This window comes from Halanaerobium sp. ST460_2HS_T2, from assembly GCF_003337665.1.
Lineage (GTDB): Bacteria > Bacillota > Halanaerobiia > Halanaerobiales > Halanaerobiaceae > Halanaerobium > Halanaerobium kushneri.
Genome location: NZ_QPJF01000001.1, coordinates 251,445 through 309,115, shown reverse-complemented (window position 1 = coordinate 309,115; position 57,671 = coordinate 251,445). Strand labels below are relative to the sequence as shown.

General features: G+C 34.5%; 52 protein-coding genes (2 of these 52 cut by a window edge). 48 read left to right on the top strand and 4 right to left on the bottom strand.

Annotated features, from left to right (window positions below; genetic code table 11):
• From DFR80_RS01400 to DFR80_RS01230, 34 genes are all read left to right on the top strand, one after another.
• A protein-coding gene (locus DFR80_RS01400; RefSeq protein ID WP_114489012.1) for a YesL family protein crosses the window boundary here: on the top strand, window positions 1-201 show its end. It extends 426 nt beyond the left edge of the window; only the last 201 of its 627 coding nucleotides appear in the window; its start codon lies beyond the left edge, outside the window; its stop codon occupies window positions 199-201.
• Between the two features lie 65 nt (window positions 202-266).
• Complete coding sequence (locus DFR80_RS01395) at window positions 267-3,413, top strand: alpha-mannosidase (protein ID WP_199505749.1); 3,147 nt, start codon at window positions 267-269, stop codon at window positions 3,411-3,413.
• Between the two features lie 15 nt (window positions 3,414-3,428).
• A complete protein-coding gene (locus DFR80_RS01390) occupies window positions 3,429-4,772 on the top strand; it encodes a glycoside hydrolase family 125 protein (RefSeq protein ID WP_114489010.1) in 1,344 nt (447 codons plus the stop codon).
• Between the two features lie 197 nt (window positions 4,773-4,969).
• Window positions 4,970-6,601 carry a PucR family transcriptional regulator gene (locus tag DFR80_RS01385; protein WP_158537668.1) on the top strand — a complete coding sequence of 544 codons (1,632 nt, stop codon included), beginning with the start codon at window positions 4,970-4,972 and terminating at the stop codon, window positions 6,599-6,601.
• Between the two features lie 221 nt (window positions 6,602-6,822).
• On the top strand, window positions 6,823-7,506 hold the full coding sequence (locus DFR80_RS01380; protein ID WP_114489008.1) for a cysteine hydrolase family protein: 684 nt from the start codon (window positions 6,823-6,825) through the stop codon (window positions 7,504-7,506).
• A 1-nt stretch (window position 7,507) separates the two neighbouring features.
• On the top strand, window positions 7,508-9,058 hold the full coding sequence (locus DFR80_RS01375) for a hypothetical protein (RefSeq protein WP_199505748.1): 1,551 nt from the start codon (window positions 7,508-7,510) through the stop codon (window positions 9,056-9,058).
• 27 nt (window positions 9,059-9,085) lie between these two features.
• The gene (locus DFR80_RS01370) at window positions 9,086-9,991 is read left to right on the top strand and encodes a DUF2877 domain-containing protein (protein ID WP_158537667.1); all 906 of its coding nucleotides are present in this window, start codon (window positions 9,086-9,088) and stop codon (window positions 9,989-9,991) included.
• Window positions 9,992-9,993: 2 nt separating this feature from the next.
• Entirely contained in the window at window positions 9,994-11,532 is a 1,539-nt protein-coding gene (gene fdrA / locus DFR80_RS01365) for an acyl-CoA synthetase FdrA (protein ID WP_114489006.1), read from the top strand.
• 10 nt (window positions 11,533-11,542) lie between these two features.
• Window positions 11,543-12,979, top strand: coding sequence for a DUF1116 domain-containing protein (locus DFR80_RS01360; RefSeq protein WP_114489005.1), 1,437 nt, complete (start codon window positions 11,543-11,545; stop codon window positions 12,977-12,979).
• Window positions 12,976-13,911: a carbamate kinase gene (gene arcC, locus DFR80_RS01355; protein ID WP_114489004.1), complete on the top strand. Its 936-nt coding sequence runs from the start codon at window positions 12,976-12,978 to the stop codon at window positions 13,909-13,911. The genes DFR80_RS01360 and arcC overlap by 4 nt, the downstream gene beginning before the upstream one ends.
• Before the next feature lie 89 nt (window positions 13,912-14,000).
• Window positions 14,001-15,515: a hypothetical protein gene (locus DFR80_RS01350; RefSeq protein ID WP_114489003.1), complete on the top strand. Its 1,515-nt coding sequence runs from the start codon at window positions 14,001-14,003 to the stop codon at window positions 15,513-15,515.
• Between the two features lie 203 nt (window positions 15,516-15,718).
• Entirely contained in the window at window positions 15,719-17,047 is a 1,329-nt protein-coding gene (locus DFR80_RS01345) for a cation:proton antiporter (protein WP_233493652.1), read from the top strand.
• 2 nt (window positions 17,048-17,049) lie between these two features.
• Complete coding sequence (locus tag DFR80_RS01340; RefSeq protein ID WP_076544962.1) at window positions 17,050-18,300, top strand: GntP family permease; 1,251 nt, start codon at window positions 17,050-17,052, stop codon at window positions 18,298-18,300.
• A gap of 29 nt (window positions 18,301-18,329) precedes the next feature.
• Window positions 18,330-19,085: a sulfite exporter TauE/SafE family protein gene (locus DFR80_RS01335; protein WP_114489002.1), complete on the top strand. Its 756-nt coding sequence runs from the start codon at window positions 18,330-18,332 to the stop codon at window positions 19,083-19,085.
• Between the two features lie 77 nt (window positions 19,086-19,162).
• Window positions 19,163-19,579, top strand: coding sequence for a secondary thiamine-phosphate synthase enzyme YjbQ (locus DFR80_RS01330; RefSeq protein ID WP_076544959.1), 417 nt, complete (start codon window positions 19,163-19,165; stop codon window positions 19,577-19,579).
• A gap of 70 nt (window positions 19,580-19,649) precedes the next feature.
• A complete protein-coding gene (locus DFR80_RS01325) occupies window positions 19,650-20,921 on the top strand; it encodes a DNA alkylation repair protein (protein ID WP_158537666.1) in 1,272 nt (423 codons plus the stop codon).
• Between the two features lie 254 nt (window positions 20,922-21,175).
• Window positions 21,176-22,468, top strand: coding sequence for a GMC family oxidoreductase N-terminal domain-containing protein (locus DFR80_RS01315; protein WP_076544957.1), 1,293 nt, complete (start codon window positions 21,176-21,178; stop codon window positions 22,466-22,468).
• Between the two features lie 259 nt (window positions 22,469-22,727).
• A complete protein-coding gene (locus DFR80_RS01310) occupies window positions 22,728-23,585 on the top strand; it encodes a PRD domain-containing protein (protein WP_076544956.1) in 858 nt (285 codons plus the stop codon).
• A 292-nt stretch (window positions 23,586-23,877) separates the two neighbouring features.
• Entirely contained in the window at window positions 23,878-25,293 is a 1,416-nt protein-coding gene (gene nagE, locus DFR80_RS01305) for an N-acetylglucosamine-specific PTS transporter subunit IIBC (protein WP_114489000.1), read from the top strand.
• Between the two features lie 48 nt (window positions 25,294-25,341).
• Window positions 25,342-25,611, top strand: a complete 270-nt coding sequence (locus tag DFR80_RS01300) for an HPr family phosphocarrier protein (RefSeq protein ID WP_076544953.1) — start codon at window positions 25,342-25,344, stop codon at window positions 25,609-25,611.
• 231 nt (window positions 25,612-25,842) lie between these two features.
• The gene (locus DFR80_RS01295) at window positions 25,843-26,859 is read left to right on the top strand and encodes a LacI family DNA-binding transcriptional regulator (RefSeq protein ID WP_114488999.1); all 1,017 of its coding nucleotides are present in this window, start codon (window positions 25,843-25,845) and stop codon (window positions 26,857-26,859) included.
• Window positions 26,860-27,147: 288 nt separating this feature from the next.
• Window positions 27,148-28,674, top strand: a complete 1,527-nt coding sequence (locus tag DFR80_RS01290; protein ID WP_114488998.1) for an ABC transporter substrate-binding protein — start codon at window positions 27,148-27,150, stop codon at window positions 28,672-28,674.
• A gap of 100 nt (window positions 28,675-28,774) precedes the next feature.
• Window positions 28,775-29,647: a carbohydrate ABC transporter permease gene (locus tag DFR80_RS01285; RefSeq protein WP_114488997.1), complete on the top strand. Its 873-nt coding sequence runs from the start codon at window positions 28,775-28,777 to the stop codon at window positions 29,645-29,647.
• A gap of 15 nt (window positions 29,648-29,662) precedes the next feature.
• Window positions 29,663-30,502: a carbohydrate ABC transporter permease gene (locus DFR80_RS01280; protein WP_114488996.1), complete on the top strand. Its 840-nt coding sequence runs from the start codon at window positions 29,663-29,665 to the stop codon at window positions 30,500-30,502.
• A 67-nt stretch (window positions 30,503-30,569) separates the two neighbouring features.
• Window positions 30,570-33,293, top strand: a complete 2,724-nt coding sequence (locus DFR80_RS01275) for a family 78 glycoside hydrolase catalytic domain (RefSeq protein WP_114488995.1) — start codon at window positions 30,570-30,572, stop codon at window positions 33,291-33,293.
• Window positions 33,294-33,335: 42 nt separating this feature from the next.
• Window positions 33,336-35,609, top strand: coding sequence for a glycoside hydrolase family 3 protein (locus tag DFR80_RS01270; RefSeq protein ID WP_114488994.1), 2,274 nt, complete (start codon window positions 33,336-33,338; stop codon window positions 35,607-35,609).
• Window positions 35,610-35,802: 193 nt separating this feature from the next.
• On the top strand, window positions 35,803-36,963 hold the full coding sequence (locus DFR80_RS01265) for a BTAD domain-containing putative transcriptional regulator (protein WP_076544946.1): 1,161 nt from the start codon (window positions 35,803-35,805) through the stop codon (window positions 36,961-36,963).
• Window positions 36,964-37,124: 161 nt separating this feature from the next.
• On the top strand, window positions 37,125-37,583 hold the full coding sequence (locus DFR80_RS01260) for a hypothetical protein (protein WP_076544944.1): 459 nt from the start codon (window positions 37,125-37,127) through the stop codon (window positions 37,581-37,583).
• Window positions 37,584-37,668: 85 nt separating this feature from the next.
• Complete coding sequence (locus tag DFR80_RS01255; protein WP_076544943.1) at window positions 37,669-38,238, top strand: hypothetical protein; 570 nt, start codon at window positions 37,669-37,671, stop codon at window positions 38,236-38,238.
• A gap of 131 nt (window positions 38,239-38,369) precedes the next feature.
• Window positions 38,370-38,924 carry a hypothetical protein gene (locus DFR80_RS01250; protein ID WP_114488993.1) on the top strand — a complete coding sequence of 185 codons (555 nt, stop codon included), beginning with the start codon at window positions 38,370-38,372 and terminating at the stop codon, window positions 38,922-38,924.
• Between the two features lie 18 nt (window positions 38,925-38,942).
• Window positions 38,943-39,371, top strand: a complete 429-nt coding sequence (locus DFR80_RS01245) for a curli assembly protein CsgF (protein ID WP_076544940.1) — start codon at window positions 38,943-38,945, stop codon at window positions 39,369-39,371.
• Window positions 39,372-39,402: 31 nt separating this feature from the next.
• Window positions 39,403-40,203 (top strand): CsgG/HfaB family protein, encoded by an 801-nt coding sequence (locus tag DFR80_RS01240; protein WP_076544938.1) that lies wholly within the window; start codon window positions 39,403-39,405, stop codon window positions 40,201-40,203.
• Between the two features lie 104 nt (window positions 40,204-40,307).
• A complete protein-coding gene (locus tag DFR80_RS01235; RefSeq protein ID WP_114489026.1) occupies window positions 40,308-40,982 on the top strand; it encodes a hypothetical protein in 675 nt (224 codons plus the stop codon).
• 62 nt (window positions 40,983-41,044) lie between these two features.
• Window positions 41,045-41,782, top strand: coding sequence for an NAD-dependent deacylase (locus tag DFR80_RS01230; RefSeq protein ID WP_114488992.1), 738 nt, complete (start codon window positions 41,045-41,047; stop codon window positions 41,780-41,782).
• A 14-nt stretch (window positions 41,783-41,796) separates the two neighbouring features.
• Here the strand turns inward: DFR80_RS01230 and hpt are convergent, their stop codons facing one another.
• Window positions 41,797-42,333, bottom strand: coding sequence for a hypoxanthine phosphoribosyltransferase (hpt, locus tag DFR80_RS01225; RefSeq protein WP_114488991.1), 537 nt, complete (start codon window positions 42,331-42,333; stop codon window positions 41,797-41,799).
• Window positions 42,333-43,295, bottom strand: coding sequence for a cytidylate kinase family protein (locus tag DFR80_RS01220; RefSeq protein ID WP_076544934.1), 963 nt, complete (start codon window positions 43,293-43,295; stop codon window positions 42,333-42,335). The genes hpt and DFR80_RS01220 overlap by 1 nt, the downstream gene beginning before the upstream one ends.
• Window positions 43,296-43,514: 219 nt before the next feature.
• Between DFR80_RS01220 and DFR80_RS01215 the strand changes: the two genes are divergently transcribed.
• Window positions 43,515-44,825, top strand: a complete 1,311-nt coding sequence (locus tag DFR80_RS01215) for a glucose-1-phosphate adenylyltransferase (RefSeq protein ID WP_076544932.1) — start codon at window positions 43,515-43,517, stop codon at window positions 44,823-44,825.
• Between the two features lie 111 nt (window positions 44,826-44,936).
• Window positions 44,937-45,527 carry an MBL fold metallo-hydrolase gene (locus tag DFR80_RS01210; RefSeq protein WP_076544930.1) on the top strand — a complete coding sequence of 197 codons (591 nt, stop codon included), beginning with the start codon at window positions 44,937-44,939 and terminating at the stop codon, window positions 45,525-45,527.
• A gap of 157 nt (window positions 45,528-45,684) precedes the next feature.
• Here DFR80_RS01210 and DFR80_RS01205 read toward each other — a convergent pair whose 3' ends face one another.
• Window positions 45,685-45,990 (bottom strand): helix-turn-helix domain-containing protein, encoded by a 306-nt coding sequence (locus DFR80_RS01205; protein ID WP_114488990.1) that lies wholly within the window; start codon window positions 45,988-45,990, stop codon window positions 45,685-45,687.
• Between the two features lie 262 nt (window positions 45,991-46,252).
• Here DFR80_RS01205 and DFR80_RS01200 point away from each other — a divergent pair, with 262 nt between their 5' ends.
• From DFR80_RS01200 to otsB, 3 genes are all read left to right on the top strand, one after another.
• Window positions 46,253-46,450, top strand: a complete 198-nt coding sequence (locus tag DFR80_RS01200; RefSeq protein ID WP_076544928.1) for a helix-turn-helix domain-containing protein — start codon at window positions 46,253-46,255, stop codon at window positions 46,448-46,450.
• A 124-nt stretch (window positions 46,451-46,574) separates the two neighbouring features.
• Entirely contained in the window at window positions 46,575-47,993 is a 1,419-nt protein-coding gene (locus DFR80_RS01195) for a trehalose-6-phosphate synthase (RefSeq protein ID WP_076544927.1), read from the top strand.
• Window positions 47,986-48,780, top strand: coding sequence for a trehalose-phosphatase (gene otsB / locus DFR80_RS01190; protein WP_114488989.1), 795 nt, complete (start codon window positions 47,986-47,988; stop codon window positions 48,778-48,780). Before DFR80_RS01195 ends, otsB begins: the two co-directional genes overlap by 8 nt.
• Window positions 48,781-48,797: 17 nt before the next feature.
• Here the strand turns inward: otsB and DFR80_RS01185 are convergent, their stop codons facing one another.
• On the bottom strand, window positions 48,798-49,604 hold the full coding sequence (locus tag DFR80_RS01185) for a histidinol-phosphatase HisJ family protein (RefSeq protein ID WP_076544925.1): 807 nt from the start codon (window positions 49,602-49,604) through the stop codon (window positions 48,798-48,800).
• Between the two features lie 157 nt (window positions 49,605-49,761).
• On the opposite strand from DFR80_RS01185, the gene DFR80_RS01180 reads away from it, so the two are divergent.
• The 9 genes from DFR80_RS01180 to hisA form a co-directional block, all read left to right on the top strand.
• Window positions 49,762-50,754 carry an aldo/keto reductase gene (locus DFR80_RS01180; RefSeq protein ID WP_114488988.1) on the top strand — a complete coding sequence of 331 codons (993 nt, stop codon included), beginning with the start codon at window positions 49,762-49,764 and terminating at the stop codon, window positions 50,752-50,754.
• 53 nt (window positions 50,755-50,807) lie between these two features.
• Window positions 50,808-51,479 (top strand): deoxyribose-phosphate aldolase, encoded by a 672-nt coding sequence (deoC, locus tag DFR80_RS01175; RefSeq protein WP_114488987.1) that lies wholly within the window; start codon window positions 50,808-50,810, stop codon window positions 51,477-51,479.
• Window positions 51,480-51,714: 235 nt separating this feature from the next.
• Window positions 51,715-52,980: an ATP phosphoribosyltransferase regulatory subunit gene (gene hisZ / locus DFR80_RS01170; RefSeq protein WP_114488986.1), complete on the top strand. Its 1,266-nt coding sequence runs from the start codon at window positions 51,715-51,717 to the stop codon at window positions 52,978-52,980.
• Window positions 52,980-53,621 (top strand): ATP phosphoribosyltransferase, encoded by a 642-nt coding sequence (gene hisG / locus DFR80_RS01165; protein ID WP_076544918.1) that lies wholly within the window; start codon window positions 52,980-52,982, stop codon window positions 53,619-53,621. The genes hisZ and hisG overlap by 1 nt, the downstream gene beginning before the upstream one ends.
• The gene (gene hisD, locus DFR80_RS01160) at window positions 53,614-54,918 is read left to right on the top strand and encodes a histidinol dehydrogenase (protein WP_199505747.1); all 1,305 of its coding nucleotides are present in this window, start codon (window positions 53,614-53,616) and stop codon (window positions 54,916-54,918) included. Before hisG ends, hisD begins: the two co-directional genes overlap by 8 nt.
• Before the next feature lie 68 nt (window positions 54,919-54,986).
• Window positions 54,987-56,093 (top strand): histidinol-phosphate transaminase, encoded by a 1,107-nt coding sequence (hisC, locus tag DFR80_RS01155; protein WP_114488984.1) that lies wholly within the window; start codon window positions 54,987-54,989, stop codon window positions 56,091-56,093.
• 12 nt (window positions 56,094-56,105) lie between these two features.
• The gene (hisB, locus tag DFR80_RS01150) at window positions 56,106-56,693 is read left to right on the top strand and encodes an imidazoleglycerol-phosphate dehydratase HisB (RefSeq protein ID WP_114488983.1); all 588 of its coding nucleotides are present in this window, start codon (window positions 56,106-56,108) and stop codon (window positions 56,691-56,693) included.
• Window positions 56,694-57,299, top strand: a complete 606-nt coding sequence (gene hisH / locus DFR80_RS01145; RefSeq protein WP_114488982.1) for an imidazole glycerol phosphate synthase subunit HisH — start codon at window positions 56,694-56,696, stop codon at window positions 57,297-57,299.
• Window positions 57,300-57,671, top strand: partial view of a 1-(5-phosphoribosyl)-5-[(5-phosphoribosylamino)methylideneamino]imidazole-4-carboxamide isomerase gene (gene hisA / locus DFR80_RS01140; RefSeq protein ID WP_114488981.1) — the 5' portion only. Its footprint extends 357 nt past the window's final position; the window shows 372 of its 729 coding nt (coding positions 1-372); it begins with the start codon at window positions 57,300-57,302; the stop codon falls past the right edge of the window.

The following is a 57,671-nucleotide window of genomic DNA, read 5'->3' as shown; positions in this document are numbered from 1 at the left end:
AAAGCATCATTTTTTATTGCCAATCGACACTTTTTAACTACAATAAAATGCCTGATATTTTTTCCTATCTTTTATTTGATTTTTAGCTTGAATAGTTTCTTTGTACTTTTTATTGTAGTATTTTATGCACTCTGGATTTCCTATATTCTTAAGGATAGATTTGTTAAATATGCTCAGGTTTCAGATGAAGATGAAAGATAAACATGATTGACTTTATAGTTTATAATTTTGATTAAATTACAATAATAGTTTAGGAGGTTTTGATAATGAAAATTGAAAGACTTAATAGATTGACTAAGGAAATAAAAGATTATATTTATTCTGAAAAAGTAGAATTAGATAGTTATAAAATAAAAAAATCAGCAGCTAAAAACTTAAATGATTTAAATAAAGATTCATCTCAGTGGTCTGATTATGTATTTGGTGAGCAGGCTGAGGAAAAAGAGCATTTCTGGCTCAAGTTTGATTTTGAAGTACCAGAAAAAATGGACGGAGAAAATCTGGTAGTTATTTTTGAAGATAAATTACCTGAAGCTGTAATTTATGTAGATGGAAAGATTAAGCAGGGAATCGACCAGAATCACAAGGTTGTTGAAATAACTAAAAAAGCGGAAGCAGGAAAAAATCATACTGTTTATTTGCATGGCTATAATGGTACCTGGCAGGCTAATAAAAGAGGTGGTTTTGCCGGATTTAAAGACGGGAAGATACGCGTTAAGGCTAAGTTAAGTATTTTAAATCCCAAAATTGAAAAGCTGTATTATGATCTTAAAGTTCCTCTGGAAGCAGCCAAAGTTAATGATGACAATCAGAAGATTCAACTGGATATAATAAATTATCTTAATACAGCGGTTAACTTACTTGATCTGAGAAAAGCTTATTCTGAGAGCTTCCATCAGTCAGTAGATAAAGCAATTAATTACTTGGAAGAACAATTTTATAATGGCTACTGTGGTGATGATGATGTAATAACTCATTGTGTTGGCCATACTCATATTGATGTTGCCTGGTTATGGACCTTAGAACAAACTCGTGAGAAAGTAACCCGCAGTTTTTCTACAGTATTAAATCATATGGAAGATTATCCTGATTATGTATTTATGTCAAGTCAGCCTCAGTTATATAAATATTTAAAAGAAGAACAGCCAGAACAGTTTAATAGAATTAAAGAAAAAGTTAAATCAGGCCAGTGGGAAGCTGAAGGTGCAATGTGGCTGGAAGCTGACTGTAATATTTCTTCTGGTGAATCTTTGATCAGACAGATTTTATTTGGAACCAGATTCTTTAGAGATGAGTTTGGGGTAGAAAATAAAGTGTTATGGCTGCCGGATGTATTTGGCTATAGTGCTGCTTTACCACAGATTTTAAAGAAGTTTGGTATTGATTATTTTATGACTACTAAATTAAGCTGGAACGAATATAATAAAATTCCTTATGATACCTTTAACTGGCAGGGGATTGATGGTTCTCAGGTTCTCTCGCATTTTATCACAACAACTGACTATGATTCTGAAGGATTCTTTACAACCTATAACGGTATTTTAAAGCCTTCTCAGGTAAAGGGTGCCTGGCAGCGATATCAGCAGAAAAATATTAATAATGAGGTATTATTTGCTTACGGCCATGGAGATGGTGGGGGTGGAGTTACAAAGGGTATGCTCGAAAATGCTAAAAGACTGGAAAAAGGTATTCCAGGTGTACCTAAGGTAAAAAGAGGAAGCTCATGTGAATTCTTTGAAGACCTTGACAATAGATTAAAAGAAGAAAGTCAGGTACCAAAGTGGGTAGGAGAATTGTACCTTGAATACCACCGCGGAACCTATACTTCTATGGCAAGAAACAAAAAATATAACCGTAAAAGTGAATTCTTATATCAAAACCTTGAATTCTTTAGTGTTTTAAAGGATGCACTGCTTGATTCTGAAGATTACCCTCAGCAGGAAATTAATGCTGGTTGGGAAACAATATTATTAAATCAGTTCCATGATATTATTCCAGGGACTTCAATCAAACCTGTTTACGAAGAATCTAAAGAACAGTATTTAGAGATTATAGAAAAAGGTCAAAAATTATTAGATCAGAGCATTAATGATATTGCAGCTGCAATCAATGTAGAGAGCGATTCTATAGTTGTCTTTAACCAGTTAGATTTTAATAGAGATGACGTTGTTGAGGTAGAATTACCGGCTGGAGTTGAATTTATAAAGCTCTATGATGGCGAGAAAGAAGTAGCAGTTCAGTACCTGGAAGATGATTTAGAAGCTAAGAAAATTATCTTTACAGCTCAGTCAATTCCTGCTAAAGGCTTTAAGGTCTTTAACTTTGAAGAGATAGAGGCTGCAGCTGAAGTAAAAGAAAACGAACTTAAAATTAATAGTAAAGAAATGGAGAACTCCTTCTTTAAGATTAAATTTGATGATAACGGAAATATTGATTCTATTTATGATAAAAAAGCAGCAAGAGAAGTTCTTCAAGAAGGCGAAAAGGCAAATGTACTGGCTGCTTTTGAAGACAAACCTCATAACTGGGATGCCTGGGATATTAATATTTATTACCAGGAAAAACGCTGGGAAGTTAATGATCTAGAAAAGATTGAAGTGCTGGAAGAAGGTCCAGTTAGAGCTACTGTTAAGCTTACCAAGCAATTCCTGGATTCTAAGATTGAACAGTTGGTTCAGATTTATAGTGATCTTGACAGAATAGATTATGATACAACTATTGACTGGAAAGAAGAACAGGTATTACTGAAGGCGGAATTCCCTGTTGATATTCACAGTAATAAGGCGACCTACGAGATTCAGTATGGTAACCTGGAGAGAAACACCCACTCTAACACGAGCTGGGATAAAGCACAGTTTGAAGTTGTCGGCCATAAATGGGCAGATATCTCTGAAGATAATTATGGAGTTAGTTTATTAAACGACTGCAAATATGGTTATGATATTCAGGGAAGTACAATGAGATTAACTTTACTTAAATCTGCAAAAGATCCTAACGAAGCTGCTGATAGAGAGATCCATAAATTCAAATATTCCTTATATCCTCATCAGGGTGACTGGAAAAAAGCAGACACAGTTAAAGAAGCATATAAGTTAAATCAGCCTTTATTTAACCGTGTTTTAGAGAAACAGGAAGGTAAATTAGAAGATAATTATTCCTTTATTGAACTTAGAGATGAGAATGTAATTTTAGAGGTAGTTAAAAAAGCAGAAGATAGTAATGATATTATTATCAGAGTTTATGAAGCTTATAATAGAAGAACAAATACTTCAATTAAAGTTAATAGAGACCTGAGCAAAGTTTGCGAATGTGATCTACATGAAAGTGAAATTGAAGAATTAGAGATTAACGAGAATGAGTTTGAATTTACTATCAAACCATATGAAATCAAAACATTTAAATTGAGTTTATAGAAAGGATGTTTTAAGATGGATAAGTTTCCTAAAAGACGCCCGGCTAAAGAAGATCGTTGTTTTAGCAGTAAGGCGGTAGAGGAAAAGATTAAAGAAGTAGTTGATTATATTCAGGATGAGGAATTAGCCTGGTTATTTAATAACTGCTATCCAAATACTTTAGATACCACTGTTAATTATAAGGAAAGTAAGGGGGAGCCTGACAGCTATGTAATTACAGGTGATATAGATGCAATGTGGCTTCGAGATTCTACCGCTCAGGTCTGGCCTTATCTTCCTTTAATTAGTGAGGATCAAAAGTTAAGAAAAATGATTAAAGGCTTAATTAGAAGGCAGGCAGAGTTTGTTTTAAGAGATCCATATGCCAATGCTTTTTATTGGGATGGAGAACAGAAGACTCCATTTATTGAGGATCAGCCAAAACCAAAGCCTGGTGTTCACGAAAGAAAGTGGGAAATTGACTCTCTCTGTGCTGTGGTTCGCCTAATTGATGGCTATTATCAGCAGTGTCAGGATCAATCTATTTTTACTGATGAACTTGATCAGGCAATGCGCTTAATTTATAAAACTTTTAAGACAGAACAGCGAAAAAATGATGAAAGCGACTACTTTTTTGTCAGAGAGACAACTGAAATGATTGAATCAGCAACCTTTAATGGAACAGGCCGTCCAACTAGAAAAGTAGGTTTGATTCATTCTGCTTTTAGACCCTCTGATGATGCAACTTTATTTTCTTATCTAATTCCGTCTAATCTTTTTGCAGTATCTGCTCTGAGAAAGTTAAATAAACTTTACTCAGAAGAACTCGCTGATGAAGAGTTTGCTGCAAGCTGTAATAAGCTTGCTGATGAAGTTGAAACAGCAGTTGAGAAATATGGAATGTTTGAGCATCTAGATTATGGCAAAATATATGCTTATGAGGTAGATGGTTTTGGTAATAGATTATTTATGGACGATGCCAATATTCCTTCTTTAATCTCTCTAAATTATCTTAGCATTCATGAAGATGAGGATGAGATTTATAAAAATACAAGAAACTTCTTATTAAGTGATGATAACCCTTTCTTTCTTAAGGGAGAACATGCAGAAGGTCAGGGGAGTCCACATTCTGGCAAGAAGAATATCTGGCCAATGGGAATTATCCTGAGAGCTCTAACTAGCAGTGATAAAGAAGAGATTATTGGGTGTTTAAAAATGCTAAAATCAACTCATGCAGAGACCGGCTTTATGCACGAATCATTTAATAAAGATAATCCAGATGAATTTACCAGAGATTGGTTTGCTTGGGCAAATACTTTGTTTGGAGAGTTAATATTAAAGATCTATAATGAAAATAGAGAGATCTTAAATAAAATATAGGAATTTACTGCAATCCTCGTTGGTTATTTCAACGAGGATTATTTTTAAACAATCTCATAATATTATTATAAATTCACTCTATCTTAAGAATAAGATTGTAGATCAATTAAATAATCACTATTTGTTTTCCTAATCTAATAATGCTAAAATTTATATATAGATTATCTTAAAAACTAAGCATTCAACGGAGGAATATGATGTCAATTAAAGTTAAAGATATTTTAGGCTTAAAAATATTTAAAGACTCAGAATTAATAGCCGGCGAAAATGGAGTGGAGAAGATTGTTAAAAGTGCTTCTTTAATGGAGGTTCCAGATATTTATCCTTATCTGGAGGCTCACAATATACTTTTAACTACTCTTTTTCCAATTCATCAGAATGAGAATGCCCAGAAAGAATTACTACCTAAACTTAATAAAAAAGAAATCTCAGCAATCTGTATTAAACCAGGAAGATATGTAGAAAGTATTCCCGAAATTATGATTGAACAGGCAGAAAGTTTAAATTTACCTCTTATTAGACTTGGTGATAATGCCAATTTATCAACTATGGCCAACAAAATACTTGAGTTATCTTTAGATAAACATTTAAGCACTCTGGAGTTTAGGAATAATATCCATGAAAAGTTGATGGATCTTTTTTTGAAGGGTAAAAGTTTAGATTTTTTGGTTAATAGTCTTGCTGAAATGATTAAAAATCCAGTCATTTTAAGTGATACTGATTTTAAAACAATTTCTATTTCTAAAGATTTGAAAGATAAGAATATAGAGTTTATTTTTCCGAATAATGATAGAACTATTTTTAATAAAAAATTAAAATTACAAATTGATGATCATATAATATATAAAGAAAACTTAATAACCCATCCAATTAAGGCAGGAAATCAGTGTTTTGGTTATTTACTGACTCAAAAGGGTTATCTGGACCCGGAAAATCTTCAGCTAGCGATAGAACAGGCTTCATTGCTGATAGCTTCTGTATTTTATAAGAATAATGCAGTCTTAGAAAAAGAAAAGAATTTTCAGGATGCATTTATTAGAAATATTCTACAGGGTAAAATAAAGTCCCAGATTGAAGCAATAGAAAAAGCAAGGGCTTTTGGCTGGGAATTAGAGTTCCCACAAATTATGATGATTATTAAGATTTTTACTGAAGATGAGGTTAAAAAGAAAAAATACTATGAAAAAATTTTAAATAATGATCAAATTGAAAAGGTGTTTAATCAGAGTTTATCAATTTATCAGGATAAGATAAAGACTATTTATATTAATGATTCTCTTGTTGTTTTTATTAATGCAATATTTGATAAGCGAATTCAGAAAAACTTAAAAGATGTGGGAGAAAAAATAATTGATAAAATAGATGTTAACTCAAAAGTTGGAGTAGGAATATCTCAGGTAATAAAAAGTATTGATCGTTTTCCTGCGGCTTACAAAATTACAGAAAAAAATCTCGATATTGCCAGAATTTTAGAACAGAATTCATTTGTGATGAAATATGATGAATACGAAATATTTAATCTGATTGATAAAATTAGTGATTTTGAGCTTTTAAACTCATTTCTTGATAAAAAACTGGGAAAGTTAATTAGACATGAGAGAGAAAGTGAAATGAATTTGATTGAAACTTTAAGAGTTTTAATTGATAATAATTTTAATTTAAAAAAATCAGCCAAAGCCATGTATCTTCATTATAATACAATGCGCTATCGGGTAGAAAAGTTAAAGGATTATGGAATAAACATTGAAGATGGCTACCAATTAGCAGAGATAGTTTTTGCCTATAATATTCACCTCTGGTTAAAAGCAAATGATCAACTGAGGCTTTAAAAACTTGATTATTCTACTTTTATATATCAAATAACAACAAAACAACTCTTAAATTACATTTCTTTGTCACAATGTGCTAAAGAAATGTAATTTTTTTTGTCGCAAATTTATGATGATTAAAAATTCAGACAGTGTTATCATTTAATTAAGCTAAAAATAAAGATTAAAGAAAAAATTTTGAATAATATTTATTTTAAAATTTAAAACATGGAGGAATTAAAATGAAAACTATTAATGTAGAAGCAAAACCTTATGAGTATCAATTCAAAACTGATGAGACTGCTCTAGTAATTATTGATATGCAAAGAGATTTTTGTGCTGCAGGTGGATTTGGAGAAAAGCTGGGTAATGATATCAGCCCTACCCGGGAAATAATTAAACCGCTGCAGAAAGTTTTGGCTGCAGCTAGAGATAATGAGATGCTGGTTATCCATACCCGGGAAGGCCATAGACCTGACTTATCAGACTGTCCTCCCAGCAAGTTAAAGAGAAGCCGCCGTCAGGGAGCTGGAATCGGCGATGAGGGCCCAATGGGTAGAATACTCATCAGAGGAGAATATGGTCATGATATTGTTGATGAACTTCAACCTGCTGAGGGAGAACCTGTAATCGACAAGCCTGGTAAAGGAGCTTTTTATAAGACTGATTTAGGACTAATTTTACAGAATAAAGCCATCAAAAATTTAATTGTTGCTGGAGTTACGACTCATGTTTGTGTACAGACTACAATCAGGGAAGCAAATGATCGGGGTTATGACTGCCTGCTTTTAGAAGACTGCTCAGCAGCCTTTGATCCCCAGGATCATGAGGACTCAATTAGAATGATTCATCAGCAGGGAGCAATTTTTGGCTGGACAACTGAATCTCAAAATTTACTTGCTGCTATTAATGAGGAGGTAAAGTAAATTGGCAAATAAAAACAATTCTGCTCAGTCGGTTCATTCTAAAAAAGGAACCCCTTTATTTGTAAAGGGAGATTTAAACGGATTTTTTGGTCTTTTTACTAATGTGTTAACTAACTTTTTAGCAGCAATTGGTTTACTGGTTTTTGCAATAAATATGCCGGATGATATTGTTTATGGAAATATTGTCCCTGGGACAGCAGTTGCAATTGGTCTTGGAGGGATAATTTTAGCCTATCAGGCGAAAAAACTTTCACTTGAGGAAGAGAGAAATAATGTGACAGCAATGCCCTATGGTTTAAGTGTTCCTCACTATTTTGTAGTGGCTTTTGCAGTGATGCTGCCTGTATATTTAAATACCAACGACTGGGTTTTAGCCTGGTCTGTAGGGATGAGCTGGAATCTGATTCAGGGTGCAATTATGACCATTGGTGCTTTTGTTGGCCCCTATATTCAAAAATATGTACCAAGGGCGGCAATGCTTGGTTCATTAGCAGGACTGGCACTGACTTTTATTGCGATGAATCCGATTGGAGAAGTTTTTACTACTCCCTATATAGGATTATTAACCTTTGCTATAGTTATAGTTGGCTGGTTTGCCCGTCAAAAATTCCCTGGTAATATACCTGCAGGTTTAATGGCAATTATTATAGGTACAGTTGTAGCCTGGCTTAGCGGCTACATGAGTGTGGCTGAAGTTCAGGAAGCAGTGGGTGGATTTAGAATTGCAATGCCCAAATTTTTCTTGGGAAATTTAGTTAATGGGTTCGAATATCTGGCTCCTTTTCTACCGGCTGCAATTCCCCTTGCTATTTATGACTTCTTAGAGAGTTTAGATAATTTAGAAAGTGCGGAAGTGGCAGGAGATGTTTATCAGACAGGAAAAGCAATGCTGGTTCCGGGACTTTTAACCTTGCTGGGGGCAGTTTTAGGTAGTCCTTTTCCAACAATTCTTTATATTGGTCATCCAGGCTGGAAAGAGGCAGGAGCAAGAGTTGGTTATTCACTGGCAACAGGAGCCTGTATTTTAGGTGTTGCTCTACTTGGACTGTTACCATTAGTTTTAACAATTATTCCACTGGTTGCTTTACTGCCAATTTTAATCTATATTGCAATGGTCATTGGTTCTCAGGCTTTTGCTGCAACTGAGAAGAGGCATATGCCGGCTCTGATTTTAGCTTTTATGCCATTTGTGGCCAACTTTGTTATAACTCAGATCGATAATGCTTTAAATGCTGCCGGAGTAGATTTAGCTGAACTTGGAACACAGACTTTAATAGATGCCGGGATTCCTTATACTGGCTGGGAAACGCTGGGAGCAGGTAATATTTTAGTTGGTATGATGTTAGCCTCTATAGTAATCTTTATTATAGACCGTAAGTTTAAAGTTGCCTCAGCTTACAGTCTTGTTACGGCAATATTATCATTTTTCGGTTTTATTCATGCAAGTAAAATTTCTTTTGGTAGTGCACCAATGGTTGCTTTAGGTTATTTCTTAGTTGCTGTTTTCTTATACCTAATGGAGTTTTATAATCCAGAAAAAAGTCAGGCTTAACTTAAATAAATTAGAGGAGGGAGTATGATGCTAAAGCAAAATCAAAAAATTGTTGATGCTCTCTCCCTTAGTTTAGATTTTGAAGAAAAATTATTAACTGGTAATTTAAATTTTAAAATACACAGCATTTATAATCGGGTAATTAATTTAATTGATGAACTTGATGATCTCTATTCAATAGTTTTAAGAACAATTGATAATGCTCCCCATACTTTAAGAATTAATTCAGCTATGAGCTTTAAAAAAAGAAATATCATCAGGCAGGATAAAATACAAATCTCTGATAATAAATTATTTATTTCCAATAAATTAGTTATAGAACTTGCGAAATATAATCTTTTTAAGAGTCGGCTGCAGGATAAAATGAAATTAGAGTCAGATATTTTAAAAAGAAATTTAAAAGAGTGTTTTAGCATAATAAGAGATCAGGGCAGTTCAGGTGGAGCAAAGTATTTTTACCAAAAAAGATTTACCATCCACACACTGGGAGAAAAACCTGGTACTATTGAAAGAGAGTTTGCAGATAGAATTGAAAAATATATTATCGTGGAGAGTAAAAAGCCAGAGAAAATAATTGGGTTTGGGATGGGATTAACTCCCTCCGGGGATGATTTTCTTTCAGGTTACTTTCTGACAATGGCTTTTTTGAATAATAATTATTCGGAAAAAGTTTTTAAGAATTTAAAATTAAATCTAGCAAGAATAGAGGTCTCAACTACAGTTATCAGCCGGGCAATGCTTAACAGAGTTCTTGAATTAAAAACCAGAGAAAACATAAAAAACTTAATTCTATCTTTAAATGCAGAGGGCCCAAGATTTAGATCATATCTCAAAGAAGTACTAAAAATTGGATCGTCTTCTGGCACTGATATTTCAATCGGAATTATGACAGCTTATCAGGAGATATTATTAAATATGGAAGATGGAGGTTAAAAATGTATTCTAAAACTTTAATTAAAAAAGATAGTTATTATGATTCGGTAACTTTAATGTCGCTTTCTAATAAAATATTGGAGATTGATGGAGTAGAAGATGCTGTTGTTTCAATGGGGACAGCAATGAATAAAGATTTATTAAATAATATTGAAATGGCAACAGCAGAGTCAGAGGCGGCTGAAGAAAATGATTTAATTATTGCCATCAAAGCTGAAGATGAAGCAAAATATAAGGCAGCTTTAGAAAAGGCAGAAGAACTTTTAGCAAATAAAGAAGACAAAGAGGGAGAAAAAAAGGAAGTTAAAGCAAAAACTATTAATTCAGCTTTAAAAGAATTTCCGGAAGCTAATCTGGCAGTAATATCAGTTCCCGGCCAGTATGCTGCTCGGGAGGCAAAGATAGCTTTAAATAAAGGGTTAAATGTTATGCTTTTTAGTGATAATGTAAGTGTTGAAGCAGAAAATGAGCTAAAAATTATGGCTGCAGAGAAAGGACTGCTTTTAATGGGACCTGATTGTGGTACTGCTGCCATCAATAATAAAGGGCTCTGTTTTGCCAATAAAGTAAAAAAAGGAAATATTTCTCTGGCTGCAGCCTCAGGTACAGGTCTTCAGGAAGTAATGGTTCAGATTGACAAACTTGGTGGTGGAGTTGCTCAGGCAATTGGAACTGGAGGCCGTGATCTTAAAAAGGATATCGGTGGGAAGATGATGATCCAGTCCATTAAGGCTCTGGCTCGTGATTCTCAGACTGAGGTAATTACTTTAATTTCTAAACCGCCAGCTAAAGAAGTAGAAGCAAAGATTTTAGATATTTTAGCTGAAGTAGATAAAAAAGTTGTTATCTGTTTTTTAGAAAGTGAAAGAGAAAGTGATGATTCTAAGATTGTATTTGCTAACACCTTAAAAGAGGCGGCTCTAAAATCTGTGAAAGCGGCAGGAATTACAGTTGAAAAAGGAGCTGAAGCAGATGAAAAATTAAAAAATGAAATAAAAGCAGCAAAATCTAAGTTAACCCAGGAACAGAAATATTTAAGAGGCTTATTTGGCGGCGGCACTCTCTGTGCAGAAGCACTCTATATATTAAGAGATAAAGTTGGTCAGATTAAAAGTAATATTGCTAAAAATGCAGAAGAAAAGCTTGATGATATAAATAATTATCAGGGGAATGTACTTTTGGATATGGGAGAAGATGAGTTTACAGTTGGGAAACCCCATCCCATGATTGAGCCTTCCTTAAGAAATGAAAGAATCATTAGAGAGGCTGAAGATCCAGAAGTTGGAGTTATTTTACTTGATATTGAACTGGGTTTTGGCTCTCATTCTGATCCGGCAGGGGTTACTGTTAAAGCAATTAAAGAAGCAAAGGAAAATGCTGCTGGAAAAAATAGAAAACTAATATTTGTAGGTTATATCTGTGGAACTGAATCTGATTATCAAAACTACAGTCAGCAGGCCAAAAAACTTAGAGAAGTTGGAGTAATTCTGGCAGATAATAATGTTCAGGCAGCAGAAATAGCTGCTGAGATTCTGGCTTAGGAGGTATAAAATGTCTAAAATAAATGAATTATTTGCAGAAGAATTAAAAGTAATAAATATTGGTAACCCAAATTTCAAAGAGGATCTGATGGCTCAGGAGGTTGAAGTAGTTGATTTAGATTGGCAGCCACCCGCAGGAGGAAAAACAGAGTTGATCGAAGCTCTGGACAGCTTAAGTGAACATCAGACAGAAATTTCTGAGGCCAATCAAAAGGTAGTAGAAATTCTAAAGACATCTCAGGCCAGACTGGTTGATATAGACCAGGCAATTGATGTGGTTCCTGGAATGAAAAAGAATTTAATTCTACATGCAGGCCCCCCTATAGAATGGGAGGAAATGTGTGGACCGATGGAAGGAGCGGTAATTGGTGCTCTAATTTACGAAGGACTGGCAGAAGATGAGGAATCAGCAAGAAAACTGGCAGCTTCTGGTGAAATAGAATTTGCTCCCTGTCATGAACACAGTGCAGTTGGACCGATGGCTGGAGTAATGTCAGCCTCGATGCCAGTTCATATAATCGAAAATTCCAAGTATGGAAACAAGGCCTACTGTACAGTTAATGAGGGTTTGGGTAAAGTCTTAAGGTATGGAGCTTTTAGTGAAGAAGTTATTGAAAGATTAAAGTTTATCGAAGAGACCTATGCCCCAGCTTTAAAGAAAGCTCTTGCTTTAACAGATCAGGGAGTTGATTTAAAGACTATAATTTCTCAGGCTCTGCATATGGGGGATGAATGCCATAATCGGAATAAGGCATCTACTAGTCTTTTCTTTAGAGAAATTACTTCCTATTTTTTAGAGGCAGATTTAGAAAATTCTGTTCTGGAAGAATCCTTAAAATTCATTAAAGAAAATGACCATTATTTTTTGAATCTGTCAATGCCTACCTGTAAGGTTGCTCTGGATGCAGCCCACGGTGTGGAAAATTCAACCCTGGTTACTACTATGGCCCGGAATGGAGTAGAATTTGGCTTAAGGATCAGCAGTTTGGAACCAAACCAGTGGTTTACAGGTCCGGCTCAGATGGTCAAGGGATTACTTTTTCCCGGTTACACTGAAGAAGATGCAAGCCCCGATATAGGTGACAGCACCATAACTGAAACCATGGGACTTGGTGGATTTGTAATGGGTGGAGCACCGGCAATTGTGCAGTTTGTTGGTGGTACAGTTGATGATGCGATTAATTACAGTAAAGAGATGTATGAGATAACTGAAGGTGAAAATAATAATTTTTCAATTCCAAACCTTAACTTTAGGGGTTCAGCGATTGGAATTGATGTGATGAAGGTAATAGAAAGTGGCAGACTGCCGATTATCAATACAGGTATGGCCCATAAGGTTGCTGGAGTAGGTCAGGTTGGAGCTGGAATTGTAAATCCACCTGTTGAATGTTTTGAAAAAGCAATTGTTGCTCTAAGTCAAAAAATCGCAGGGAGTGAAATCGAATGAGCAGAATAATGCTGGCCCTGGGGGGGAATGCACTGGGCAGTAGTCCTCAGGAGCAGCTTCAGATAGTAAAAAAATCAGCCAGCTCGGTTGTAGATCTAATTGAACAGGGACATGAAGTAGTTGTTGCACATGGCAATGGACCTCAGATTGGTATGATTAATCTGGGAATGGAGGTTGCTGCTAAAAATGACGAAAGAGTGGAAGCAATGCCGCTTCCCGAAAGTGGTGCGATGAGCCAGGGATATATAGGTTATCATTTGCAAAGCGCTATTGGGTCGGAATTAAGAAAGAGAAAGATTAGTAAAGAAGTAGCAACCATTGTTACTCAGGTTCTGGTGGACGAAAATGACAGATCATTTCAAAATCCTACCAAACCTATTGGAGCCTTTTATAGCAAGGAACAGGCAGAAAAATTAAAAGCAGAAAAAGGTTACCAGATGATCGAAGATTCTGGTCGAGGATATAGAAGAGTAGTACCTTCTCCCAAACCTTTAGATATTATTGAAAAGAAATCAGTAATTTCATTATTAAATAATGATCACCTTGTAATTACAGTTGGTGGTGGTGGGATACCTGTTATTCAAAGAGAAGGTCATCTAAAAGGTGTAGAAGCCGTAATAGATAAAGACCTGGCCAGTGAGAAAATGGCAGAGATAATTGATGCCGATTTTCTCTTTATTTTAACTGCAGTTGATCGAGTTTGCATTAATTTTGGAAAAGCTTCCGAAAAAGAGTTAACAGAAATGTCAGTTGAAGAAGCTTATAATTATATTAATCAGGATCAGTTTCCTGCTGGAAGTATGCTGCCAAAAGTTAAATCAGCTGTAAAATTTGTTCAGTCTAAAGCAGGTAGAAAGTCTATAATTGCTTCTTTAGAAAAAGCGGAAGCAGCACTCCTGGGTAATAGTGGTACTATAGTTTATGCTGAATAAATAAAAAATATATTCTGTCGATAAAAGAATCAACTGGCATAATAGTAATGTTTTGTTTTGGCTATTATAGTAAATTTAGGGGGATCAGAATGGAAAAGTCTTATGGAAAGCTCTGGGTCAAAGGCGACTGGAATGGTTTTTTTGGCCTATTTACAAATATACTGACAAATGTACTGGTTCTGGCCGGTCTGTTAGTCGGTGCAGTAAATATGCCAGAAAATATTGTTTATGGTAGAATAATACCTGCAGTTGGACTTGCCCATTTAATTGGAAATCTTTATTATGCTTTCGCAGCTAAAAGGCTGGCAAATAAAGAGAAGAGAGATGATGTAACTGCTTTAGCTTATGGAGTGAGTGTTCCCCATATGTTTATTGTAGTTTTTCTGGTGATTGGACCTATTTATTGGCAGACTGATAACGCTACTCTTGCCTGGCAGGCCGGAATGGCCTGGGTATTTATTGAAGGGCTGGTTGAACTTGCAGGAGCATTTATTGGACCGTATTTGAGAAAAATAACTCCGCGTTCTGCAATTCTGGGTACTCTGGCCGGGGTTTCAATTGCTCTGATTGCTATGCGGCCTTCAATGCAGATTTGGGAAACACCTTATATCGGTTTTGTATCTCTAATTATTATTCTGATCGGTTGGTTTGGAAATAAAAAGTATCCCTATAATATTCCTGCTGGTCTGGTAGCAATAGTCGTATCAACTTTAATTGCCTGGTTGACAGGTTTTATGAGTTTTTCTGCTCTTCAACAAACAGTGAGTCAATTTCAATTTTCTTTTCCGTTTCCCTGGGTTAAAGATTTATTTAAAGGTTTTAGCCAGATAGCTCCCTATTTAGCTACTGCCATTCCCCTGGGTATTTACAATTTTTTTGAAACAATGAGTAATGTTGAAAGTGCAAGTGCGGCTGGTGATGATTATAACACTCGCGAAGCAATGCTTGTAGATGGAATGGGTAGTATTATTGGCTCTATTTTTGGCAGTGTATTTCCAACGGCTGTTTATATCGGTCATCCTGGCTGGAAGAAGGTGGGAGCAAGAATTGGATATTCCATAGCTTCGGGTGTGGCTATTTTTATGGTCTGTATTCTTGGAGTAATTCCACTTCTGCTCGACATTATTCCGTTAGTAGCTTTAATTCCAATTCTATTATATATTGGACTAGTCATTGGTTCTCAGGCTTTTCAGACTACTCCGCCAAAGCACGCCCCTGCTATTGTAGTTGCAATAATACCCTGGCTTGCAAATTGGGCCAATACCTTAGTTGATAATACCTTGAGTGCTGCTGGAACTTCGGCTTCAGAACTGGGGTATCAGGCACTTGCTGCTAATAATATCGTCTATCAGGGAATGAAATCACTTGGATCAGGTGCTATAATTACTGGAATGATCTTAGGAGCTATTGTAACATTTATAATTGAAAATGACTTTAAAAAGTCTGCTATTTATGCTTTCATTGCTGCTGTATTGTCATTTTTTGGTGTGATTCATTCTTCTAATCTCGGGTTTGCAGTTGCTGGGCAGGAAGCATTAGCATATATTATTATGGCAGTTATTTTAATGCTAATTTCATATAATAATAGAAGCAGTAAAAATTAGTTCGAAAAAATAATTAAATAATACACTTTGCAAAAACGAGGATTTGTCTTTAAAGGCAGATCCTCTTTCAATTTTAGCTAAAATATTCAATTTATAGTTAAATATAAAAATAGGGGTGTTCAGAAGTGGAGTTTTTATGCTATAATCAATAATGTAATTAATTTTAAATTTATAAATAAATATTCTTAGAATTGGGGGCGATAATGATTAACAATTATGATGTACTGGGCAGCTTGAATAATTTACAGCAGTGGATGCTGCTTAATCACAAAAGCCATAAATTGATTTATTTAATCGGGCTTTTATTTTTAGCAGCTTTTATAGTTAAGACAATAACAGATAAGTTTAGAATTCCCAGTGTAGTTGGGTATATTCTTTTAGGGACACTTTTTAGTCAGAGTGTAGTTGGTAATCTAAGCTTTATATCTAAGGAATTTTTGGCCTGGCATAACTATCTGCTAAACACACTAAATTTTATTACAGTTTTAGCAGTTTCGTTTATCTCATTTGGAATTGGAACCTCTCTTTACATAAAAATATTAAAACAGCTGGAGTTTGAATTAACTTTGATAGTTATTTTCGAATCCATAGGTGCTTTTGTTTTAGTATCAGGAATAATGCTTTTATTAGGTAAAGATCTTTTTGTGGCTATTCTGTTTGGGACGATTGCTACTGCAACAGCTCCAGCGGCCACAGTAATGGTTTTAAAAGAATATGGAATACCGGGAGAGTTTTCCGCAACTTTAATGGTTGTACTTGCACTGGATGAATTTCTTGCTTTATTGATTTTTTCTTTTATGGAACCTCTGTCCTATATCCTGGCTTCTCCAGAAATAGAACTAACAATAACTAATATTCTAATTGAACCTTTTGTTAGAGTTGTAGCGGCAATCTTGCTCGGTTTGATACTAGGTTATATTTCTCAGCATTTGATGGTTAATTGTGATTCAGAAAACAGAAAAATTTTATTAATTCTGGCAACGATAATTGGTACCACGGCCGCTGCTGTTTTCTTGCGTATTTCACCCCTGTTTGCTAATTTAACGGTAGGCTTTGTTTATAGGAATATCCCCAAAAGAAGGTTAAATGTTTCTGATAAGATTGATATACTAACTGTGCCGCTGCTGGCAACTTTCTTTATTCTGGCTGGAACCAAAATTGATATTAGTAATTTATTTAATAAGAGCTTTTTGCTAATTGCCTTTGCTTATACTTTTATGAGAGTAATTGGAAAAGTTGGAGGAGCTCATCTGGGTGCAAAGCTCTCGTCAGCCCCCAGGCATGTAGAAGACTATATAGGGTTTGGTTTGATCCCTCAGATTGGGATCACAATTGATTTAGCCTTTATAATTCAGAAAGATTTTATCCATATACCAGGTAATGTTGCCAATATTTCAATGTTAATCTTAAATGTTATTTTATTTACCTCCATTTTCACTGAAATTTTTGGTTCGCTGGCAACAGAATATGCATTAATTAAATCTGATGAAATGAAAACTAAAATGGGTTGGAGCTTTCTGGAGGGAGAATAATCTTGCTAAGTATTACAGTAGGTTTTATAATTTTAATAACTTTAATAATCTTAAAAGTAAGTATAGTAGTTGCTGCTCCAATATCATCAGCAGTAATTTTATTCTTAAATAATTTAAATATCTTAGAAATCTTAAATAATCAGTATTTACCGGGTTTTGCTTCTTTTGTTCAGGATTACCTTTTTATATTTCTGTTGAGTGCTCTGCTGGGAAAGATTATGGAAGAATCTGACGATGCAACAGCAATCGGAGAATTTGTGCTGGATGTCCTGTCACATCGCTATGCTGCAGTTGGTATCTTTTTTGCCAGTGTACTTTTATCGATCGGGGGTATTTCGGCATTTGTGCTGATCTTTACTATTTATCCGATTGCCAGAAAGGTTTTTGAAGAAGCGGGATTACCCAAATCATTGATAATTGCTTCGATTGCAGGTGGAAATGTTATTGTGGGTCTATCTTTGCCGGGAAGTCCTCAGGTTCATAATTTAATTATGATGGATTATTTAAACACATCTGCTCTGGCAGGTTTTGGTTTGGGTCTGGCTGGAATTTCAGCTGGTTCTGCAGCTGCAATTGCATATTTAAGATATAGAAGTAGATCGATGTTATCTGAGAGCAGTAAACTGAATGACAGGATTTTAAAAAAACCTGATTTAAACAAACTTGTCAATTTTTTAACAGCAATGCTGCCGCTTTTAGTAGTATTTATTTTTCTGGCGGCACTTTCCAAACCACCAGTAGTTGCATTATTATTGGGGGTTGTGCTTTCGATAATAAAAAACATCAAAAAAATTGATCTTTTAGAAATTTTAAATGACAGTATCTCAAATGCAATCTTGCCATTGATGTTTGCTGCATCTGCGATGGGATTTGGTCAGGTTATTTCATCTCTGCCTGTTTTTAAAGATTTTTTACAGACTCTGCTTAATTTACCATTGAACCCCTATTTACTGACGGGAATTATAACTAATATTGCTGCAGGTCTTTTAGGCAGCGCCTCTGGTGGAATGCTTTTAACTCTCAGCACAGTTGGCGAAAATATTGTAACGATGGTGGATCCAGAGAAGTTACACAGAATTATAATAATTGCCTCAACAGGTCTGGATACTTTACCTCACAACAGTGCTTATCTGGCTATGCTGGCATATACCGGACTCAAATTTAGAGACACGTATTTTGATTATTTTATGGTGACCGTTTTAGCACCTTTAATTTCTTTTGCAGTGGCTTTTTTATATATAGTTAGTTTTTAGCAGGAATCATCTCAGAAGGGGGAGCTAAATTGTCATTAATTAAGAGTATAGTGATTTTATTAGCGGGAATCTCAGCTGGTTTTATTAATACGATGGCCGGTGGGGGTTCTCTAATTACACTACCCTTATTAATTTTTTTGGGCCTCCCGGCTGCTGTGGCTAATGGGACAAATCGATTGGCCCTCCTGGTTGAGAATCTTACAGCAGTCACTAATTTTAAAGTTAAGGGATATTTTGATTATCAATTTGGTTTGCTCCTTGCACTTCCCGCAGTAATTGGTTCTTTAATTGGGGCTCAGATAGCTGTCTCTATTTCTGAGCAGCTATTTAATCAGCTGTTAGCGGTAATAATGTTTTTTATGTTAATTTTAATACTCTGGAATCCAGCTAAAAAGATGAAAAGTAGTGAGATAATTTTTAGCAGGAAAAGAAAGCTTATTTCCGCCCTGGTATTTTTTTTAATTGGAATTTATGGAGGTTTTATGCAGGCCGGAGTGGGAATAATTATTATTGCTGCCCTCTCACTCCTAACCAATTTTTCTTTAGTCAAAATTAACAGCCTTAAAGTGTTTGTTGTTGCTATGTATATTTTTACTTCTCTCAGTATTTTTATTTTTAATAGCAAAGTAGACTGGATAATAGCTATTTTGTTGGCTTTAGGTAATGGGACAGGTAGCTGGTTAGCCAGTACACTGGCAGTGGAAAAAGGAGAAAAACTGGTCAAATTAATTTTAACGATTACAGTGTTTTTGATGGCAGGATATTTATTTTACAGAAGTTTTTAGTGTTTTTTAGCAGTTAAATTTTGTTAGATAATAAAAGTTTTAATATTTTTTGAGAATAAAAATGGGGAGTGAGAAAAATGAAATCAATTCGCAAGTATCTTTATTTTAACACTGATGATAGAGTTGAGCTGATAAATATCACTCGACAGGTTCAGGAGATTCTAAAAGAGAGCGGGATTCAGGAAGGATTGTGTCTGGTTAATGCAATGCATATCACGGCCAGTGTATTTATTAATGATGATGAAAGTGGACTCCATCAGGATTATAAGGAGTGGCTGGAAGAACTGGCACCGCATGAGCCAATTTCGCAGTATGCTCATAATGGCTTTGAAGAAAACGCTGATGCTCATTTAAAGAGGCAGATTATGGGGCGAGAAGTTGTTGTGGCAGTGACAGAGGGTAAACTTGATTTTGGTCCCTGGGAGCAGATTTTTTACGGAGAATTTGACGGACGGCGAGAGAAAAGAGTTTTAGTTAAAATAATTGGGGAATAAATTGCGCTGTTTTAAAGGAGAGATAGGTACTGTAATTTTAACCTCCAAAAAATAGAACGGAATGATTATAATGAATAAAGAAAAAATAAAAAAAGATATTATAAAAGATATAGAGCTGCCAGAGGAAAAAGCAGAAAAGAAGACATTATTTATTTTCTTTGGTCTTCCTGGCAGTGGTAAATCGACTCTGGCAGAAAAATTATATCAAAGAACTAGAAAAGAGAGCATTTATCTTGCAGCAGATAAAATTTCTCTGGACTACAGACTTGATCAGTCTGAGAATTATAACTGGACTTTTGAAATTTTTGATGAACTGATAAATTATTATTTGAATAAAGGTTATTCTGTAATTGCAGATACAAATGCAGACAAATATCAGATTAGAAAGAATTATGGTCAAATTGCTTCTGATCAGGCAGCAGAATTAAGAGTATACTATTTGAAAAGTAACCTGGCAGAGTTAAAAAATAGACAGCAGCAGAGAGATGAACTTTCTCAAGCAGAGCTGAGAGAGTCTAATTTATACAGTCATAGTAAAGAAGAGTTAGAAAACTACCTTGAGGAACTTGAAATACCTGCTGAGTCAGAAAGAGTATATTTAATTGATGGTAATTTTGATTTAGCTGAACAATTAGATAGCTGGGAGCAGATAGATGAGGAAGGGATGTTTAACTATCTAGCTGATATCAGACTGAGTTTGACTCAGGAAGCTAATCCTGAAAAAGCAGAAGGGATGGCCAGCTATATGCGGGATCAATTCCCCTTTTATGGTCTGCAGGCTGCTGAAAGAAGAAAAACTTTGAGGAAATATATGCGTAGAGAAAATAAGCCGGGATATCAAAAGCTGGAGCCTGTTATCAAAAAACTCTGGCAGCTGCCGGGAAGAGAGTTTCAATACTTTGCTCAGGAGTTAATTTTAAAATACCAAAAAGATTATACTGAGGATATAATAAATCTTTTTGAATACATGATTCTCAATAAATCCTGGTGGGATACTGTAGATCATATTGCCAAAAAGCTTGTTGGCGAATATTTTAAACTATTTCCTCCAAAAAAAGATGAAAAAATATCTGAATGGGTAAAAAGCGAAAATATCTGGCTGCAGCGAACGGCCTTATTGTTTCAGCTTGGCTATAAAGAAGAAACAGATGCTCAGCTTCTATTTGATGTAATTGAAGAGCTGAAAGAGATAGATGAATTTTTTATCCAAAAAGCGATTGGTTGGGCTTTAAGAGAATATTCTAAAATAGAACCAATTGCTATAGTTAAATTTGCAAATACACACCAGCTTTCAACACTTGCAGAAAGAGAAGCTCTTAAGGTAGTAAAAAGAAATAAATAACCCTTAATTAGTGAATCGCCTTTTGATTTAAATTATCATATAATTCCTGATCCCGTTTTTGGCACTCCTCTCTTTATTCCAGCTGGGAAGAGCAAATTGAGTCGGGTATTTTAAGTTTAAAACTGGTAATATTTATTTTACTTATGGTATAATTAAATTAAGGAAAACTTTAAGAAGGGAGGGGTAAGTTACTGTTTAAAATATATAATTTTCTCCAAATAAAACATTCTTAATATTCTGGTAACTTAAAGAAAATGAAAGATTCTAAATTTGATTTCATTATTGTTGGTTCGGGTGCTGGTGGATCTACCCTGGCCTGGGAGTTAAGCAAAAGAGGAAAAAGAGTGCTTGTTTTAGAAAGAGGCGCAGATATAACAAGAGTTGGTACTTTTCGTGATATTTTAAATTTTTATGATTGTAATAGATATACCAGAACTCCAAAAAAATCAAATGAAGGAGTAATTATTTACAGAACTTTTATGGGTGGTGGTACAACCTTCGTTGCTACCGGGAATATAGTCAGAAGTTATGAAAAAGAATTTGAGAAAATGGGGATTAATCTCAGTCAAGAATTTGAAGAGGCTGAAAATGAACTCAAGGTAAAACTTTCGACTGAAAAAATTCAGGCTTCAGGATCTAGAGCAATTTATGAAGCAGCATTAAGTCTGGGATATGAGATTGAAGCAATGCCAAAAGCTATTGATCAAAATAAGTGTATTAAATGCGGCCTCTGTATTTATGGCTGTAAACAGGGAGCTAAGTGGACTGCAAAAGAATATCTGGATAAAGCTCTCAAACAGGGAGCGGTAATTAAATATGATAGTAATGTCGAAGAAGTTCTTATCAATCAGAAAAGAGCTTATGGAGTTCGAGGAATAGCCGTTAAAGAAAAATTTGAATATGAGGCGGATAATATTATTCTGGCAGCAGGTGGTCTAGGTACACCAGTTATACTGCAAAATTCTAAGTTGGAAAATGACGCTATTGGTAAAAATCTTTTTATAGATACTTTTGTTAATGTATATGGAATAACAGATGGACTGAATCAGATTTCTGAACCACCTATGGAGTTTGTCGATCTTGAGTTTCATCAAGAAAAAGGATTTATATTGTCAACCTTTATTAACAGACAGAAGATGATAAGATTTATTGAAGCGGGTTTAAAGGGAATGAGGTTAAAAGAAAAGAATTTAATTGGTATTATGGTTAAAATTTCTGATACACCTGGAGGAATTGTTAATCAGGATGGATCTGTATCAAAGAAAGTGACGGGCGATGATAAAATCAAATTGGAACAGGGAATAAAAAAAGCAGAAGAAATTTTGATAAAAGCAGGAGCAGATGAGAATAGTATTTTAGTTACTAATCCTCAGGGAGCTCATCCAGGAGGTACTGCAGCAATAGGAAGCGTTATAGATACTAAATTAGAGACAGAAGTTAATAATTTATTTATTTGTGATGCAAGTGTTTTTCCAACTTCACCAGGTATGCCGCCAATTTTAACAATTGTGGCACTGGCAAAAAAACTGGCTAAAGAGGCTGCTTAAAGTTGAAGGAGATCATTTGATAAGGTACAGCAGCTGAAAAATTTTATTCAAAAATGCTTGAAAAACGAGAAAAATAGTGTTACAATTAAAAAAACTCAATTAAAGTAAAGAGAGTGTTACTGTTAAATCAGGCATAATCTAGAGGGGAATATAAGTTTCTTAACCATTTGCTTTTATTTAAGGGAAGGACTTTATATTTTTTTCTAGATTTTTCTTTTTGTTGCTGAAGAATTTAGCTTTTACTTCCAGGAGGAATCAGATGTCAGCTGTTAAAGAAAAGTATAAAGTCAAAAAGATATTTAATAACAATGTGATTCTAGCTGAAAAAGGTGATGAAAAGCAGGAATTGATTCTGATTGCTAGTGGTATTGGTTTTTCGACCAGCAAAGGTGATCTTTTTACAAAAAATGATTATCAGATCAAACAGGAATTTGTTCCACTTGCTGGTGACAAACGCAGCAACTATTTTCAATTACTGGAAGAGGTAGACAGTCAGATTATTCAAGCTACAGAAGAGATTATTACAATGGTCAACGAAGAGCTTGATGACGATATAAATCAATATATCCGGATTGGACTTACTGATCATGTTGCGTTTACTCTAAAAAGGATTAAAGAGGGTCTGGAGATTATAAATCCATTTTTAATGGAAACTAGAACTTTATATAAAAAGGAGTTTCAGCTTGCTCGAAGGGCTGTAAAAATTTTAGAGAGACATTTTGAGATTTCAATTCCAGAAGGTGAGATTGGTTTTATTGCCTTTCACATTCATGGAGCGATTAATAACAGTGAAGTTTCAAAAACAGTTAAAAACACTTCAATAATTAAGCAGCTGGTGGCAAAAGTGGAAGAGGAGTTGGGCGAAAAACTTGAATATGACAGTTTAAATTATGCCAGACTGGTCAATCATCTGCGATTTGCTCTGGAGAGAATTGAGAGCAGAGAAAATAACACTAATCCACTTTTAGAAAATATCAAAAAAGATTTTAAAGAAAGCTATCAGCTGGCAAATAAACTGGCAGAGATTATTGAATCCAGGTTCGATTATCAGGTGCCTGAAGATGAGAAGGGTTATCTTGCTCTGCATTTACACAGATTAAATAGAGAATTTAATTAAATAAATTTGTATTTAAAAGATTTGACTAAAATATGTTAATTTAAATTAAATATTCACTGAGGCATGTTACTGTTCAATCAGGCAAGAGCCGAAGAGAAATTATTATTCCTTATTTACAGGGGGAGTAGTAGATTCTCTTCGGCTTTTCTATTGCTTTTAGAATTTCGAAAAATAAAATTGCAGTTTTAACTGTAATTATTATATAGATCAATGGAGAGGAAATTCTCTAAAATATTCTCTGTAATAGTCTTATTTAACAATTAGTTTAACAAAAAACAGGAGGGTTTTAAAAATGAAAAAGATTTTTTCTAACTTACAGAAAATAGGTAAATCTCTGATGTTGCCGATAGCTGTACTGCCTGCAGCAGCACTACTGCTCAGACTTGGTGCGGGAGATGTTTTTGATATTCCCTTTGTAATGGCGGCTGGTTCTGCAATTTTTGATAATCTGGCATTGCTATTTGGAATTGGTGTTGCTGTGGGGATTGCCTACGATAGTTCTGGGGCTGCTGGACTTGCAGGTGCAGTAAGTTATTTTGTAATCACTAATGGAACTCAGGCAATTAATTCGGATATTAATATGGGAGTTCTGGCCGGAATTATTGGTGGTTTACTGGCTGGTTATTTATATAATCGCTATCATAATATTGAATTACCTGATTTTTTAGGCTTTTTTGGTGGTAAGCGTTTTGTTCCAATTATAACTGGTGCTGCAAGTGTTCTGCTGGCAGGATTATTTGGTTATATCTGGCCTCCAATTCAGAATGTTATTCAGCTTACTGGCGAATGGATTATTAATGCTGGTCCAATTGGAGTTTTTGTATATGGAGTTTTAAATAGATTATTAATACCTGTTGGTCTGCATCATGTATTAAACAGTTTTATCTGGTTTGTTTTTGGTGAGTTTACTACTGCAGCAGGAGAAGTTGTTACTGGAGATCTATCAAGATTTTTTGCGGGAGATCCATCAGCCGGCTTTTTCATGTCCGGATTTTTTCCGATGATGATGTTTGGACTACCTGCAGCTGCTCTGGCAATGTATCATTCAGCTAAACCTGAAAACAAAAAGGCTGTAAGTGGTATTTTCTTAAGTGTTGGATTAACAGCATTTTTAACAGGAATTACAGAACCAATTGAATTTTCATTTATGTTTTTAGCTCCGGTATTATATGTTATTCATGCTCTTTTAACAGGATTGTCAATGGTTGTAACCTATGTTTTAGGAATTCAGCACGGTTTTGGATTTTCAGCCGGTGCAATTGACTACTTTCTAAACTATGGACTGGCTACAAAACCATTTTTAATCATTCCAATTGGAATAGCATTTTTTGTAGTTTATTATTCATTATTCCGTTTCGCTATTCAGAAATTTGATATTCCAACTCCAGGAAGGGCTGAAGGTGAAGTCAGCGGGAATGATATGAGTGTAATGCCCGAGACACAGCAAAAAGATAGTACAGCTCAGAGCAGCAGTACTAAGGCCGTTCGCTATATTGAAGCCTTAGGTGGTGCTGAAAATTTAAAAAGTGTTGACGCCTGTATTACAAGGTTAAGACTCGAAGTTAAAGATTCCGGCAAATTGGACGAAGCTAAATTAAAGCAGCTAGGGGCTTCTGGTATTTTGAAAGCTAATAAAAATAACGCCCAGGTTGTTGTAGGAACCAAAGCAGAATTAATCGCTGAAGAAATAAAGAAAGAATTGAAATAGAACTTTAAAATTATAATTAATATAATCTGATAAGGAGAGGATTATTAAATGACGGTAGAAAAGAAACTAATAATTAACAATGAGACAGGCCTCCACGCCAGACCTGCCTCACAGTTTGTAAAAAAGGCAGGTCAATTTGAAGCGAAAGTAGAGATTCTAATGGAAGATAAAGAAGTAAATGCCAAAAGTATTATGGGAATCATGAGTTTAGGTATTGGCAAAGGTGATGAAATAACTTTAAAAGCAGATGGTAAAGATGCTGAGGCGGCAATTGAGGGTTTAACAGAGTTTATTGAAGTTGAGTTATTGGAACATTAATTTCAAAAAAAATAGCTAAAGAAAAAGCTCTATCCTTTATAAAATCTGGATAGAGCTTTTTTATTTAAAACTAACCCAAAACATAAAAAACAAAATAATAAAACATTAAAACAAAAAAATAAAAGAAAACTATTGACAAAAGAATTATAATGTAATATAATTCAGACAAATAAGAAAAATATTTTTTTGAGATTAAGTTACTCGAGTAACTTTTAATAGGAGTAGATAATTATGTCTGTAACCAGAAAAGATGTAGCAGAAAAAGCAGGAGTTTCCACTGCGACTGTTTCTAATGTAATAAATGAAACTAAATATGTAAGTGAAGAATTATCACAAAAAGTTAAAAAAGCTATTAAAGAACTTGATTATAAACCTAATATGATAGCTAAAAGTTTAAAGACTAAACAGAGTAAACAGGTAGCTATCTTGATTGATGATATTACTAACCCTTATTTTAGTGAGATAATTTTGGGTTTTGAAAGTGAAGCTAAAAAAAGAGGGTATATAACCAATATTGGAATTGGAAATAATAGTACCAGTGAATATTTTAATGATTTTTTAAGTAGAAGTATTGATGGTGTATTTATAATTGTGAATACAGAAGATAAAGTACCTTTTAAAAAAATAAAAGAGATGCATGAAAACGGTACTGTTATTATAAATACCTTAGAAAATAATCCTTTCAAAAAGTATAGTTCAAATATATATGTTAACTATTTTGATGGCATGAAGAAGATCTTCAAACATCTCATAGAGTTAGGACATAAAAAAATTGGCTTTATTGATTATATTGAACCAGGACTTGAATGCAATCTAAGCAGATATGAAGGTTATAAAAATTGTTTAGATATGTACAATCTTGATTATGAGCAAAACAGAGTAGTATTCGGAAAGCCACCTTATAACAGTTCCTATGAGGAAGGATATAAATACATGAAAGAACTAATAGCAAGAGGGACAGATATTACAGCAGTTATTATAATAAATGATTATATGGCAACAGGAGCATTAACTGCATTAAAAGAAGAAAATTTGGCTGTTCCAGAGGATATTTCTCTTGTTAGTATAGATAATACAATATTTTCTAAGATAACAACGCCAAAATTAACTTCCTTAAATGTTGATAATAAGCTAAATGGAGTAAAAGCAATGGAGCTAATAGACAATATGATTAAGGGAAATATGGAACATACTAATATAGAAGTCCCAACAAACTTGGTTATTAGAGGCAGCACATCTAAGCTATAACTTAGAATTTATCAGTAAGTATAATACAGAATAGATAGCTTAAATATAGTTTAAAAAAACACAATATTAAAAAGATTGTGCACTTTAACTGTAAAAAGACTTAATAAATTTGAAAGCATATAACCTAATATATAATTAATTAAGAATGCTTTATTAACAATAGTTACTCGAGTAACTAAGAGCTTTAAATTTTATTTAAATGCTGTTACTCGAATAACTCAAAAAATAAGGGGGGGATAGATACTTAAGGTAACTTAGTTAAGCAAAAAAATACTAGGAGGGTGTTTTATGTTTAAAAAAATGGGTAAATCAAGTTTAATGGTTTTATTTGTAGCTGTATTTGTTTTAGTTAGTTTTGCTGCTGTACAGGCTCAAGATGATTATGTTAATGATCTTCAGGATGAAGTGGAAGGGACTCTATTTGGTGCAGATGCAGATGGATTAGAAGGTGAAATCAGTTTTACTCCTCAAAACTATTATGCACCAGAAACATATCCAAATAGTTCAGAAATGGTTACTGAATTAGTTGAAAAATATAAAAAAATTCATCCAGATATTAATATAGACTTAATCGAACTACCTTCAAATGAGTCTGATTCAAGAACATGGTTAACAACCCGGATGACTGCTAATAGAGCTCCAGAGATAGCCTGGGAACAGTATTATAAAAAGTGGGAACAGGCTAAAAATAATTGGTGGTTACCATTAGATAGCTTTTTAGAACTCCCCAATCCTTATGTTGAAGATGGAAAGCCTGGTAGTGAAAGATGGAAAAATTTAATTCCTGATTTTGTTTGGAATGAAACCAGATCTCCACAGGGGAAACAATATCAGTTAACTTTAGATTGGGTTGAAACAGGACTTTATTATAACAAGGAAATATTTAATGAAGTTGGAGTCAGCGCTGATTGGGATAACTGGGAAGATTTTCTTGCTGACTTAGGAAAATTACAGGAGGCTGGTTATCAGACTCCAATTGGTGTATTTATTTTACCGGGATGGTCAACATATCAATGGGCAGATGATTTAGTAATGTCTTCAGTCTGGGAAGATAAGGTCGCTGATTTTTATATGGATAAGTATAATATTCCCGAAGGAACTTCAAGAACTTTAACCCAGGAAGAATTTGCTAAGGCAGTTTATGATGGAGGTTTTAGTACCTCTGATCCCAGATTTGATGCTTTCTTAGATATTATGAAAGAATGGTCTCAATACTGGGGAGAAGGATTTACCAGCGGCAGTCAAAGTCAGAATTATCAAAACTTTATAAGTGGTCGCCTGCCAATGTACTGGGGAGGATCCTGGGATATGATGAATGTGTCACAGGAAGCACAATTTGATTATGGAGTAACTTATCTGCCAGAAATTACAGAAGAAACATCAGAATATGCTTCAGGAAAAATTTATCGTGTTGGAGGTCCCTCTGGTGCTGCTCAGTATGGTATTCCATTACAGGTAGCAGAAGAAGGAAAATTAAGAGAAACTATTGACTTCTTAATGTTCTGGAGTGCACAGCAAAATAGTGGAAAGCTTATCTCTGAATCAATGATGTTTTTACCAATTGCTGAAGGTGTAGAAGCAGATCCTCAGATGGCTTCATTTCAGGAAGTTGCCGCATTACCTATTAGATTATTCCCTGATCCAATTGGACGTTTAACTAGTAGAGGTGGAAATGATTATGACAGAGTAATGCAGAACTTCTTATTAGGAGATATTGAGAAGAGTGAGGCAAAAGAAATGCTGCAGGAAATTATGGAGTCTACTGTCGAAGAATTAGGTTTAAAGTATTCTGATGAATGGAATTGGTATGAATAGAATATAAGACAAGTTTAAGGTACCGGTATTCAAAACTACCGGTACCTTAAATAATAACTTTTGAAAGTGGAATTATTTATAAGTGAAAGGAGATATCTTAGTGAAATTAAAACAAAAAAGTATTCCCTATTTGTTTCTTATACCTATCTTTGTATCAGTAGCATTATTTAGATATGTACCAACATTTATGGCTATTTTTCGCTCCTTTTTTTACTGGGATGGTCGAAATATTAGTAAGTTTATTGGTTTTTCTAATTATATTGATTTAATAAATGATGGAGTTTTTATTAAATCACTAAAAAATATTCTTGTTTTTTCTGGGGTTAGGTTAGTGTTCATAATTTTATTTTCATTTGTAGCAGCAGAGCTTATATATAATTTGAATAGCAAGAAATGGTCATATAGATGGAAAGTTTTATTTGTTGCACCAATGGTTGTTCCCTGGACAGTAACTTTATTAATCTGGCAGTTTATTTACTCTCCCCAGGTGGGAATGTTAAATAATCTATTAAATAGTTTTGGACTGGATTTTCTTACCCAGGCCTGGTTAGGAAACTCTTCTACCGCCTTAATTTCAGTCGCTATGGTTCAATTTCCATTTGTGGCAACAATCCAATTTTTAATTATAGTTTCTGGTCTGCAAAACATTCCCGAAGCTGTTAAAGAGTCGGCAATTTTAGATGGGGCAACAACTATTAGAAGAATTATTAGTATAGATATTCCTATTTTAAAACCACAGCTTATACTGGCATCTTTACTGACATTAATAAATTCATTTCAGAGATTTGCTATTTTTCAGGTGTTAACAAAAGGTGGTCCAGGAAATGCTACTCAGGTTCCAGGTTATTATCTTTACCAGAATGCTTTTAACTATGGGCGTTTTGGCTATGCATCAGCAATCGGAGTTATTTTAATGCTCATGCTGCTTGCAATATCTTATTTTAATATTCGCAATATGAATAGTGAACTTTAGGAGGGATTAAAAATAATGAAAAAGAAAGGGCTTTTATCTAAAGAAACTAAAGAAGATCTACCCAAACATATTGGCTTATTTTTATTAGGTATCTTAACCTTTTATCCACTATTTTTTCTTATTATAAGTGCTTTTAAAACCAATAATCAGTTTTTCTCAAATTACTGGCTGCCTTCTTGGCCCCTGCATTTTGAAAACTTCTTTGCAGCTCGAGGAGTTCTTAGTTATTTAAAAAACAGTTTGTTTTATACAGCTTTAAATGCCTTTATTGTACTCTTTATATCTTCACTGTCAGGGTATGCTTTTAGCAGGTATGAATTTAAAGGTAAAAACTTTTTATTTATGTCACTTATGATTTTGATGATGGTGCCAGGAATGATGTTGCTTGTTCCTTTATATTCTCTTTTTGCTTCCTGGGGTTGGTTGGATACAACTCATGGACTTGTTTTACAGTGGTCTTCTTATGAGGTTGTTGTTGGAACCTTTATTATGAGAACATTTTTTGATAATATACCTAAAGAATATTTTGAGGCTGCAAGACTTGATGGAGCATCAGAGTTTAGGATTTTTTATAAACTGGCTTTACCTTTGGCAAGGCCGGCTTTAGGTACCTTAGCCATAATTGATATTTTATTTACCTGGAATGCAATTCCCTGGCCTTTAGTTTCTATGTTTACTACCAGCAAATTTCCAGTAGCAACTGGTTTATTGACCTATCAGAATGCTAATGCAACTAATTGGGGTGTATTATTTGCGGGATATACAATAGTTTCTATACCTTTAATTATTGTTTTTGCTTTCTTTGTTGATAAATTTATTGAAGGTTTACAGGGTGGTATTTCTGTGAATAAATAATTATTTATTCGGTTTTTTAATCGTTAGTAAAAAACATATAAAATAAGATGCTAGGAGTGACTATTATATGGAAAAAAATAAGCTTGATATTTATGATTTAAAAGTTGAATACAGAAAAAATCCATTAGGAATTGATAATTTAAATCCCAGAATAAGCTGGAAGCTTAAAGGAAATGAAAGAGGAATAAAGCAGTCAGCTTATAAAATACAGGTTGCTCTAGATGAAAATTTTTCTAATATAGTCTGGGACACTTCTTTTGTGAAGTCTGAACAATCTGTTCATGTTAAATATGACGGTCCAGAACTTAAATCGAAAACTAGATATTATTATCGGGTTCAAATTAAAGATCAAAAAGGCAGCAAATCAGATTGGAGTAATACAGCCTATTGGGAAATGGGATTAGTTAATAAAAATGAATGGGAAGCTGAATGGATAACTTCTGATTATAAAAATCAGAATGAAAAACTCCAGTCCTGTCCCATTTTTAGAAAAGATTTTACTGTTAACGATAATATAAAAAAAGCTCGTATTTATATTAGTTCTTTTGGCTTATATGAGCTCAGTTTGAATGGAAAACGAGTGGGAGACTATTACTTCACACCAGGCTGGACAACTTATGATCAGCGCTTACAATACCAGACTTATGATGTTACAGATTTATTAAAAGAAGGAGATAATGCTCTGGGTGTCATTCTTGGTGATGGCTGGTATAAAGGAGATTTGATGTGGAATGATAAACGGGGTTTCTATGGTGATCAGACAGCTGTAATTATGCAGCTTCATATTATTTATCAAGATGGAAGAAAAGAACTGCTAAAGACTGATCAGAGTTGGAAGTCTACAGCTGGACCAATAATTATGTCAGATATCTATCAGGGAGAAATTTATGATGCCAGAGAAGAAATTTCAGGCTGGAATCAGCCCGCTTTTAACGCTGAAGACTGGTCTGAAGTAAAAATTTTAGATCAAGATAAAGAAATATTATTAGCTCAGGAAAATGAAGCAGTTAAAAAAATAGAAAAAATTAAGCCAGAAAAAATATTTACCACACCTGCTGGAGAAACAGTTATTGATATGGGACAGAATATGGTGGGCTGGATTCATTTTAAAGTAGAAGGAAAAGCTGGTGATAAAGTTATCTTAAAGCATGCTGAAGTTCTTGATCAGGATGACAATTTTTATACAGGTAATTTAAGGGGAGCCGAACAAAAGATAGAGTATATTTTAAAAGGTGATGGTCAGGAAAGTTTTGAACCTCACTTTACTTTTCAGGGCTTTCGTTACATAAAGCTTGAGGTATATCCTGGGGAAGTAGATTTGTCAGATTTTACGGGAGTTGTCTTACATTCAGATATGGAAAGAACAGGAGAATTTTCCTGTTCAAACTCTATGATAAATCAACTATTTGAAAATATTATCTGGGGTCAAAAAGGGAATTTTCTTGATATACCTACAGATTGTCCGCAAAGAGATGAAAGATTAGGGTGGACTGGTGATGCTCAGGTATTTGTACAGACAGCAAGCTATAATATGAATACAGCACTATTTTTTACTAAATGGCTGCGAGATTTAAAATGTGAACAAATAGATAATGGATCTATACCTGCTGTAATACCTGATCCAGAAGTAAATATATCTGCTGAAGAAAGAATTATTCCGGTTGAGATTGAGCATACTTCTGCGGCCTGGGGTGATGCAGCAGTTATTGTTCCCTGGACAATCTATCTAACTTATGGAGATGAGCAAATTCTAAAAGAACAGTATGAGAGCATGAAAGCTTATATAGAGTATATAAGGAATCAGGGAGAAAATGAATATCTCTGGAATACCGGTTTTCACTTTGGAGACTGGCTGGCTCTTGATTCAAAAGAGAACAGCTATAAAGGAGCAACTTCTGATGATTTTGTTGCTACAGCTTATTATGCATATTCTACCAGCCTGTTTTTAAAAATTGCAGAGATTCTTGGTTATAAAGAAGATGTCAGAGAATATTCTGATCTTCTAAAAAAGATAAAAGAAAACTTTAGAAAAGAATTTGTGACTCCAAATGGAAGATTGTCTGAACCAACCCAGACTGCTCATGTACTGGCATTGTACTTTGATTTAGTTAAGGAAGAAAATAGAAAGAGAATAATTGATACTCTGGCTGAGTATGTAGATCAGAGAGATGGGCATCTGACAACTGGTTTTGTTGGAACACCCTATTTGTGTCATGCACTCAGCAGCAATGGTTATCCAGAGTTAGCGTATAAGTTATTGGAAAGAGAAGAATATCCATCCTGGCTTTATCCTGTAACCAAAGGAGCAACAACAATCTGGGAGCACTGGGACAGTATCAAAGAAGATGGTTCATTCTGGCCTGATGCTATGAATTCATTTAACCATTATGCTTATGGTGCAATTGGTGACTGGTTATATCAGGTAGTTGGTGGGATAAATACAAACGAAGAAGAGCCGGGTTTTAAAAAGATAATAATTGATCCTAAGCCAGGAGGAAGTCTGAAATCGGCAAGGGTCAGGCATGAGTCAATGTATGGGAAGATTATATCTGAGTGGAAGCTTATTGATAATAGGATGAAAATGGAAATAGAAGTTCCTCCTAACACTACTGCTGTAGTTATTTTACCTGATGCCTTAGTAGATACAGTCAGGGAAAATGATATTTTATTAAAAAATAATACTCATAATATAGAAGGGATTTATAACTATAAAGATATTGATGAAGGTGTTGAATTAGAAGTCGGATCTGGAAAGTATTGTTTTGACTTTAAACTAGATACTCCAGCTTAAAGTATGGTACAAATTAAATTTACACTTTAGGAGGAATTATTTATGAAAAGAGACATTAAAGAGATAGTAAATAAAATGTCTGTAAAAGAAAAGGCTGATCTTTGCTCAGGAGCAAGCTGGTGGTATACAAAAGAAAATGAGAGGTTAAAAATACCAGCACTAATGATGGCAGATGGCCCCCATGGTTTGAGAAAGCAAAGTGAAGGTGCGGACCATCTTGGAATTAGAGATAGTGTTGAGGCTATTTGTTTTCCAACTGGTTCAGCTTTAGCAAGTTCCTGGGATAGAAATTTAATCAATAAACTCGGACAGGCTCTTGGAGAAGAATGTCAGGCAGAAGATGTTTCTATTCTTCTGGGACCAGGAATAAATATTAAACGATCTCCTTTGTGCGGTAGAAATTTTGAATATTTATCAGAAGATCCGTATCTTAGTGCTGAACTTGCTACATCTTATATAAAAGGAGTTCAGAGTCAGGGAGTGGGAACCTCTCTTAAGCATTTTGCTGTAAATAATCAGGAACATAGACGGATGTCAACAAGTGCTGAAATAGATGAACGTACATTAAGAGAAATTTACCTTGCTGCCTTTGAAAAACCGATAAAAGAAGCTCAACCCTGGACAGTAATGTGTGCATATAACAGAGTAAATGGCACACACTGTTCAGAAAATAAGTATCTATTAACAGACATATTAACTGAAGAATGGAATCATAAAGGTTTTGTGGTTTCGGATTGGGGTGCAGTTAATGATAGAGCCGCTGGTATAGAGGCAGGTATGGATCTGGAGATGCCTGCTAGTCATGGAGATGGAAGTAGAAGAATATTAGAAGCAGTCAAAAGTGGAGAACTAAGTGAAAAAAAATTAGATAAATCAGTTGAACGGATACTTAAAATTGTTTTTAAGGCAATAGAAAATAACAAGCGGGACATTATTTATAATAAAGAGGAGCATCACAGATTGGCCCGCAGTATTGCTGCTGATTGTATGGTGCTTTTAAAAAATGAAGACAATATTCTACCGTTGGATAAAAACAAAAATATATCAGTAATTGGATCTTTAGCTAAAAACCCTAGATATCAGGGGGGAGGAAGTTCTCATATAAATCCAACAAAGATAGAAAATGCATATCAGGAGCTTGAAAAACAGATAAATAGTTCAGCTCAACTCAACTATGCAGAAGGTTATTATCTTGATCAGGATGACAATGATAAAATGCTAATAAATGAGGCTTTGAAAACTGCTAAGGAATCAGATATGACAGTTATTTTTGCTGGTTTACCAGATAGATATGAGTCAGAGGGATATGATAGAAATACACTATCTATACCACCAAACCAATCTTATTTAATTGAAAAAATAGCAGAAGTACAGGAAAATGTGGTAGTTGTTTTAAGCAATGGTTCTCCAGTAGAAATGAACTGGGCAGATAATGTTAATGGAATTTTGGAAGCATATCTAGGTGGGCAGGCAGCGGGAGGAGCTATAGCTGATATTCTGTTAGGTAAAGTAAATCCTTCCGGAAAATTAGCGGAGACTTTTCCTTTAAATTTAAGTGCCACTCCATCTTATTTGTTTTTTCCTGGAGATGGAGATCAGGTCGAATATAGAGAAGGTATTTTCGTGGGTTATCGTTATTATGATAGCAAAAAAATAGAGCCTTTATTTCCATTTGGTTATGGATTAAGTTATACTGAGTTTGAATATGGAAATCTTGAGTTAGATAAAGAGAAATTAACCGATCAAGAAACTCTAAATGTTTCTATTACGATTAAAAATATAGGTAAATATAAGGGGAAAGAGATAGTTCAGTTATATATAAGAGACAAAGAAAGTAGAGTAACCAGGCCAGAAAAAGAATTGAAAGAATTTGCAAAAGTTGAACTTGACCCCGGTGAACAAAGAGTAATTAATTTCAATCTTGATAAAAGATCTTTTGCTTATTATAATACAGAAATAAGCGACTGGTATGCTGAGTCGGGAGAATACAAAATTTTGGTTGGTAGTTCTTCCCGAAATATTAGAGAGGAAACAACAGTTGAGTTGGAGTCAACTATTGAAATTCCTGGAGAAATTACAGTTAACACCAACGTAGGAGATTTATTAAAAAATCCAGAACTTAGAAATAAGATTGATGAAATACTAAATAAGTTTATGGATCAAGCACCTTTAGGTAAAGATGATAAAGGAGCTATAAGTGAGGATATGTTTGAAGCTATGATGAAATACATGCCTCTTAGAACTCTTGCTCATTTTGGAGGAAAAAAGATTACTATGAATATGATTAATGATTTAGTAGATGATTTAAATAGATAGTAGTTTTCTAACCCCAGCTCAAATCACTTTAATCTTAAAAAGAAATTTGAGTTAATATTAAAAAAATAGTGTGAAGAACAGCTTAATATCTTTAATTTGTTATCCTTTTACTTGAAGTTAATTCTATTATGATATAATAAAAATAGTTACTATATCTAATTAATGGTATTGACTTTTTTCTGAGGTGATAAAATTGAGTGGAAAACACCTTAAATTTTATGGGCTGGGATCATTTTATTTTTCAGATGGCAGCAGAGTTTTTAATGGAGATAGTTGGGTTTCTAAAAAGGCAATGTATTTATTTATGTATTTGCTTGTAGAAAGAAAAAGAAAAGTTAGTTCTGAAGAATTAGTAGATATTTTTTGGCAGCAGTCAGTACTTGAACGTGGAAAAAAGAAACTATATGACACAATTTATTTGTTAAGAAAATCTTTGAGCAGAGATGGTTTGGATAAGGATATTGTAGAGTCGAATAATGGGTATTATACAATTAATTCAAACTATAAAGTTTGGACAGATTGGGATTGTTTTGGTCACAAAACTGATCTATTAATTAATAGAAAAGGAGACTTTTCTATTCAAGATCTAAAAAAATTGTTTGAATTATACCGAGATGATTTTTTTACAGATTTAAGTTATGCCTCCTGGACAGAGATATATCGAGAGCAGTTGAAACAAAAATATCTTAATTTAATTGAAATAATGTCCCGAAAAATGTATAATGCTCAAAAATATTTAGATGCGTTAAATTATTTAAATAAAGGAATAGATTATGATCCTTATCGGGAAAGCTTTTATTTATTAAAACTAAAAACATTTAATCAACTTGGTCGAACTGCAGAAGCAATTAATTGTTATAAGAAATGCAAAAAGATATTAGATGAGCATTTAGGCGTCGCACCGCAGAAGAAATTAAAGATTGAACTGAATCGAATAAAAGAAAGTAGAGATATTGTAGAAGAAGATATTGACACAAATATTGAAGAAAAAATTAATTTTGATTCTGGTGCTATGAAATGTGCTAATATTAATGAATTTAAAAGTATTTTTGAATTTGAATTGCGTCAGGTTCAGAGAATTGATGAGGAAGCATTTTTACTAATTACATTAGAGTTTGAAGATGGCACTTTAGCTACTGAAGATGTAAAATGTGCTTTTGATCAAATTATTTCAAAGTTTAAATCAATTATGAGACTTGGAGATTATATCTGTCCTGCTCAGAATAGAATATATCTAATTTTACATGATATGAGTCTTGACAGTAGTGGAATAATTATTAAAAGATTCAATAAATTTTTTGATAAAACTAATTTTCCTAAAAAACCAAAATTAGATATTAAGGAAATAAAATAATTAAAAAAATATAGCTGGAATTTTTTAAAAAAGTCACCTAAAAAGGTGGCTTTTTTCTATTTTCGATTAATTTTCGAGAATTGTTCTGAATCTTTTCGAATGAGAACGATTATCATTATTATTGCAAAAGGAGGTGAGTAAAAAAGAAAGGTGGTGAACAAATGAAAGTAATTAACTTATTATTAATTTTATCTTTAGTGCTGCTGATTTTGATTTTCTCAGCTTCAGTTTTTGGTCAGGAATACCAAAACAAGTCTTATTTTAATAAAGATCAATTTACAGATTATAATTTTAAAGTAAATAATGAGCTTAATTATTTTAATTATTCTAAATTAAAAAAAGATAATCAATTAGCATTAATTAAACAAAAAGGGAATTTTAATCAGGCTAAAATTTGGCAGCAAAATCAGTCTATTATTAACGAAGTTAATAAATCATTAATAATTCAGGTTGGCAATAATAATCAGGCTTTAATTAAACAGTTTACAGGATCAAATACGGCTCTAATTGCACAATATGGATATAATAATAAAGCAGAAATTGAGCAGTTCAGTAGGAATAACAATTTAAAAGTTTCGCAGTTTGGTAACAATCGGGAGATAAAAGTTAGACAAAATTAATGCTTTTATCTTAATTTAATTAAGATAAAGCTTAATTTAATAAATTGTAGTTGGAAGAACTAAAATAATAAAGGAGGTATTAGAAATGAGAAGATTATTTGTTCTTATCATGGCAGTTGTTTTGGTGGTTGGAATGTCAGCAATGGTTGCAGCAAATGGTGATTATGGTAATGACTATCCTGGTAATGGTAATGAAGGACCAGGACATGGTGGCCCCGGTCATGGAGACTATGGTCGTGGAGACTTTGCAATGATTACTCAGCTTGGCTCTTCTAATAATGCTTCAATTTATCAGAAGGGGAACGGCTGGTATCATGAACATGGTGGAGACAATGTTGGACTCATCTTTCAGAAGGGATGGGGAAATAATGCCAGTTTAACTCAAGTAGGATCTGATAACTTTGCTGTAGTAAAATCTTTCGGATATGGCAATGTAGTTAACCAAAATCAAAGAGGTAAAGATTTAGTGGCTACCGTTTTTCAGCATGGATCTTCTAATAGAGCCACTCAACTACAGAGAGGAAAATATAATGTTAGTTTAATTGAACAGGCTGGTTTTGCTAATACTGCCCGAACAGATCAGAGAGGCAAAAAAGATATGGCAATTATAAACCAGATGGGTTCTGGTAATAACGCATCAATTACTCAACTATAAATTGTTCTCCACAATATACTACAGCACAGTAGAAGTTAAGCTGTGTATTTAGTAGTAAGGCAGTCTGAGGTAATGAATATAATTTACTTCGGACTGTCTTTTTTAAAATCAAGTTTTAAGGAGTGAAAAATATGAATATAAAAAGAAGTTTTTTTATAGCTATATTTTTAATTTTGATAATGACCTCAATTCTACCAGCAACAGTTTTAGCTCAACAGAAAAACGATGATAGAAAATTAGAAGAAAGAATAAAATTAATTAAAGCTTCCCAGCATCTGGAACAGAAAAAGGAAAAAGAGGCAGTCTCAGCGGTCAGCCTTTTTATGACAACTTATCATTCTGGAGATAAAGAACTTAATCTGGGGGGTAAATTTGAGAGTGAATTATTTAAAAATAAAAGCCAATCAATGATTTCAGTTGCTTATGTTATAGAAGGTATTTATTTAGCAGGAGAAGATACAAATCTGGCAGGATTTTTATCCCTCAGGGCTGCTTTGAAAGAAAAATTATTTAATCCCTATATTGGAGCAGGAGCAGAAATAATGGGAAAAGCTGATTATCAGGCTTTTGTTGGTCTAAATTTAACAGATAATTTCTTTGTGGAGACAAAATTTATAAATGATAAAAATGATTCTGACAATAAGGGAGATTTTTATTCGGCTGTTGGTTTCAAAATTAGTTTTTAGAAGGAGGTTTCACTGATAATGAAAAAAACAATATTATACATTTTATTAGGATCTTTTTTAATTACTTTTCTTTTTTCAAATTTTATAAGTGCAGATTCTACTACAAGCTGGAGTTTTCAAACTTTTAATGATCCGGATGCCAGGCAGGTGGCTCAAAACATTGCATCTACTCAGCATGAGATGAGCCTATCAGAAGATCCTATAGCGCAGTTTATTAGTGGTCTTAATGGCAGGATTATGAGTTTAATTCAGCAGGATATAGTAAACAAAATGGTTGAAGATGGTCTGGCAGAAGGTAATTATGATGTTGGGAATTTAGAAGTAACCGTTAATGAAGATGAAATAACTGGTGTCGTAACTATAATTTTAACCAATAAAACTACAGGTGAAGTTACAGAAATTGAATATTCAACAGATGATTGGCCTTCAGCAGAAGATCTTCAATGATACTTTAAAATATATTGTGGGGTGAAATATTATGGAAGGAATGATAGCAGTATTATTAGTCGTTTCACTATTAACAGGAGGTGCCCCGGCTGCAGTAGAGAATGAAGCGGTAGAGAATAATAATTTAACTGAAGCACAGGCACCTGCTAAATTGATAAACGAAGTTACATTATCTGCAGATCGGATTTTATCTTCAAAGGAAAATGTAACAACAGCCACTCAATTATTGGCTTCTTTACCTGAAATAGAAAAAAAATTTAAAATAGCAATTTATGATATTCAGGATAAAACTGGCCAGTATAGTGAAAGTGGTTCTCCTGTAGTTTCTCAGGGAGCTACAGAAATGTTGATTACAGCACTGATGAGGTCCAGACAGTATAAAGTTCTTGATCGAGCAGATTTTAACAACTTTATGACGGAGCAAAACTTAGTAGCTAATGATCGAGTTATAGACAATGAGGGACCAGTTATTGGGAAGCTTACAGGAGCTGATTATGTTATATCTGGAGCGATTACAGAATATCAAATTGATAAAAAAACTGGTGGACTTGGACTGAGAATTGCGGGCAAAGGTGGTCAGCAGGAGTACGCAGTAGCCAGTGCTGCTGTTGATTTAAGAGTTACTGATACAAGTTCTGGAGAAGTAGTCTGGGCTAAAAGTTTAAAAAAAGAAATTATTGGAGAAAAAATTAGTCTTGAGGCTTTTTCATTTATGGGTAATAATATAGTAGAGTTTGAAACTGGAAAAGGTAGACAGGAAGTTATTAATCTTGTTGTTAGAACTTTATTAGAGGAAGCTGTTTACAAATTATCTGCAAATAATAATTTATAAAAGATAAATTTGATAAAAAATAATGTTAATTTTTACTCCCTGGCTTAAATAGCAGGGTTTTTCTTTTGGCTTATTATGTTATAATAAAAATTGAGGTGGGAAATATGACTTTAACTAAAAAAGTTGACTTATATAAAATTATAGATTTTGATTCAAAGATTGCAATAGAAAGTTTACTTAAGGGCAAAAGCCAAAAGTTGTTTTTAGATAAAAACGAGCTTAATAATTCTGCAGTTGTAGGAGATATAGTATTACTGGTTAGAACAAATCAAGATAATGACATAAAAAAGAGAAAAGCTGTTCATTATCCGGTAAAAAAAATTAAAGGGCGTTTTTCGGATGTAAAAGAATATATATACTTAAAAATGAAAGTGCTGTATGACTTTAATCTCCATTATCTCGGCAAAAAAGAAATTGAGGCAGTAGAAAAGGATCCAGCTCACCTAAAATTTGAAAATTTGATGGATGAAAAACGGGCTAAAATCGAAGAGATGATTACCTATAATGCTGATGAAAAAGTTAAGCCTTTTAATCATACTAACTACAGGGTTAAAACTATATTGAACTCTAAAAAAATTTTTAGACAGGAAATTGGAGAAATGTATGATTGGGGTTGGAGTTTAATGGAGATCTATCAGCTTGATCAGGATAATTTTGTCAGCTTTAAACAGAGCAGTTATTTTCGCGAAAGACAGCGAGGAGAATTTTTTGATATCAGCAAAAAAGCTGTAGATTTTATGCGGACTTTTGAAGACGATAAGGATGACTTTCTGGATTAGTTTAGTTAAAAAATTAATTATTTATCGAAAAAATATGATATAATAAATGTGAGGTGAGTGATATGAATGAATATCAAAAAGCTGCTGATTTAATAAAGCATTCCCGGCATGTGACAGTATTTACAGGAGCCGGTGTTTCAGTGGAGAGTGGTGTACCACCTTTTAGGGGAGAAAATGGTCTCTGGAATGAATATGATCCAATAATTTTAGACCTTAAAAATTTCTATAAACATCCCGCAGAAAGTTGGATTACTATAAAAGAAATTTTTTATGATTATTTTGGTAAAGCTGAACCCAATGATGCTCACAGGATAATTTCTCGTCTGGAAGCTGATGGTTATGTTCAGGCTGTAATCACTCAGAATATAGATAATCTGCATCAGAGGGCCGGAAGTAAAAATGTATTTGAATTCCATGGTAATTCAAGAGAACTTGTCTGTACAGAGTGTGGAGAAAAATATCCAGTAACAGATAAAATCCTTGCAGAGCTGCCGCCCAAATGCAGAAAATGTGGAGAAATATTAAAACCGGATTTTGTTTTTTTTGGAGAGGCTATCCCGGATAGAGCAGAAAAGTTATCATTTGAGGAAGCGGAAAAAGCAGATCTCTTTATTATTATAGGAACGACTGGTGAAGTACAACCAGCATCTTTAATTCCGGTAGTTGCCAGAAGTAAAGGTGCTAAAATAATTGAGATTAATATAGAGGAATCTAATTTTACAAATGATATTACAAATTTATTTATTCAGGAAAAAGCCAGTCGGGCAATGAAACAAATTGAAGCAGAATTATATAAATAATTCAGAATCTTGGCTTAGAGCTGAAGGTTTTCCTTTAATTTTGCAATATACGGCAAATTTCTATATTTTTCCTGATAATCAAGGCCATATCCTACCACAAAATTGTCTTCGATTTCAAAGCCAGTATATTGAACGGGTAGATCTAACAGTTTATTTTCATTAATATGCAGTAGTGTACAGATGCTAATATTTTTCGGGTTGCGGGAACCAAGATTTTTGAGCAGATAGCTGTGGGTTAAACCAGTTCTGATTATATTTTCAATGATCAGTACTTCTTTGCCGGCGATACTAAACTCTAAATCTCTGGTTACCCGGATAATACCCGAGTTATCTTGATCAGCGTAGTGATTCAACTCCAGAAAATCAAGTTTAACGGGGAAATCAAGTTTGCGGCTCAGGTCAGTCATAAAATAGAGAGAGCTTTTTAAGATACTGACTAGAATGACTTCTTTATCTTTAAAATCCTGATTAAGTTGAGCTGCCAGTTCTTCAATTCTTCTTGCTATTAAATCTTCGGAAAGAATTATTTCACCTAAACTATCTTTTTTCATTAATCCTCACTCCCATTGAGTTCAAATTTATCAGCCAGTTGTTCAAAATCCTTTTTATAAACAATTTTTATCTTAATATGAGGATAAAGCTGCTGCAGCAGTCTTACTTTTTTGTTTTTTTCTGTTGTATATTTTCTTTTCATAGTTGTTAGTTCAACATAAGTGTCATGTTCGGTCAGATAAAAATCCGGTCTAAAGGCCATGACCACATTACCTTCTGGATCCCATTCCAGTGGAAATTCACTTGGCTCATATTCCCATTTAATATGATGCATATCCAAAATTTTTGCAAATTCTTTTTCGCTTTCGTGACCAAAATTGCGCTGACTCTCACTTTCAATATTCTCCGATTTAATATCGATATTATCTTCCAGTGGTTTTGGATTTTCTTTTTTTAGATCAACCAGAGTCATTAAAACTGAGAGACTTTCTTCCAGATTTAAACCGTCTCTGTTTAAAGTAAGATGATAGAGTGTTGTTTCCTCCCAGTCCTGTTTGTGGATCCGCCAGACATAACGACGATGTTTGCGGTCAGCCAGCTCAAGTTCTCTTGCTGCCTCTTCCTGGTGGAGCCCATATTTTTGTTTTAATTCGTTTACTCTGTATTCTTCACTGGCAACAATTTTAAAATGAAGAGTATAAGGATGCTTTTTGAAAATAATTTGTGCACCCAGCCCCAAAATCAGAAGATTATTTTTTTCAGCTTCTTTTTTCAGCCTCTGAGCGATATAGTCAGCAAAAGATAGCTGTTCTTTTTTTTCAGCATCAGGATTTAGTATCTTAGTGTAGAATTTAGAACTCTGCTCCAGCATATGAAGCTGATGCTCATCAGCAACTTCGGGCAGCCAGTTTTCTAGAACAAAATTACGGTCAATTAGTTTTAAGCCGAGTCTATTGGCAAGTTCTGCAGCAATTTCTTCTCCTCCACTTGCTGTCTGTCGTGAAATTGTAATTATCTGCATAAATTTCACCTTCTTTCTTTAATTATATTATAGCATAAATAGCAGGAACAAACTATATTTAGCCGGTTAAATACTAAAACGATTTCTGATAAAAGAGAATACTTTTTTAAGTCGGAATTTTTCAAAAAAATAAAGGATTTTACCTAATTTTGCCTAATATATATAAATATAAGATGAAAAAAATAATATAGTTTTGTTCTAACAAATAGGGGGTATTCTATGAAAACACTAGCATTAATTTTAGCAGGTGGCAGAGGAACCAGGCTTGATATTTTATCAGCACATAGAGCTAAACCGAGTGTCCCATTTGCAGGAAAGTTTAGATTGATTGACTTTGCCTTAAGCAACTGTGTTAATTCCGGAATCTATAATGTAGGGGTTTTGACTCAGTATTTACCACTTTCTCTAAATAATCATATAGGAATTGGTAAACCATGGGATTTAGATCGCCGACTGGGTGGAGTTACAATCCTACAGCCCTATAGAGGTAAACCGGGGAAAACAGACTGGTATGAGGGTACAGCTCATGCTATTTATAAAAACATTAGTTTTATTGAAAATAAAGATCCGGAAGATGTAGTGATTTTATCTGGAGATCACGTCTATGAGATGGACTACAGTAAAATGATAGATTACCACCGTCAAAAGGGAGCTGATTTAACAATTGCAGCTCAACCTGTTCCTTATGAGGATGCAAATCGTTTTGGTATTTTAGCTTATAATGATGAAATGAGAATCACAGATTTTGTAGAAAAACCGGAAAATCCACCGAGTAATTTAGCTTCAATGGGGATTTATATTTTCAAAAAAGAAGTACTGCTGGAAGTTCTGGAAAAATATTGTACTGAAGAAGATTCTGATTTTGGTCATCATATTATTCCACCTATGATTGAAAAAGAAGGTGTTTATCTCTATGAATTTGATGATTACTGGAAAGATGTAGGTACACTTGAGGCTTACTGGGAGAGCAGTCTGGAGCTAACTGAACCTGTTCCAAGTCTAAATTTATATAATGAAGACTGGAAACTGCATACCAGAAGTGAAGAAAAACCTCCAGTTAAATTTGGTAAGGATGCCTGTGCCTCCAAAAGTTTAATCTCCAATGGTTCAATTATTAATGGAATTGTAGAAAATTCAATTATTAGTCCTGGAGTTTATGTTGAAGAAGGGGCGGTAGTTAGAGACTCGATTATCTTTAATGATACAATAATAAGGAGTAATTCTGTAGTCGAAAAAGCTATTATTGATAAAGAAGTTGAGGTAATGGCTAACTGTAAGATAGGTTCTGGTGATGATTATACACCAAATAAGGATAAACCAGACCTCTTAGCAAATGGGCTGAATGTGATAGCCAAAAGAGCTACTATTCCTGAAGGAACAACTATTGGACGAAACTGTCGTATTTTCTCTTATGTGGGAGTAGATGATTTTGAAAATAAAGAAATTCCAAGTGGCAGTACGATTAGTTCTGAAATAGGAGAAAAGGTTGCAGCTGGAGACGAAGCTCATGTAAGAGAGTTAAATACTTAAAGCTAATAAAAAGTTATTTATAAGCTCCCTGCTTCTGGTGGGGGGCTATTTTGTTTATTGAAAAATTTGTGTTAAAATTAATATTGTTAGATCTAATAAATTCAACAGGAGATGATTATTATCAAAGTTAAGTGGTTAGGAAATTCGGCTCTGTTAATTGAAGATGATAACAAAATTGTCATTGACCCCAGCTTTAAAGTAGAAAGCAATTTTGTAGCAGATATTGTATTAATTACTCATGAGCATGATGATCACATTAATTTAGATGATCTGGCAGCTATAAGCGGGAAAGATACTAAAGTTTTTGCTCCACAATCTGTTTATGACAAGTTTGATTTTGAGGGAGAAGTTGTAGAGGCAGGAGATGTAATAGAGGATGAAATTAAGGTTTTAGATGTTGACTGCTATAATTCTGAGGGGTCTGTAGCCTATTTTTATAAAGGTTTATATCAGACAGCTGATGCCTCTGATTATCCTGATCCCGGAGATGAGATTAAATTGCTTTTTACAGCCTGTTTTAATGACTATTTTTCCGATTACTTAGAAAAGGTTATTAAGTTAAATCCGGCAATGGCTATTCCCTATCATTATGATCCTGAAGAAAGACAGGAACTGCTGCAGGCAAAAGGACTGTCCAGTAAATTTGAGCAGATTGGCTGTGAGTCCAGAGTAATAGAAATTGGGGAAGAATTGGAGATATAACTCTTATTATACTCAATAAATATTGTTAATTTTTGGCCTGCCTTAGATGCAGGTCTTTTTTTAATGTTGGTTTTATATTTATAACCTCTATAACTAAAACTAAGAAACCCTCAGGAAAGGATTTCTAACTTTCTTGAGGGTTTTTATGTAAAAACGATTAATCACCATTTAGACTTTCTAAAAAATTTATTAAGCTTTTCCTTTGAACAGGGCTCAACTGGCGAGCATTATCAAGCAGAGGTTTTAATGAATCAGGAACAGCATTATCTGGTTTAGAAAAAAATTCTGCAATTGTAATTCCCAGAACATCACATATTCGTTCCAGAGTTGTAATTGTGGGTGACTGTTTGTTTGATTCAATTGAACTAATAAATGACTGGCTGATTCCTGTGTGAAGTGACAACTTCTTCTGACTTAAATGTCTTTCATTACGGTACTTTTTTAAACGCTTTCCGATATTCATAATCAATACCTCCCTGCAGATATTCTTTTTTGATCTTTCCAGATAGTTAATAAATAATTTATATCACTATAATGATAATTTAACACTATTATACCATTTATTTCTTGCAAAAAATAGTAAAAAGATAAAATTTTATAAATTTAATTCTGAAGATTATAAAAAATATTAATATATAACTTATTAATCATTATAATTATTGAAGATAAATTATTATAGTGATAGTATAGTATATAGTGAATAAAATATTAAGGGAGGAAGAAATATGTCAGCAAAGTTAGCAAGGAAAATCAAAAAGTTTCGAAAAGAAAGAGAGCTGACTCAGCTTAAACTGGCAGAGAAAGCAGGTATTGCCCAGTCTTTTTTAAGTAATATTGAAAATGGACTTCAGAGCCCTTCCTTAAAAAACTTAGAAAAAATATCTAAGGCTCTGGATGTTTCATTAAATGATCTTTTAAAATGACTGAATATTAATGCAAAATTTAATTAAACTGATTTTTGTTAAATGATTACTTTAATTACCTCTGTTTTGTGTTATTTTTTAATATAGGAGAAGTGAGAAGTTGCAAAAATAGGAGGTAATAATTATGGAAGCAGAATTAAAGCAGAAAAGACTTGTTCTGGTTTCCAATGGAGAACCGTATAAACACGTTTATCAAAATCAGGGAATTAAGCAGCAGAAACTTGCCGGTGGACTGACAACTGGTCTCGATCCAATGATGCAGGAAGATAATGGGCTCTGGATTGCCTGGGGTCGAGGTGAGGCTGATTTTGAGGTTGTTGATCAGGATAATAAGGTAAAAGTTCCTGATAATGATGGCTACACATTAAAAAGAGTGAAGTTGAGTGAAGAAGAGAAAAATGGTTTTTATTACGGATTTTCGAATGAAGTTATGTGGCCGATTAGCCACACTTTTATCTCGAAAGCAAATTATAAGGAGGATTACTGGCTAAATTACAAACAGGTAAATCAGAAATATGCAGAAAGTGTGCTGGATGAACTGCAGGAAGATGATCTTGTCTGGATTCATGATTATCATCTGGCTCTGGTTCCCGGTATATTAAAAGAAGAAAAACCGGAAACTAAAACATCACTTTTCTGGCATATACCCTGGCCGGCCTGGGAGGCTTTTAGGACTATTCCCTGGCGAAAAGAGATTATAGAAGGAATGCTGGCTGCTGATTTTCTGGCTTTTCATACAGATCTTTTTGTCTATAATTTTTTAAGCTGTGCTGAAAAGATTGGAGCAGAAGTCAATTTTTCCGAGAAAGAAGTATATTATCAGGGAGCAAAAACTAGAGTGGAAAGTATCCCCCTGGGAATAGATTATCAGAAATTTAGTAATCTAGCTCAGGATGAGGATTACCTTGCAAAAGCAAAAGAAATCAAGTCGAGTTATGAAACTGAAAAACTGATTTTTGCTGTTGATAGATTGGACTATACCAAAGGAATTGAAGAAAGATTGGCAGGGATTGATAAATTTTTTGAAAAGTATCCAGAATATCAGTGTGAACTAACTTTTGTTCAGCGAGTTGCCCCCAGTAGAACAGGAATTGAAGAATATCAGCAGATGAAAGAAAGAATTGAAAAAAAGGTAGGGGAAATCAATGGAAAATATCAAAAAGATAAATGGCAGCCTGTAAAATACTTTTATGGTTCAGTTCCTCAGGAAGATTTGCTTCCTTACTATAAAGCGGCTGATCTGGCATTGATTACAGCTTCAATTGATGGGATGAATCTGGTTGCTAAAGAATATCTGGCAGTTCAGGATTCCGGAGTTCTGCTGCTCTCTGAATTTGCAGGTGCAGCTGAATATTTAGACAGTGCTATCCAGGTGAATCCATATAATACTGAGGAGCTCGCAGATGGTATTTATCAGGGTCTGGAGATGCCTGCAGCAGAGAAAAAAGAGAGATTAGAGCAGGCTCAAGCTGATCTAAAAGAATATGATATTAACTGGTGGCGTGATTATTTTCTAGAAAATTGGATTGATTGTTATGAATAAAAAATATGCACTGGACAATCTAAATCTTAATAATATTAAAGCTCAAATCAAAAAAGCAGATAATGTGCTGTTTTTTCTGGATTATGATGGAACTCTGGCTCCTTTTCAGCCTGATCCCCTTTCTGCTTTCGCTTTACCAGAAATTGAGACTAATCTAAAAGAACTGGAAAAAAAAGAAGCTTATTATTTAAGCCTGGTTTCAGGTAGAAAGTTAGCTGAGCTTAAAAAGATGATCGATCTTAAGCGGAGTAATTTTGCTGGCAGTCATGGACTGGAAATCGAGCTCTTTTTTTCGGAAGGGGTTATCTATCCCTATCAGACTAATGAAATTGATGTTTTAAGCAAAAAGAACTATCAGAAAAGCAAAGAAAAGTATCTGGCGAAAGCGGGGGTTAGATTGGAGGATAAAGGTTTTGGTTTTGCTCTACACTTTGAATCTGAACAGAAGCAGCTGAAAGCAGAAAAAGATTTAAAAGCTTTATTTAAAAACACTGCTTATCAGGTTTTAGCAGGGCGAAAAATTGTTGAAATCAGACCTGCTGGCTGGGATAAAGGTCAGGCAGTAAAATATATAAGTAATCAGATTAATAAGAAACTGGGGATAGACAACACTTTGCAGATTTATATTGGTGATGATAGTACAGATGAAGATGCTTTTAGAGTTATAGAAAATGGTATTACAATTTATGTAAAAAATGAAGATGATTTAAGTACTGAAGCAGAATATTATCTTTATGATCCGGAAGATACAGCAGAATTATTAGTAGAAATCGCAGGAGAGAATTAAATTCCTGCGATTTTTTGTTAAATTTTATGGAATACTGGCTTCATTTTTGCAAAAGTTGTAAGTTCTTTGAAACCAATCTCCTTCAGTTTTGATTTTGTATAATTAAATTTATTAGTTACTTTGTCCGGTGTGTGACTGTCCGAACCAATAGTTAAAATTTTTCCTCCCAGTTTATAATATAGTTTCAGAATTTCAAAACTGGGGAGAGGATTTTTAGCATCAATTCTATAACCGGATGTATTAACTTCCAGTCCCTTATCCTTTCTAATAATTATTTTTAAAATTTCTCTTATTAGTTCAGCAGCTTTGTTGTTTTCCATTAAATCCGGTTGAGTATTAAAGTCTCCATAACGGCGGATAATATCCAGATGACCGATTACACTGTAATTATCATAGTTTCGGACGACTTCAAGCACGGATTTTAAATATTGAATATAAGCTTCCCACTGGCTGTAATTTTTAAAAAAATCTCCATTATAAAGATCTTTTTTTTCTGCAGTATGAAAAGATCCAATAATAAAATCAAAATCCTGATCTAAATAATTATTACATTCTTTAAGTATGTGAGACTGCAGACCTATTTCAACTCCCTTTTTAATAACTAAATCTCCCTTATATCTCTGCTGACACTTTTCTATTTCTTTTAAATATTTATTTTTATCAAGTAAAAACTCAATTGTGTTGTCTTTATAATCTATATCATGGTGATCAGTGATTGCTATTTCGTCCAGGCCTTTATCAACAGCTGTCTGACATAATTCGTCCATTGTCATTTCTGAGTCAGCTGAGAATTTAGAATGCAGGTGATAGTCAAAAGTATACATTAAAAATCTCCTCCAGGTTATTTATATTTAACTTTATCATAGCATAGTTTTTATTCAAATTAAATTTTTTTAAAATTTAAAGAATTATTTGTATCTAACTTTCAAATTGAATATAATGGTAATAGAAAGAATACAGAAAATTCGGGAGGGATAAATGATGGAATATAGAACAGTTGGTAAGACAGGAGTTCAGGTTTCTCCGCTCTGTTTTGGAACGATGTCTTTTGGTGGGATAGCTGACGAAGAGATGTCGCGCAAGATGTTTAAGGCAGCTCTAGATAGAGGTGTTAACTTTTTTGATTCTGCAGATGTCTATAATGCAGGACGCTCGGAAGAACTTTTGGGTAAGTTTATGCAGGAAAATAATTGTAGAGATGAACTGGTAATTACTTCTAAAGTATATGGTAAGACTGCTGAAGATGTTAATGCTCAGGGGCTCTCACGACGCCACATAAAATTGGGAGTAGAAGAGAGTTTAAAGAGATTGAAAACTGACCGCATAGATTTTTATTTTGTCCACAGTTTTGATAGTAAAACTGATATGCTGCAGACTTTAAGGGCTATGGATGCTCTGGTCAAAGAAGGTAAGATTTTATATCCAGCTGTTAGCAACTGGGCAGCCTGGCAGATAGAAAAGGCTCTTGGGATTTCCCGCCAGGAAAGTCTGGCCCGCTTTGAACTGGTGCAGCCAATGTATAATCTTGCCAAAAGACAGGCGGAAGTTGAAATTTTGCCGATGGCTGAATCAGAGAAAATGGGAGTTATTTCTTACAGTCCATTAGGTGGTGGACTGCTGACTGGAAAGTATGGAAAAGATACAAGACCTGCTAAGGGAAGACTGGTGGAAAGAGATGACTATGCTGCCCGCTATGGTTTAAAACAGTATTATCAGATAGCAGAAGATTTTAGCAATCATGCTCGTAATAGAGGTGTCGAACCAGCCTCGCTGGCAGTTGCCTGGGTAATGTCCAATTCGGCTATTACTGCTCCAATTATTGGGGCTCGTAATCTTGAACAGCTAAAAGGTTCACTGGGAGCATTAGATATCGAGATGACAGAGGATTGGAGAAAAGAAATTACAGAGCTTTCAATTACTCCTCCGCCGGCAACAGACAGATTAGAGGAACAAAAAAATATCAGTTATTTTTAAAAAATGGTTATTCGAGAAATTAATACTTATTAAAATACAGGAGGTTTTAATTAATGAATAAAAAAGAAATTGCAGGGATGATTGATCATACTATTTTAGGAGCAGAAGTAACTAAAGCAGCAGTGAGGGAAAAATGCAGAGAGGCAAAAGAATATAATTTTGCTTCAGTCTGTGCTAACCCGGACCAGGTGACTTTAATGGCTGAAGAACTTGCTGATTCTCCGGTAAAAGTCTGTACAGTAATTGGTTTTCCCCTTGGAGTTAATGCAACTATGACTAAGGTTGCAGAAGCCGAAATAGCAGCAGCCGAAGGGGCAGATGAACTTGATATGGTGATTAAAGTTGGAGCTTTAAAAGAAGGAGATTATGAGCTGGTTAAAAATGATATCAAAGCAGTTGTTGAGGCTGCCGGTGATAAGCTGGTCAAGGTAATTATCGAAACCTGCTATTTAACAGATCAAGAAAAGGTTAAAGCCTGTGAACTGGCAAAAGAAGCTGGAGCAGATTTTGTTAAAACATCTACTGGTTTTGGCAGTGGAGGAGCTACTGTAGAAGATATAACTCTCATGAGAAAAACTGTTGGTAAAGAAATGGGAGTTAAAGCATCAGGCGGAATTCACAGTCTGGAAGAAGCTAAAGCAATGATTGAAGCAGGAGCAACCAGAATTGGAGCCAGTTCCGGTGTACAAATTATCGAAGGTGATGAAGTAAATTCTGATTATTAAAATGATAAATTTTTGCTAGATATAAAGCTAAATACTTTTAAAAGGAGACCTGCTGGAGCTGATATTTTCCAGCAGGTTTTTAAGTTTTAAATTTAGCTTAAATAGTGTTAAAATTAAGACAGAATAGGAAATTTGCTAAAAGACTTGACAGTAGAGAACATAATCAATATAATAGATACAACATTTTAATACTTTAATATGATAAAGGACTAAATTAAACGGGAGGTTGCTATAGATGAATGCATTTGTAGAAGGTGTTCGAGATATTTTGCCGGCAGAACTTAGAAAAAGAAGAGTTATCTATCAGACTATCAGAGAGGTTTTTGAAGCCAATGCTTATCGGGAAGTCATTACACCAACCCTGGAATCTTTAGAATTGTATGCAGGTATAGAGGGTCTGGTTGATAAAAGTGAGATGTTTAAAGTTGTTGATGATAGGGGCCAGATTTTAGTTTTAAGGCCTGATTTAACAATGCCGATAGCTCGTCTGGCGGCAAGTCGTTTTCAGGATAGCCCCCGGCCTTTAAAATTTTCTTATTTAAGTTCTGCTTTCCAATCAAAAAATTCCCAGAGTTTAAGTTTAAAGGAAAAGACTCAGGCCGGTGTAGAACTAATTGGTTCTGCCAGTCTGGAATCTGATCTGGAAATGATTATGCTTTTAATTAAGACTTTAAAGAAAGTGGGAGTAGAAGCTCCTCTGATTGATATAGGCCATGCAGATTTGATTAATGAAATTTTTGCAGACTTAAAAATTGCTGAAAATGAAAAAGTAGAGCTGCGTAAATTGCTGGCAGCTAAAAATAAAATAGGTGTAAAGAATTATTTGAGAAAAGTTGAGCTTTCGGAGGATGCAGAAGATGTATTATTGAGACTTCCTTCTCTTTTTGGATCTCCTAAAAAGGTAATTGAAGTAATGAAAGAAATGCCTTTATCCCAAGAAACAAAAGAAGTCTTAAAAACTCTGTCCGGTCTTTTTTCCAGATTAAAAGAATTAGAATTACTGGATTATATTACTTTTGATCCAATGCTGATTTCGCGTCATGGTTATTATACCGGGCTGATTTTTAAGGGTTATGCCCGGGGATACAGTAATTTGCTGGCCAGTGGTGGTCGTTATGATAATCTAACTGAAAAATTTGGAGTAGAAGAACCGGCTGTTGGATTTGCTCTTGAAATTGAAAATTTGCTTGATTATTTAAATAGAACGGAGAACTTTGCTGAGGATCAGGAAAAAAGATTTTTGCTCTCTTATCAGTCAGATTCAGATATGCAGCTTGCTTTTGAGCTAGCAGAAGATTTAAGAAGGGCTGGCTTTGTAGCTGAAGTATATAATGGTGCCAATAAAGAGTATTTAGATTTTCAGCAGGTAAATTTCGAAATTTGCCTGGAAGCTGATAAACTGGAATTAAAACAAAATGGTGGTGCCAGTGCTGTAATTGAAAGAAACCAAAAAGAAGCTCTGGAGTACTTAATTTTAAATAAAATAGAGGAGTGGGAATAATGGACAATCTCTGTATTGCTATGGCCAAGGGGAGGCTGGCTAAAGAAGCAGTTAAACTCTTTCGTCAGGCTGGATATGACTTACCTGAAAATATGCTAAAATCACGCAAACTAATTTTCGAAATTGAGAGTGAAAAATTCGAAATAATTCTGGTTAAGCCGGCTGATGTACCAATTTATGTAGAATATGGTACAGCTGATCTGGGAATTGTAGGTAAAGACACCTTACTGGAGGAAAATAGAGATTTATATGAGGTACTTGATTTAGAATATGGAGTCTGTGAGTTTGCCCTGGCGGGATTACCGGACAGAAAAGATACTTTGCTTGAACGAAAAGTAGCGACTAAATATCCAGATTTTACCCGACGTTATTTCCGCAGTAAAGGAGAACCAGTAGAAATTATTAAACTTAATGGTTCGATTGAGCTGGCCCCACTTACAGGTCTGGCGGATACTATTTTAGATATTGTGGAAACAGGAAGAACATTAAAAGAAAATGGTCTGGTGATTTATGAGAGTATCAGAGATTTATCTGCTCGTTTGGTTGTAAATAAAGTGAGTATGAAGACCAGGCAGGATGAGATAGCTGCAATTATTGAAGCTTTAGACGAAGTAGTCAGTGGGGATGATAGTAATGCTTGAATTAAAAAAAATTAGCAATGGTCGTAAAAATGTTGAGCAGGTTAAAGAACTTTTAAATAGTCGTTCCGGTGATAATCTGGCTAAATATAGAGAGACTGCAGCAGGGATTTTAAAGAATGTGCAAAAAAATGGAGACCTGGCAGTTTTAGAATATACTTCTCGCTTTGATGGGGTAGACTTTGAAGCTTCAGAGTTGGAGGTAGAAGAGGCAGAAATTGAAGCTGCTTTGAAAGAAGTAGATCAAGATTTTATAAAAGCTTTAAAAAATGCGGCAGCAAATATTAAGGATTTTCATGCTGAACAGAAAGATAAGTCCTGGCAGAAACAGAAAAAACCAGGGATTATAACAGGACAGATCTGTCAGCCTCTCAAAAGAGCAGGCGTCTATGTTCCCGGCGGCAGAGCTGCCTATCCTTCATCTGTGTTGATGACTGTAATTCCGGCAAAAGTGGCTGGTGTCGAAGAAATTATTATGCTGACACCTCCTGATAAGGAAGGGGAGGTAAGTCCAGTTATTCTGGCTGCCGCAAAAATTGCTGGAGTAGATAGGATTTTTAAAATTGGTGGGGCTCAGGCAGTTGCAGCAGCAGCTTATGGGACTGAGACTATTCCCGGAGTTGACATTATTGTTGGTCCAGGCAACATTTATGTTTCAATGGCTAAAGAATTAGTTTTTGGACAGGTAAAGATTGATATGATTGCAGGACCAAGTGAGATTATGATCATGGCAGAAAAAGATTCTAACCCGGCCTATATTGCTGCGGACTTAATGAGCCAGGCTGAGCATGATCCGCTTGCTTCTTCAATTTTGGTGACAGATGCTCCGGAGTTAATTGATAAAGTTAAGGAGGAATTGGAAAAGCAGATTAAAGAAATGAGTAAAAAGGATATTATCAAAGAATCACTGGAAAATTTTGGTCTGATGATTGAGGTCGAAAATCAGGAGGCAGCTTTAGAAATGATTAATCTGGTAGCACCAGAGCACTTAGAATTAGCAGTCAAAAATCCATTTGAACTGCTGCCGGCGGTAGAAAATGCAGGTTCAATTTTTCTGGGGGAATATACACCGGAACCAATTGGTGACTATTATGCAGGGCCCAATCATGTTCTGCCGACTAATTCCACAGCCCGATTCTTTTCTCCGTTATCTGTTCGGGACTTTGTTAAATATTCTGGTTTTATTCACTACAGTAAAGAGGCACTTAAGGAAGCAAGTGATGATGTAATCTGTCTGGCAGAAGGAGAAGGTCTTGATGCTCATGCCAATTCGATAAAAATAAGAAAGCAGGATCAATAAGATTTAAGATTCAAACTTAGGTAAAAGCTACATTCAATCTTGAACCAGCAATATTAAAGGAGGAAATAATGAGCAGTAATAATTTAAATAAGAAGGAAGAAGCTTTAAAAGAGCTGTTGAGGCCTGAAGTCAGGGCGATATCTCCATATAGAGGAGAGGAGGATAATTTTGAGGTAAAGATAAATTTATCTGGTAATGAATCTCCTTTTGATCTGCCGGTAGAAATTAAGGAGAAATTTAAAGAAGAATTTGATCAGCATGATATTAACCGCTATCCGGAAATTTATTCTGAGCGTCTGCAGCGGACACTGGCCAGTTATTTGAGTCAGGAATTAAATAAAGAGGTAAGTACAGGAGAAATAATTGTCGGTAATGGTTCTGATGAGTTGCTGGATATGTTAATAAGAACTTTTGTCGAACCAGGAGATGTGGTTTTATCTCAGGCGCCTACATTTTCAATGTATCAGTATTTTACAGAATTAAGTGGCGGTAAATATAAAGAAGTACCGCTGAATGATGATTTCACATTTGAAAATTTAAAGGCTAAAATTGATGAATTTGAGCCCAAGCTAATTTTTCTCTGTTCTCCCAATAATCCCACCGGGGAAATTATTTCTCGAGAAATGATCTTAAGTTTAGCAAATTATTTTTCGGGACCACTGATCATTGACGAGGCCTATGCTGACTTTAATGACTTTGATTTGATGCCTGAGGTTGAAGACTATCCTAATCTAGCTGTTACTCGAACTTTTTCCAAAGCTTTTGGCCTGGCCGGTATTCGTTTTGGTTACCTTTATGGAAATAGAGTTCTGGTAAAAGAATTAGAAAAAGTTTTGAAACCATACAATTTAAATAGCCTAACTGATATTCTGGCTTGTTTAATCCTTGAAAATAATGATATTATAAAAGAAAGAATTAATTTAATCAAAAGCGAGAGGCAGAAGATGTATCAGAAATTAAATCAATATCAGGGATGGCGGCTTTATCCTTCAATGGCTAATTTCATTTATATTGAGGGAGAAAAAACTAAAGAGTTTAAAAACATTTTAAATCAGCAGGGAATTAAGATTAGATCATATGCAAAGGTACCGGCAGCAATTAGAATTACTATTGGCAGTAGGGAAGAAAATAAAGCTGTACTCAAAGCTTTTGAAGAATTTAAAGCGAAAAACTAGGAGTGATTTATAATGAGTAGAGATCGGGTAGCAGTTGAACAGCGTAAAACTAAAGAAACTGAGATTATTGCCAGCGTTAATCTGGATGGAGAAGGTAGAAGTGATATCAAAACAGGTGTTGGTTTTTTTGATCATATGCTGGATCAGATCGCCCGTCATGGTGATATTGATTTAGAGCTTTCGGTAAAAGGGGACCTTCATATTGATCAGCATCATACAATAGAAGACACCGGGATTGCTCTTGGTAGAGCTTTTGCTCAGGCTCTGGGAGATAAAAAAGGAATTAGCCGCTTTAGCAGTGCTTTAGTTCCTCTGGATGAGACTTTAGTCAGAGCAGTTATTGATATCAGTGGCCGCCCCTACCTATATACAGATTTACCTTTTTCAAGAGAGATGGTGGGAGATTTCCCCTCAGAAATGGTGGTAGAGTTTATGCGGGCCTTTGCTTTTAATGCCGGGATTACTCTTCATCTGGAGATTCTGCATGGTGATAATTGTCATCACCAGGTTGAGGCAGTCTTTAAGGCGCTGGCCAGAGCTTTAAAGGATGCAGTCCGGATTGAATCAGATAAAATTCCTTCCACAAAGGGTGTGCTTTAAGTGATAGCAATAATTGATTATGGAGCAGGCAATTTAAATAGTATTCAAAAAGCACTGGAGTTTGTGGGGGAAGAAACAGTTATTCTGGAAACTGGTAAAAAAGAAGAAATAAAAAAATATGATGCTTTAGTCTTACCGGGAGTAGGTGCTTTTCCCGGAGCTATGGAGAGGTTAAAAAGAGATGGATTTATAGATTTTATTGATCAATTTGTAAAAACAGGAAAGCCATTTTTAGGTATCTGTCTGGGGATGCAGCTTTTATTTGAATGGGGATATGAGGATCAGAAGACTCCTGGACTTGGACTTTTAAAGGGTGATGTTGTCAAAATGGACAGCCACTATAAAATTCCCCACATGGGTTGGAATCAACTGGATATTATAAAAAATGATCCCTTATTTAATGGTCTGCCGGAAAACCCTCATTTTTACTTTGTCCATTCCTATCAGCTAGATAAAGTGACAGAGGATGTACTGGCTACAGTTGGCTATGGGACTACCGTACCAGCAGTAGTCAGAAAAGATAATGTAATTGGACTGCAGTTTCATCCAGAAAAAAGTGGAGATAACGGGATCAAACTTTTGAAGAATTTTAGGGAGTTGTTATAGATGATAGTATTACCGGCAATTGACTTAAAAGCAGCTGAGGTAGTCAGACTAAAACAGGGGGATTTTGAGCGTAAAACAGTTTACAGTCAGAATCCACTGGCAGTTGCCAGGGAATTTGCTGCCAAAGGAGCAAAATGGCTGCATCTGGTTGATTTGGATGGAGCTTCTCAGGGAGTAAGTCAAAATCTCGCTGTAATTAAGAAGATAGCAGCAGAAACAGAACTTAAAATTCAGACCGGCGGCGGAATCAGAAAAAAAGAAGATGTCAAGCGTCTGCTAAATCTGGGGGTTAAGAGAGTAATTATTGGTACTCTGGCTGTAAAGAATCCGGAACTGCTGGCAGAAATAATAGAAGAATTTGGAGCAGCGAGT

Excerpts from the sequence above, each read along its gene's own strand:
- DFR80_RS01395 (WP_199505749.1), top strand. The coding sequence starts at position 267 with ATGAAAATTGAAAGACTTAATAGATTGACTAAGGAAATAAAAGATTAT.
- DFR80_RS01390 (WP_114489010.1), top strand. The coding sequence starts at position 3,429 with ATGGATAAGTTTCCTAAAAGACGCCCGGCTAAAGAAGATCGTTGTTTT.
- DFR80_RS01385 (WP_158537668.1), top strand. The coding sequence starts at position 4,970 with ATGTCAATTAAAGTTAAAGATATTTTAGGCTTAAAAATATTTAAAGAC.
- DFR80_RS01380 (WP_114489008.1), top strand. The coding sequence starts at position 6,823 with ATGAAAACTATTAATGTAGAAGCAAAACCTTATGAGTATCAATTCAAA.
- DFR80_RS01370 (WP_158537667.1), top strand. The coding sequence starts at position 9,086 with ATGCTAAAGCAAAATCAAAAAATTGTTGATGCTCTCTCCCTTAGTTTA.
- fdrA (WP_114489006.1), top strand. The coding sequence starts at position 9,994 with ATGTATTCTAAAACTTTAATTAAAAAAGATAGTTATTATGATTCGGTA.
- DFR80_RS01360 (WP_114489005.1), top strand. The coding sequence starts at position 11,543 with ATGTCTAAAATAAATGAATTATTTGCAGAAGAATTAAAAGTAATAAAT.
- arcC (WP_114489004.1), top strand. The coding sequence starts at position 12,976 with ATGAGCAGAATAATGCTGGCCCTGGGGGGGAATGCACTGGGCAGTAGT.
- DFR80_RS01350 (WP_114489003.1), top strand. The coding sequence starts at position 14,001 with ATGGAAAAGTCTTATGGAAAGCTCTGGGTCAAAGGCGACTGGAATGGT.
- DFR80_RS01345 (WP_233493652.1), top strand. The coding sequence starts at position 15,719 with ATGATTAACAATTATGATGTACTGGGCAGCTTGAATAATTTACAGCAG.
- DFR80_RS01330 (WP_076544959.1), top strand. The coding sequence starts at position 19,163 with ATGAAATCAATTCGCAAGTATCTTTATTTTAACACTGATGATAGAGTT.
- DFR80_RS01325 (WP_158537666.1), top strand. The coding sequence starts at position 19,650 with ATGAATAAAGAAAAAATAAAAAAAGATATTATAAAAGATATAGAGCTG.
- DFR80_RS01315 (WP_076544957.1), top strand. The coding sequence starts at position 21,176 with ATGAAAGATTCTAAATTTGATTTCATTATTGTTGGTTCGGGTGCTGGT.
- DFR80_RS01310 (WP_076544956.1), top strand. The coding sequence starts at position 22,728 with ATGTCAGCTGTTAAAGAAAAGTATAAAGTCAAAAAGATATTTAATAAC.
- nagE (WP_114489000.1), top strand. The coding sequence starts at position 23,878 with ATGAAAAAGATTTTTTCTAACTTACAGAAAATAGGTAAATCTCTGATG.
- DFR80_RS01300 (WP_076544953.1), top strand. The coding sequence starts at position 25,342 with ATGACGGTAGAAAAGAAACTAATAATTAACAATGAGACAGGCCTCCAC.
- DFR80_RS01295 (WP_114488999.1), top strand. The coding sequence starts at position 25,843 with ATGTCTGTAACCAGAAAAGATGTAGCAGAAAAAGCAGGAGTTTCCACT.
- DFR80_RS01290 (WP_114488998.1), top strand. The coding sequence starts at position 27,148 with ATGTTTAAAAAAATGGGTAAATCAAGTTTAATGGTTTTATTTGTAGCT.
- DFR80_RS01280 (WP_114488996.1), top strand. The coding sequence starts at position 29,663 with ATGAAAAAGAAAGGGCTTTTATCTAAAGAAACTAAAGAAGATCTACCC.
- DFR80_RS01275 (WP_114488995.1), top strand. The coding sequence starts at position 30,570 with ATGGAAAAAAATAAGCTTGATATTTATGATTTAAAAGTTGAATACAGA.
- DFR80_RS01270 (WP_114488994.1), top strand. The coding sequence starts at position 33,336 with ATGAAAAGAGACATTAAAGAGATAGTAAATAAAATGTCTGTAAAAGAA.
- DFR80_RS01260 (WP_076544944.1), top strand. The coding sequence starts at position 37,125 with ATGAAAGTAATTAACTTATTATTAATTTTATCTTTAGTGCTGCTGATT.
- DFR80_RS01255 (WP_076544943.1), top strand. The coding sequence starts at position 37,669 with ATGAGAAGATTATTTGTTCTTATCATGGCAGTTGTTTTGGTGGTTGGA.
- DFR80_RS01250 (WP_114488993.1), top strand. The coding sequence starts at position 38,370 with ATGAATATAAAAAGAAGTTTTTTTATAGCTATATTTTTAATTTTGATA.
- DFR80_RS01245 (WP_076544940.1), top strand. The coding sequence starts at position 38,943 with ATGAAAAAAACAATATTATACATTTTATTAGGATCTTTTTTAATTACT.
- DFR80_RS01240 (WP_076544938.1), top strand. The coding sequence starts at position 39,403 with ATGGAAGGAATGATAGCAGTATTATTAGTCGTTTCACTATTAACAGGA.
- DFR80_RS01235 (WP_114489026.1), top strand. The coding sequence starts at position 40,308 with ATGACTTTAACTAAAAAAGTTGACTTATATAAAATTATAGATTTTGAT.
- DFR80_RS01230 (WP_114488992.1), top strand. The coding sequence starts at position 41,045 with ATGAATGAATATCAAAAAGCTGCTGATTTAATAAAGCATTCCCGGCAT.
- hpt (WP_114488991.1), bottom strand. The coding sequence starts at position 42,333 with ATGAAAAAAGATAGTTTAGGTGAAATAATTCTTTCCGAAGATTTAATA.
- DFR80_RS01220 (WP_076544934.1), bottom strand. The coding sequence starts at position 43,295 with ATGCAGATAATTACAATTTCACGACAGACAGCAAGTGGAGGAGAAGAA.
- DFR80_RS01215 (WP_076544932.1), top strand. The coding sequence starts at position 43,515 with ATGAAAACACTAGCATTAATTTTAGCAGGTGGCAGAGGAACCAGGCTT.
- DFR80_RS01210 (WP_076544930.1), top strand. The coding sequence starts at position 44,937 with ATGATTATTATCAAAGTTAAGTGGTTAGGAAATTCGGCTCTGTTAATT.
- DFR80_RS01205 (WP_114488990.1), bottom strand. The coding sequence starts at position 45,990 with ATGAATATCGGAAAGCGTTTAAAAAAGTACCGTAATGAAAGACATTTA.
- DFR80_RS01200 (WP_076544928.1), top strand. The coding sequence starts at position 46,253 with ATGTCAGCAAAGTTAGCAAGGAAAATCAAAAAGTTTCGAAAAGAAAGA.
- DFR80_RS01195 (WP_076544927.1), top strand. The coding sequence starts at position 46,575 with ATGGAAGCAGAATTAAAGCAGAAAAGACTTGTTCTGGTTTCCAATGGA.
- otsB (WP_114488989.1), top strand. The coding sequence starts at position 47,986 with ATGAATAAAAAATATGCACTGGACAATCTAAATCTTAATAATATTAAA.
- DFR80_RS01185 (WP_076544925.1), bottom strand. The coding sequence starts at position 49,604 with ATGTATACTTTTGACTATCACCTGCATTCTAAATTCTCAGCTGACTCA.
- DFR80_RS01180 (WP_114488988.1), top strand. The coding sequence starts at position 49,762 with ATGGAATATAGAACAGTTGGTAAGACAGGAGTTCAGGTTTCTCCGCTC.
- deoC (WP_114488987.1), top strand. The coding sequence starts at position 50,808 with ATGAATAAAAAAGAAATTGCAGGGATGATTGATCATACTATTTTAGGA.
- hisZ (WP_114488986.1), top strand. The coding sequence starts at position 51,715 with ATGAATGCATTTGTAGAAGGTGTTCGAGATATTTTGCCGGCAGAACTT.
- hisG (WP_076544918.1), top strand. The coding sequence starts at position 52,980 with ATGGACAATCTCTGTATTGCTATGGCCAAGGGGAGGCTGGCTAAAGAA.
- hisD (WP_199505747.1), top strand. The coding sequence starts at position 53,614 with ATGCTTGAATTAAAAAAAATTAGCAATGGTCGTAAAAATGTTGAGCAG.
- hisC (WP_114488984.1), top strand. The coding sequence starts at position 54,987 with ATGAGCAGTAATAATTTAAATAAGAAGGAAGAAGCTTTAAAAGAGCTG.
- hisB (WP_114488983.1), top strand. The coding sequence starts at position 56,106 with ATGAGTAGAGATCGGGTAGCAGTTGAACAGCGTAAAACTAAAGAAACT.